Source organism: Arcicella aurantiaca, from assembly GCF_003148625.1.
Lineage (GTDB): Bacteria > Bacteroidota > Bacteroidia > Cytophagales > Spirosomataceae > Arcicella > Arcicella aurantiaca.
Genome location: NZ_QGGO01000013.1, coordinates 1 through 57,671, shown reverse-complemented (window position 1 = coordinate 57,671; position 57,671 = coordinate 1). Strand labels below are relative to the sequence as shown.

Sequence of the window (57,671 nt, the reverse complement as noted above, 5' to 3'; positions counted from 1 at the left end):
GGTTATGCCGATGCTTTGAACCGATTGAAGCCAGATTGGTTGGTTATTTTGGGCGACCGTTACGAAGCATTTGCCGTTGCAACTGCTGCTTTTTTAATGAAAATTCCCATTATTCATATATCAGGAGGAGACGTTACCGAAGGGGCAACCGATGATGCTTTGAGACATTCGATTAGTAAAATGTCATACTTACATTTTGCCACAACGGAAGAATATCGCAAACGTGTTATTCAATTGGGGGAAGCTCCCGAAAGAGTATTTAATGTAGGAGGTATCGGAATTGATAACATCGTAAAAATGACCTTGCTGACTCATGAGGCTTTGAGCGAGTCCGTCAATTTTGATTTAAGCAAACCTTATTTTTTGGTTACTTTTCATCCTGTCACTTTAGAAAGTCAGTCTTCTGAAAGTCAGTTTCAAGCCTTATTAGATTCTTTTGATGAATTTCCAGATTATCAGGTCTTGATAACTTTACCAAATTCTGATGCAGACGGTAGAGTCATCATCAAAATGATTCAAGAATATGCCCGAAAAAATCCCGAAAGAGTTTCTGTGCATACCAGTTTGGGACAATTACGGTATTTGTCGGCTATTAAATACGCTGCGGCAGTCATAGGTAATTCATCGAGTGGAGTGGTTGAAGTGGCATCATTCAAAGTACCAACGGTCAATATTGGCGACCGTCAAAAAGGAAGAGCCAGAGCCAATACAGTAATTGATTGTGAAACCACTCAAGAAGAAATTACCAAAGCAATCAATCAAGCCATTTCGCCCGAATTTCAAGCATTTTGTCAAACCGTTGAAAACATTTACGGAAAAGGCGATACCACAGAACAAATTATGGAGATATTAAAAAGGTTTCAAGGAGAAATAAACTTGAAGAAATCTTTTTACGATTTATATAGAGAGTGACATAGCTTATTTGAATTGGAACTTCCCGAAAGTTTAAAACTTTCGGGAAGTTGAGCATTTTACTTCCAATAAGTTATGTCGCAGTCTATTAGAACATTAAATAACTAAAATTGAGCATTCTTACATGAACTTTCAAAAACATCTAATCAGTCATAAAGCTACTGCCCGTGAGGCACTCAGAAAGTTAGATTCCGAAGCAAAAGGAATTATAGCTCCTGTGTTGTTTGTCCATGATTCAGACGAAAAAATTGTGGGTTCATTAACAGATGGCGATATTCGGAGAGGACTAATTAATAAACTCGGAATTGATGATTTAGTGGAGGATTTTATGTTCTCAAATTTTAGATATTTTACAAACAATAAATTCCCCAAAACGGAAATTCAAGCTTTTAAAGCTCGTAATATTCGTTTTATCCCTGTTTTAGACGATACCAATAAATTGATTCAAGTGCTTGATTTACAGAATAATCGAGCCAATATTCCTGCCAGTGCCGTCATAATGGCGGGTGGACGTGGCGAGCGTTTAATGCCTTTAACCGACGGAACGCCAAAACCCATGCTCAAAGTAGGAGGAAAGCCTATTATTGAGTATAATATCGAGCATTTAGTACGTCACGGTATTACAGATATTACTATTTCTATTCGTTATTTAGGCGACCAACTGATTGAATATTTTGGTGATGGTTCAGCACATCAAGCCAATATAAAATACATTACCGAAGACAAACCTCTTGGTACGATTGGAGCATTAAAAGACATTAAATCTTTTGAGCAAGAAACCATTTTAGTGATGAATTCTGATTTGTTGACCAATGTGGATTTTGAACAATTACACGAGGCTTTTTTGAATGAATCGGCAGATATGGCGGTGGCTACTATTCCTTATGATGTGAATATTCCGTATGCTGTAATGGAATTGGAGCATGGAAATATCGTTAAGAGTTTCAAGGAAAAACCGAAATATACTTATTATTCTAACGCTGGAATTTACCTTTTCAAGCAAGAACTTATCAAGCTAATTCCTGAAAACCAAAAGTATGATGCGACTGATTTAATGAATGAAGTAGTAGCTTCGGGCAGAAAACTAATTGCCGAGCCAATTTTGAGTTATTGGTTAGATATTGGCAGAATGGAAGATTTTTATAAAGCCCAAGAAGACATAAAACATTTAAGATTCTGATGAAAATTGCCGATACACTTTTTGTAATTCCTGCTCGTGGAGGCTCAAAAGGCATTCCCCGTAAAAATATCAAGCCATTAGCAGGCAAGCCTCTGATTCATTACAGCATTGACTATGCACGTCTTTTTACAGAAGATGAAAATATTTGCCTTTCAACAGACGACCAAGAAATTATTGAATGTGCCAATCAAATTAATTTAGCTGTTCCTTTTGTTCGCCCTCCCGAAATCTCTACGGATACCGCCAGCACATTTGCGGTATTACATCATGCCATTTCGTTTTTTCAAGAAAAGGGGAAGCAGTATAAAAAATTAGTTTTATTACAACCAACGTCTCCTTTCAGAGAAGAAAATCACCTTGCCGAAGCCTTTGAGTTGATGAACGATGAGGCAGATGTAACGGTGTCTGTGGTGCAAGAACATAATAATCCATATTTTAATATATTTGAAGAAAATCAGGATGGTTTCTTGAAAATATCTAAAGGAGATGGAAGCTATACTCGTCGTCAAGATTGTCCACCTGTTTATGCTTTTAATGGTTCAATTTATATTTTTTCTATTCCTTCACTTTTAAAAGCAAATTCTTTCAAAGATTTTGTCAATGTTAAGAAATATGTGATGGACGAAAAGTATAAAGTAGATTTAGATACAATGAAAGATTGGAATTATTGTGAATATCTGCTTCAGCTTAATAATCAGTGAATTACCTTTGTTTTGGCAAGATTTTTGTAAGTTTCTTATAAGATTCTTACCGAAAAAAGGAAATATTAAAATTAGCTTTCTGCACAAAATACAAATTTAGATAACCTTTCATTTTCGGTATTTTCAATAACCCATAAACTTACCATAAAATGAAATGTCTTTACACCATTGTTTTGCTGATGTTGTCGTTATCAGCATTTAGTCAAGTTGATTTAAAAAATGGACTTGTTGCTTGTTACACTTTTAACGCCAATGCCAAGGATGAATCTGGCAATGGAAATCATGGAACTGTTAATGGAGCGACTTTAACCACAGACCGCCTCGGAAAACCCAATAGTGCTTATAGATTTGACGGATATTCCTACATTTCTTTAGTGCCAGAGCCATTCAAAAATAAAAATTACAGCTATTCTTTATGGGTCAATTTAGATGAACTTCCTTTTGAAGGAGATAATAATTCATTCTTTTCAGTTGGAGGGCCTGGTGCCGACCAGTCAGTTTCTGTTTTGAATCAATATGGGAATAGTACCAATATAGGTTTTAATGCAGGAGGTTATAATACTGGAAGTCCTGCGGTTTCAAATAATTTGACGGGAACGCTCCCTACAATTGGAAAATGGTATCATGTGGTTAGTGTGAGAGATAATATTTCTGTAAAATTGTACGTTGATGGCGTATTAATTGCCAATAATTCAGCCAATATTGGTACAAATGGAACGGACGCCGCTTATGCCAATCCAACTTATGCAGAAATAGGCTCACGAGTGGGGGCAGATGGATATTTCCAATCTGCAAAGGCAATCATAGATGACATTCATATCTATAACCGAGCAATAACTGCCGACGAAGCTCAAGCTCTTTTTGATGGGAAAATAATCTCTATAACCGCTAATCAATCAACAACTTGCGGAGGAGAACAAGTTATATTTACTGCTAATGGAGCCTCTGTATCAGCAAAATATCAATGGAAAGTTGATGGTGTAAACGTTGGAAGTCAGACAAGTGCATCAATATTTAGCTATGATTCCCAAAATAAAGCATCGGATTATCAAGTGAAAATATCCGTAGAAGTTATAGAAGATGATTTGTGCTTCCCAAATAAGATTTCAACGGCAGATGCTACCATTTTGATTAAAAACTGTAATCCTTGTGAAGGTATTACGGCTTGTATTCCTTTTACTGTATTACGAATGAGGTAGGTTAATCCAAAGCCTTTCAACCAATTCTTAAATATTCTTAAAAAATCATTTCGTAACTTGTAGTTTAGTAAATTACTCATCAATTTAAGAACTAAACAACAAATGAAAAATCTTCACAAAAACCTCCTGCTTGGCACTTCGCTGATGTTGGGAGTTCATGTTTCTAACGCTCAAATGCAGTACCCGCAAACTAAAAAAATTGACCACATCGACGAATATCATGGAGTGAAAGTGGCTGACCCTTACCGTTGGTTGGAAGACGACCGTTCTGCTGAAACTGCCGAATGGGTGAAAGCCGAAAATAAAGTTACTTTTGATTTTTTGGATAAAATTCCGTACCGAAATATGTTAAAAGAGCGTATTGAAAAGGTGTTTAATTATCCAAAATATTCGGCTCCGTCTCGCAAAAATGAATGGTTTTATTTCTCGAAAAATGATGGTTTACAAAATCAATCGGTACTTTATCGTCAGAAGGGTTTAGATGGCACGCCTGAAATTGTACTTGACCCTAATAAACTTTCTCCCGATGGAACGACTCGCTTGGGAGCATTTTCAGTCTCAAAAGATGGGAAATATGCCGTTTATTATCTGTCAAAAGGAGGTTCTGACTGGCAGGAAGCTTATATTATGGATTTGTCAACGAAACAAAATCTTCCCGACCATATTGAATGGATAAAGGTGTCGGGAGCAGAGTGGCAAGGCAATGGTTTTTATTATAGCCGTTATCCAAAACCAGACGGAAGTGCTTTGGCAGCGAAGAATGAAAACCACCAGATATATTACCACAAAGTTGGGACGTCACAAGAGCAAGATGAATTGGTATATGAAAACAAAGAAAATCCACAACGATTCAACACGATGTCGGTTTCTGACGATGAAAAATTTGCTTACTTAAATATCAGTGACCGTGGAAAAGGAAAAGAAGGAAATGCTATTTATTTTAGAAAATTAGGACAGAAGGAATTTACGCCGATTGTGGCAGAGGTTGGTGATTTTCAATATAGTATTGTTGATAATATTGGCGATAAATTCTTGGTAGAAACCAACGAAAAAGCCCAAAACTCAAAAGTACAATTATACGACCCTGCTACGAAATCTTGGAAAAATATTATCCCAGAAAAACCAGAACCATTACAAGGGGTTGGAACAGCAGGTGGAAAAATGTTCGCTACTTATTTGAAAGACGTAACTACTCGTGTGTATGTGTATGACCTCACAGGAAAATTGGAAAATGAAGTGAAATTGCCGGGATTAGGTACTGCGGGCGGTTTTGGTGGCGAAGCTGACGATAAATTTGTATTCTATACATTTACGTCATTTACGTTTCCGCCAACAATTTATCGCTATGATATTGCAACAAAACAGACGTCAATCTTCCGTAAACCAGAAGTCCAGTTTAATCCAGATGCGTTTGAAACGAAGCAAATTTTTTACACATCAAAAGACGGAACAAAAGTGCCAATGTTCATTACTTACAAAAAAGGTTTACAATTGAACGGTAAAAATCCAACGCTTTTGTACGCTTACGGAGGTTTTAATATCAGTTCTCAACCCGGTTTTTCAGCTACGTTGATTCCATTTTTAGAACAAGGCGGTGTTTATGCGTTGGCAAATATTAGAGGTGGTGCAGAATACGGCGAAAAATGGCACGAAGCAGGCATGAAGTTGAAAAAGCAAAATGTGTATGACGATTTCATTGCGGCGGGAGAATATTTAATTGCTCAAAAGTATTGTACGAAAGATTTCTTGGCTCTTCGTGGAGGTTCAAACGGTGGACTTTTGGTGGGTGCAGTTATTAATCAGCGTCCAGATTTATGCAAAGTTGCCATTCCACAAGTGGGTGTAATGGATATGTTGCGTTATCATAAATTCACGATTGGTTGGAACTGGTCGCCAGAATACGGTAATTCAGATGATGCGACAGATTTCAAAAATCTCTACGGTTATTCGCCACTTCATAACATCAAAGAAGGCGTGGAATATCCTGCCACGATGATTACAACTGCCGACCACGACGACCGTGTTGTACCAGCCCATTCATTCAAATACGCAGCGACACTACAAGAAAAAGCAGGAAAAAGTAAGAATCCGTTATTGATTAGAATTGACGTAAATTCTGGTCACGGAGCAAGTAATACGAAGAAAAATATTGAATTAACCGCTGATTTGTACGCCTTTATTTTTGCGAATATGGGGGTTGTGGTGAAAGGGATGTAGGAGGTGATAATTCATTCATAAATGGTCAAGGTAAGATATTACTTTGACCATTTTTTGAATGATATGTAACTGTAAAATACAGAAAAGTCATCAAAAAAGGTTTAATTTTGTACATGGATAAACTTGAAAAAGATAAAATAAAAAAGCTATTTTTAGAAAAACTAAAAGTATTTGCCAGTACACTTAATGATTATGTGACAACACCTGATAATCAGTGGACTATCAAAGGGTTTATTGATGTTTTCGAGAATATATATACTATTTCTAACGATACTAAAATTGTCTCTAAGATTTTGGAAATACAGTTGTTTTCAAAATTTGTAGAGTTTGCTCAACAAAATGACTTTCGATTAGTGCTTGCAGAAAAACAAAATTGGTATCCAGATGTCTCATTTGTCTCAAAAAATGATTCAAGTATTAAGTTTGCAGTTGATTTAAAAACTACTTATCGCACAGAAGAAAATCCTCAATTCTGTAACGGTTTTACACTTGGTTCACACGGAGCATATTTTACAGAACGTACCAGTAGTAAAAATATTCAATTCCCCTATAATGATTATTTAGGGCATTATTGCCTTGGAATTATCTATACCAGAACCATTTTAGGAGAAAACTTTGAATCAATTACTTTTCCATTAAATCAGTTAAATACGATTCCTTCAGTTATTGGTAATATGACATTTTTTGCGTGTGAAAAATGGACAATAGCCAGTGATAAGGGTGGTAGTGGGAATACTGCTAATATTGGGAGTATTAATAACATAGAAGACATTTTAGCAGGTCATGGAACATTTAAGCATCTTGGAGAAGAATGGTTTGATGAATACTGGATGAATTTCGGTAAGATTATTATTAAAGATGAAAATGGAAATACAAAAAAACTGACATCTCTAAAAGAATTTTTAAAATACCGAGGTCATGATGAATCATTAATTAATCCGAGAACATCAAAAAAAGGAGGGATGAATGGATAAAATTATCGTACCTCCAATCAAAATTCAAGGGAAAAAAACACAACTAATAGAATGGTTAAATACGTGTATTAACCTTGATGATGAACAACTTTATATTGAACCATTTATGGGTTCGGGGGTTGTGGGAATGAATATTGCTAAGAAAAAAGCTCTTTTTGCAGACAGTAATCCCCATATCATCAATTTCTATAACGAAGTAAAAAACGGAACTATTAATCCGTCAATTGTCAAAGATTTTTTAGAAAAAGAAGGTCAGAAATTGTCTGAATTTGGCGTTGAACATTTTAAATTTATTAGAGACAGATTTAATGCAGAAGGTAATTCCATTGACTTTTTATTTTTAAATCGTTCTTGTTTTAACGGAATGATTCGCTTTAATAAAAGTTTTAAATTTAACGTTCCCTACGGACATAAACCAGAACGTTTTGCCCAAGCCTATATCACTAAAATAACGAATCAAATCAAGTATGTTCAAGGACTTATTGAAATGAATGATTGGGAGTTTAAGTGTCAAGATTTTAGAAAAACACTATCAGAAGCAAATTCAGAAAGTTTTATTTATTGCGACCCACCATATATTGGCAGACACGTAGATTATTATGATAGTTGGACTGAAGAAGATGAATTTGACTTGAAAAAATACTTAGAAGCTACAAATTGCCGTTTTGGAATTTCCACTTGGCACAGTAATTCTTATCGTAAAAATGAATATTTACAAACTCTTTGGGGGGATTATAATCTCGCTACTACGCAACATTTTTATCATGTTGGAGCAAAAGAAAGTAATAGAAATGAAGTTTTAGAAGCATTAATAACCAATTGTGCCGTTTCTGAAGAACTCTTTATCAAAAAAAGAAAATCTGAAAAAGAGATTTTACAATTAGAGTTATTCTAAAATAAATAGGTCGGTAAAGCTAAATCTTTACCGACCTATTTATATCAATGCTCCTCCACCTTTGTCCAAACCGCCCCAGCTTCATTAGATTTTACCACAGTATCAATAAATACCATTCCTCTGATGCCTTCTTCAATTCCCGGAAAATCATGGATTTCTGGATTGTAGCCACCTGTCAAAATTTCGCTTTCTCCTGCTAAACCACCTGCGGCATTTTCTTTGGCAACTTCGCCCCATCTTGCTCTTAAAGCGTAAGAGAAATTACGGTAAATGCTTGCAAAAGTCTCAATATATCCTTCTGGGTGTCCTGCTGGTTGGCGAGTGTGTGCCTGAGCCTGTGGCGATAAATCACCTACGCCCGTGCGTATAATGCGTGAGCCTTTTTCTTGATTGGTCAAAATCAAAGTATTTGGGTCCATTTGCTTCCATTTCAAGCCACCAAATTCTCCGTAAATTCTGATGTTCAAATCATTCTCTTCGCCATTACAAATTTGTGAATTATGCAAAATTCCTTTCGCTCCATTGTCAAAACGTAAAAGCATATTAGCATCATCGTCCAACTGACGACCTTCCACGAAAATGGTCAAATCGGCACATATTTCAGTGATTTTCAAACCTGTGATGTATTCTGCTAAGTTTTCAGCGTGCGTACCAATGTCACCCACACCACCCGCTGCACCACAACGTGCGGGGTCTGTACGCCAGCCTGCTTGTTTTTGTCCCGTAGCCTCCAACAATTGCGAAAGCCACCCTTGAGGATATTCTACAATTACTTTGCGAACTTTACCGATAACGCCATTTTTAATCATCTGTTTTGCCTCTTTCACCATCGGATAAGCACAGTAATTATGCGTCAAACAGTAAATCAAACCAGATTTTTCAATAATATCTCTCAATAAATAAACTTCTTCGGTATTGAGTGTAGCAGGTTTGTCAGAAACTACATGAAAACCATTTTCAAGAGCCATTTTAGCGGCTGCAAAATGTACGTGATTGGGGGTTACAATTGTAACAAAATCCATTCTTTCTCCTTCTGGGAGTTCTTTTTCTTTCAAAATCATTTCTTCGAAAGAACCATAAACTCTGTTGGCAGGAAGATAAAGAGCTTCGCCCGTTGCTTTTGATTTTTCAGGATTAGAGCTAAACGCTCCGCAGACTAATTCTACTTCGCCGTCCAAAGCCGCCCCACGACGGTGAACCGCTCCGATGAAAGCATCTAAGCTTCCACCAATCATACCCATTCTAATTTTACGTGCCATTTTTCTTAGCTATGTGTCTTCAATATTTAGTAGAAGACAATTATGTTTATTGTGTTTTGAAACAAATTTACAATGCAGGAAATGTTCTTAAAACCTGTCCTATATTGGAACAAATACAAATTTTCATAAAAATACTGATAAAACGGTGCATGGAATCTGAAAAAAAAATTGTTTTTTTGTTAGATTTTTCAAAGATGAACTTTCATAAAACCAATACAATAACTAATTTATTCACAATTAAAATCCCTAATTCACTATGTCTCAAATCATTAACCGTGACAAGCTTTTCTTAGGAAGCTGTTTTGCCCTTATCACAACGGCGATGGCTTTCGGTATTCGTGCAGGTGTGCTTACACAACTTGGTGTAGAATTTAATCTTAATTCACAAGAACTTGGTTATGTAAACCAAATGGCATTTTTAGGTTTCCCAATCGCAATGATTGTTGGTGGCCCTCTTTATAATGCTCTTGGACCTAAAAAAATTATTTGGGTAGCATTCATTACGCACGTTTTAGGTTTAGTCATGACCATTTTTTCAGGTGGTTTCTGGACACTCTTATTATCAACTTTCTTTGTTGGTTTTGGGAATGGTACAGTTGAAGCTGCTTGTAATCCGATGATTTCGGATATGTACGAAGGAAACGAAAAAACAAAAATGTTGAACCGTTTCCACATGTGGTTTCCAGGGGGAATTGTAATTGGTAGTCTTCTTTCTCAATTCATGACTTCTGCTGGGATGAACTGGCAATTGCAAATTGGTTCAATCTTGATTCCTGCGGTAATTTATGCGTTCTTGTTCTTCGGACAAGCATTCCCAGAAAGCCAAGATGAAGGAGCTGCTTCAACAGGTGATAACTTAAAAGCGATGATGTCGCCATTATATATTTTCATGTTGGCTTGTATGGCTTTAACTGCCATTTCTGAATTCGGCCCAGAGCAATGGATTGGACCAGTTTTAGGTAAAGCAGGAGCAAGTCCGATGATTATCTTGGCTTTAGTAACAGGTTTGATGGCAGTTGGACGTTATTTTGCAGGGCCAATTGTTCATAGTATTAACCCAACAGGTGTTTTATTGGGTTCTGCGATATTAGCAACGATTGGGGTAGTTTTAATGAGCCAAGCTACTGGTGGAATGGTGTATATTTCTGCTATTATCTTTGCGATTGGAGTTTGTTACTTCTGGCCAACAATGATTGGTTTTGTGGCAGAAAATCTTCCAAGAACAGGAGCATTCGGTATGTCAATTATTGGTGGTATGGGAATGTTCTCAACGTCAATTTTCCAACCAATTATTGGTAAATGGTTAGATGATGAAAAAGCTGCTGCCGCTGCTCAAGGGCTTACAGGTGACGTAGCTGAATTAGCTGCTGGACAAGCAACGCTTGATAATATGGCAGTTTTTCCTGCTATTTTAGTAGTAGCTTTTGCAGGTCTTTATTTCTATATGCGTAAAAATAAAACAGCTTCTCACGCATAATTTATTTGTGTTATTGGCTGAATAATTAAAACAAAGCCTTACAGATTTTCGTATAATCTGTAAGGCTTTTGTTTTGTAGAATAGGTTTCCAACCTGTTACTTAATTGACTTACTATGTTCCTCAAAATCTCAAAACGTATTCTAATTGGCTACGGAATTCTTTTCATAATTTCGCAAATACTCTCTTCGTGTTTAACTTTTAAAGTAAAGCAAAAAGAGATTGATGAGAAATTTGCGGGATATGCTCAAATGCCTGTGCAACATCAAATTGAGGAGAAAGGAATCAGTATGAATTATGCCGAAATTGGCTCAGATTCATTACCCGTAGCTTTTTTCGTGCATGGTTCACCAGGTTCTTGGGGAGCGTTTATTGATTTTATGAGAGATACCACTTTATTGAAAAAAGTAAAAATGGTATCGGTGGATAGAGTAGGTTTTGGAGAATCAGATTTTGGCGATGCTGAGAAATCACTGATGGTGCAAGCAGAATTATTGAAGCCGATTGTGGCAAAATATAAGAAATTAGGCAAGAAAATTATCCTTATTGGTCATTCTTTAGGCGGTCCTCTGATTGCTCGAATGGCAATGGATTATCCAGAATTAATTGATAATCTTATCATTGTGGCGGGTTCAATTGCTCCAGAACTTGAACCCAACGAAAAATGGTTTAGAATTCCGATGGAAATTGTTCCGATACGATTTTTAGTACCTGCTTCTTTTCGGGCTTCCAATCATGAAATACTTTATTTGAAACCCGAATTAGAAAAGATGTTACCTTTGTGGAAGAATATCCGTCAACCCGTCATTGTTATTCAAGGCGGAAAGGATGTATTGGTGAGTCCCAAGAATGCGGATTTTGCCGAGAAAATGTTGGTAAATACCAAAAGTTTAAAAGTTGTGCGAGTTGATACCATGAATCATTTTGTGCCGTGGTCGCATCCGCAACTGATTAAAAAAGCAATCATTGAATCTTTGTGATTAGTTATTGGTGATTGGAAATTAGTTGTATCACGAAGCCAGTTTCCAATCACCAATTTCCAATCACCAATCACTAAAATATGAAAATAAGAGTAGGACAAGGATACGACGTACATCGCCTCGAAGAAGGCAGAGATTTTTGGTTAGGCGGAATCATCGTTCCGCACACACACGGAGCCGTTGGGCATTCAGATGCAGATATTGTTTGCCACGTAATTTGTGATGCCCTTTTGGGAGCTGCCAATATGCGAAATATCGGCTATCATTTTTCGGATAAAGACCCACAATACAAAGGTGTAGATTCTAAAGTATTAGTAAGAAAAGTGCTTGAAATGGTGCGTGGAGCAGGTTGGGAAGTGAATAATTTGGACGTAACCATTATTTTGCAAGAACCTAAATTGAATCCACATATTCCAACCATGAAAGCTTGTTTGGCGGAGGTCATGAATATTCCCGAAGAAGATTTATCCATCAAAGCAACTACTTCCGAACACATCGGTTTTGTAGGTCGTGGCGAAGGCGTTGCGGCTCAATGCGTTGCTTTGATTATTAAGGAGTAGCTATATGTATTAAGCAAAGAATCAAAAGAGAGAATTGTGAGTTTTTGCGACCTTTGCTCTATGAAAAAAATATTAGCCCCACATAATATTATTGCTTACGGATTGCTTTTGGTGACTTTGGCGGTCAATGTGTCAATGCCATTATTCAGAGTTTATGCTGCCCAAGCGAATCTGAATAATGGACAAACCGCCTTAGTTTTGGCGGCTTACATTTCTGGAATGCTACCTTGTTATATCTTCTTAGGGGGAATTTCTGATAAATTAGGACGCAAGCCTGTTTTATTTATCAGTTTGTGTTTCGCTTTTTTAGCGACATTGGTAATTACCTTAAATCCAACGGTTTGGGCTTTGATTATCGCCCGAATGTGTCAGGGAATTGCCTTAGCTTTGAGCATGGGAACAGGAACGGCATATTTAACAGAAGTTCTGCGAGATAAAATTCCCGATGCACCCACCAAAGCGGCGAATTTAGCTTCTTTATCAACCGCCATTGGATTTAGTGGCGGGGCGTTATCCACTACTTTGTATTTATTTTACGAGTTTACTTTAGTGCCTCCTTCTTATTATCTGCTATTAATTATTACCGCAATCGGTATTTTATTGGTATTATTTTTACCAAATCCAACGCCCATTGGAGGTGATATTATTCGTCTGCCTTATTTTCCGAAAGGTTCATTCCCTGTCAATATGTCGATTGCTCTTTGTTGGGCGACTACGGGCGTTGTCATCGCCATTGTCCCGACCCAATTAGCCAAATTTGGCATGACTGCTTTTGCGGGATTTTGCTTGGTTTTAATTAATTGGACGGGTGCATTTACGCAACCATTTATCCGAAAAATGAATCCAATAAAATCGGTAACAATTGGTTATTTCTTAATTCCGACGGGTTTTTTATTTGTGATTTTAGGTTGCCATTTCGAGCAAATTATCATTATTTTATTCGGAACATTTATCGTCGGTTTGGCGGCTTACGGATATTCTTATGTGGGCGGATTGGCTCTAATCGCTAATTATGGTGGTCAGCAACGTGCCAGAGCCGTATCTGGTTATATGCTTTTTGGCTATTTAGGTTTTGGGATTCCTGCTATTTTCTTAGGTTATCTTTCTGACAGTTTAGGCATTGTAAATGCTCTAATATTTTTTGAAGTCGTCCTTATTGTTCTAACGGCTTGGTTGTTGAAAGGATTTAAAGAGTTGGGTAGTGGCGAATAGTATTCGCCAAAATAAATAGGCGAATAGTATTCGCCAAAATAAATAGGCGAATAGTATTCGTCAAAATAAATAGGCGAATAGTATTCGTCAAAATAAATAGGCGAATAGTATTCGTCAAAATAAACAGGCGAATGCTATTCGACACTACTTTGTTATTTCTCTAAATTTCACATACACATGAATATCCAAAACAACCCCATTTTTAATGGCTGATTTCTTCTGAATTCCCTCAAAATGGTAGTTAGCCTTTTCTAAAACTCGCATCGACGCTTTATTGAAGTCAAAAATTCCTGCCCAAATTCTTTCGATGTGGGGGAAACTTTTGAAAGTATAATCCGTCATTAATTTGACCGCTTCGGAAGCGATGCCTTTTCCCCAATAATTTTCGCCTAACCAATAACCAATTTCTGCGGATATTCGATAAATATCATTGCCGAGAACAAAACCAACCGCTCCAATTACCGTTCCATCAACATCAATCGCAAAGCAAGTAACAGGTTTATCCGTTTCCTTGTTAGCATCAATCCACCACGAAGCATCATCATGCGTATAAGGGTGTGGGAAAACATCTCTGACATTATTGAAAATCTTGATATTATTGGCGTTGGCTACCAAAGAATCTTGGTCGCCAGTTTGAAAATGACGAAGTTTAAAGTTTATATTATTGATTTTTGAAGACATAATTTGAAAATTTATCTCTGTAAATATCTTAAAATTCCCGTATTTTTGGAATGATTGTTGACCAAATTTTACAATAATGTAGTCGTTAGAGTTTAGTTTTTAGGCGTTAGCATTACAAACGCCATTAACCTGTAAATCACAACAAAATATCTATATTGGTAAATAAAATCTGTTTACTGTTTACTGTTTACTGTTTACTGTTTACTGTTTACTGTTTACTGATAACTGTTTACTGATAACTGTTTACTGATAACTGTAATTCCTTTCCCATGTCAAAAAATAATAAACCTCAAAAGAAATCGAACATTTCTCAAGTAACTGTTAATCAAACGGTTAAAAATGAAAGTGGTTCTTCTAAAACTTCATTCAGTTACGGAAAATGGCTCGCTATTGGAGCATTAATCATCACGCTTTTTGTCGCATTTTCGGGTGGATTTGACAATCAATTTGTTGATTGGGACGACCACGTTTATATTGAAAATGACTATCTCGTAACTGAACCCAAAGGACATTTTGGCGAAGCTTTTAAGAGCCACGTTGCCCTTAACTATCACCCATTGACGATTGTCTCGATGATGATAAATTCGTCTGTGTCGGGGGCTGAAAATCCAAAAGCGTTTATCGTTACCAACTTTTTCATTCATTTATTGAATACTTTGATGGTCTTTTGGTTGATGATGCTTCTGACAAAACGCCGTTTAATGGCATCGTTTTTTGCCGCTTTATTATTCGCTATTCACCCCATGAGAGTAGAGTCCGTAACATGGATTTCGGAGCGAAAAGACGTTTTGTACGGCTTCTTTTTTATTGCAGGATGTATTTCATACTTATATTATTTAGATTCTGAAAAGAAAAATAAGTATCTGATAATCAGTTTGATATTGTTCGTTTTGTCGTGTTTGTCAAAAGCCCAAGCGGTTGTTTTACCGATTGTTTTCTTCTTGTTCGATTATTGGCGTGACCGTAAAATTGACACAAAAGCCATTCTTGAAAAAGTGCCTTTTTTAGTATTTTCATTACTTTTTGGTTTGATTGCCACCAATATTCAAAGTGGAGGGGATTTTCATGGTACGATTCATATTATTGGTGAACAGCGTTCTGCATTGAGCCTAAAAGTGTTCTCAATGATGGACAGAATTCAGTACGCAGGTTATGGATTTGTAATGTATTTCTACCATCTTTTTGTGCCAATAAATCTTTGTACATTTTATCCTTATGAACCCGATGGAGCCAATAAATTATACTCAACAGGTATTGTTTTCTCATTAATTATTGTTGGATTAACGATTTTTTCAGCTCGAAAATCAAAATTGTTTCTCTTCGGGATTGGCTTTTTTGCCGTTACAGTAGCGTTAGTTTTACAGTTTATTTCTGTGGGTGCAGCTATCATGGCAGACCGTTATACATACATTCCGTACATTGGACTGTTTTTTGTGTTAGCAATGCTTTTAGACCAATTGGCAGAAAAAAATCAACGTCTGAAGCAAGTGGTTTGGGTGGGAGCGTTTGCCTTTGTCGCTTTTTGTTTGTTCCAAACTCGTAAACAAGTAGAAACTTGGCAAAATACAGGTACCTTGTTCGGACAAATTATCAAACTTTTCCCGAAGGATTACCGTGCGTATTATACCTATGGCAAATATGTGGGAGAGAAAGAAGGGAAATTAGAAGAGTCTATTGAAGCCAATAAAAAAGCCATTGAATTGGGCTATAAAGATGATGCAGGTCCTTGGGAAAATCTTGGAACGGCTTATGGAATTAAAGGTGATACACAAAAAGCGTTGGAATACTTCTCGGAAGCAATTAAACGTGGAGCAAGTTCAGGAGAAACCTATATGAATCGTGGAATGGCGTATTTTAACCTCAATCAGCCCGCTAAAGCAATTCCTGATTTTGAGAAATCGCTGACGATGAAAAATGATAAAATTGTTATGTCAAGAGGCTTATTGGCTACTTCTTATTTAGCTTCGGGCAATGCAACGAAGGCTTTAGAAAACTTCAATCAAGTAATTGACAAAGAAGGTAGCCAAGACCCTGTACATTTTTATAATCGTGGATTAGCCAAACAAACTTTAGGTGATAGAGTAGGGGCAATTGCAGATTTCCAAAAGACATTGACTATGCAACCCAATTATGAAGCGGCGAAGAAAAGTTTAGCGAGTTTGTTGTAGAGACGTTGCCTGCAACGTCTTAAATTTATGATTACCAACGTCTTAAATTTATGATTATCAACGTCTTGCATTTACCAACGTCTTAAATTTATGATTATCAACGTCTTACATTTACCAACGTCTTAAATTTGTGATTATCAACGTCTTGCATTTACCAACGTCTTAAATTTATGATCATCAACGTCTTCGCAAGAAATTTTATTAATAATTCTTACGAAGACGTTGTTTTTTGTGAAAAGAAGACGTTGCAGGCAACGTCTCTACTCTGTTCGTAAACTCTTTACAGGGTTTGCTAAGGCTGCTCTGGAAGATTGCCAGCCAACGGTAATTGCGGCAATTAATCCTGTGAGTAAAACCGCCATAATAAAAATCCCTACACCAATATCAATACGATATTGAAAATCTTGTAGCCACCCATTCAGAACCCACCATGCAAGCGGAGCTGCAATGATGAATGCAATGATAATTAGTATTGAAAATTCTTTCCCAAATAACCACAAAATCTGTCCTACCGAAGCTCCAAGCACTTTTCTTACGCCTACTTCTTTGGTTTTTTGTGCAACCATAAAACTAACTAAGCCATAAAGTCCGAGGCAACCAATCAGAATAGCGATTAAAGCAAATGCTTGAATTAAGTCTAACATAGCCGTTTCAATTTGGTACATTTTACCGATAGCTTCATCGTAAAATTCATATTCAAACACAAAGTCAGGGAAGGTAGCACTCCAAATTTTATCCAACTTTTTAATGGTATTTTGAGCATCCGCCATGTTCATTTTGACAGCAACGGTATGGTACATATTTGTTGTGGAAGTGATTGCCAATGGTGGAATTTTTGAGTGTAATGTCTCTACGTGATAATCTTTTACAACGCCTACAATGGTGATTTTACGACCATTAAATTCCAAAATTTTATTCAAAACTTTATCGTTAGATTTCTCTCCCAAACGTTTCACTAATTCTTCATTTACCAATGTTTCACGCATGGTGTCTATATGTGCAATGTTTCTTCCCGCAACGATTTTGATACCATATAAGCCGACATAGTCTTCGTCTGCAAATTTTGTGTTCAAACTAAATTTTTCATCGGTTTGTCGATTATCATATTTTACATTGGTTGTGTTATGACTTTGCGACATAGGAGGAGTCCAAATATAGGTTACTTTTTCAATAGATGGGATTTCTTTGAATTGCGTTTTGAGCGTTTGTAGTTTTGTGGCATCTTGTTGAGGTACAGGCATTTGTAAGATAGCGTCATGTTTGAAGCCCATTTCAGATGTTATGAAATAATTCATTTGAGAACTCACTACAATTGTTCCAATAATCAACATTTGGGTAATCACAAATTGCGTTACAACTAAGGCTTTTCTAATTGAAACACCTCCCAGACTTTGGGTGCTGATTTTACCTTTCAGAGCCACCACAGGATTAAACCCACTCAAAACGAATCCTGGATATGAGCCAGAAATAAAGATTACCAAGACTATGGTGAAAGTGAAAATTACCCCAAAACGAAGGTCAATTAATTCTGAGAAAATCATTCTGTAACCAATAATTCCTTCTTGCCAATTACTCAACAATGGGAAAAGCATCGTGGCTAAAAGATATGATATTAAACCAGCCAAAATAGTAATAATGGCAGTTTCAGCGATGAATTGCCAGAATAACTGACCTCTCGAACTTCCCATTACTTTACGAACACCTACTTCTTTTGAGCGTTTGAGTGCTTGGGCGGTAGCCATGTTGATAAAATTGATACAGGCAGTAATTAATAAGAGCAAACCAATGATTGCCAAAGTAGTAATAATACTTTTGGGCATTCCATTATAATTTTCGTTGAAGTGGATATTTGAAATTGGTTGAATGTATAAAAACCGAGATTTTCTTTCTTCGGCTGAAGTATAGTGTTTCGCCATGAAGGCGGGAGTCAACTTTTGAACTTGCTCAATATTGGTATTGGGCTTTAGTAAAGCAAAACATTGAGTTGAACTATTTATACCTCCCCAGTGCATTTTCATGTGTTTAGCCCATTCGGGACTATATGTGTCACGAGTAAGGTAACTGGCTATTATTGAACCTTTTATGTCGGTATTTGATGGAAAGTCTTGTACAATACCTACAATTTTTACGTTCAACCGAGCATCAAGGCGTAATATTTTGCCAATTGGGTCTTTGTCTCCATAGTATTTTTTAGCCATTTTTTCTGTTAAAAAAACGACATTAGGTTGTGTTAAATCTTGAACATTTCCTTTCAAAATCTTCAAATCAAGGATTGAAAATAGGTCGGGTTCAACAAAAAATAAACCTCCATTATCTTCTTTGAATTTTTTGGTCGGTACGTTGTTTTCTATCAAGGCAACCGTAACGTTATCTTCATTATACACCATTGAGACTTTTTCTAATGGAGCAATTTCAGTTCGAGCGGCATCACCCAAAGGAGCGGGTACACCTGGGGTATAAAATTCACCATCGGGTGTGTTGAAGTAAGAAACGATTCTAACCACACGGTCAGCTTTTGAGTGAAATTTATCAAAGCTAAGGTGGAAAGAAACCATCAAATAAATCAGAATGGCACAAGTCAACCCAAGTGTAAGCCCCAACACATTTAGAGCTGTATATGCTTTGTAACGAAGCAAAGTTCGGTAGGCTATTTTTAGATAATTTTGTAACATGGTCATTGTTGTTATTTGTAGAGACGTTGCCAGCAACGTCTTCATCGTGAAACATTTAGGTTAGAGGTTGCAACGTCTTCATCGTGAAATATTTAGTTTAGAGATAGCAACGTCTTCATGGTGAAATATTTAGTTTAGAGATAGCAACGTCTTCATGGTGAAATATTTAGTTTAGAGATAGCAACGTCTTCATCGTGAAATATTTAGTTTAGAGGAAACGGGATTTTATAATTGAACAAGACGTTGCGGGCAACGTCTCTACGAAAGGACATTTTCCATAACCACCTGTCCATCCAACATTCTAATAATTCTGTGAGCATAACGAGCGTCATGTTCCGAGTGCGTAACCATTACAACCGTTGTTCCATTACTGTTCAAATCGGTCAATAATTCCATTACTTCATTACCATTTTTCGAGTCCAAATTACCCGTTGGTTCATCGGCAAGAATCAATTTTGGATTATTCACCACGGCACGAGCCACGGCACAACGTTGTTGCTGCCCCCCCGATAACTGTTGAGGAAAATGGTTTCTACGGTGCATAATTTGTACTTTTTCCAAAACCGCTTCTACCCGTTTTTTACGTTCGTCGGCATCAATTCCTAAATACAATAATGGCAATTCCACGTTTTCATAAACCGTCAATTCATCAATCAAATTGAAAGATTGAAACACAAAACCAATATTACGTTTGCGGAGGTCGGCACGTTTGCGTTCGTTGTAAGAAATTACCTCTTCGTTATTGAAAAGGAAACTTCCTGTGTCAGCATCATCTAAAAGTCCAATGATATTGAGGAGGGTAGATTTACCACAACCCGAAGGACCCATAATGGCAACAAATTCACCATTTTTTACGTCCGCCGAAATTTTATTAAGAGCTACCGTTTCGATGTCTTCAGTACGATAGATTTTTTCTAAATTGGTTATTTTTAACATGGTATTTTTGGTTTTAATGATTTTTACCGCAAGGACGGGAAGACGCTAAAAAAGTTTTCCTACCGCAAAGACGGGATGACGCTAATGAACTTATAATTGTTTACCGCAAAGACGGAAAGACGCTAATTATGTATTAAGAATTTGTTGTAGGAGATGAAAGAAATATTTCAAACTTTGCGTCTTCCCGTCCTTGCGGTTTATTTCTATTTGGGTGCCTTAATTACCAACTCCTGCATATCTCCATAATTTTCATAGCTACTGGTTACTACTTTGTCGCCCACTTTCAAACCACCCATAACTTCATAATAGTCAGGGTTTTGGCGACCTAACTGAATGTCAACTTTGTAAGCTTTTGTACCGTTTTCATTCACTTTGAAAATCCAGTTACCACCTGTTTGTTGATAAAACCCGCCTTTGGTCAATAGTATAGCTTGTGTGTCATCGCTCAATGAAAGTCTAACTTGCAAAGTTTGTCCACGGCGTATATTGCTTGGAGGCGTTCCCACAAATTCCATGTCCACCTGAAAACGTCCATTTGTAACTTGCGAATACACCTTTTTGACTTTCAATTTATAAGTCTTATCTGCAATCGTAAATTCAGCCATCAAACCAATGAATACTCTTGAAATATAATGTTCGTCAATATCTGCACGAACTTTAAAACCACTCAAAACATCAATTTGTCCTAAGCGTTGTCCACGAGTTTTCAATTCTCCAACCTCCGCATTTCTTGAAGTTAATTGACCATCAACAGGGGCTTTTACAATCAAATCTTGAGCCTTTTTACGCATCAATGCCAAAGTCGTTTGGTTACGAGCGATGGTTTCACGCATTTGATTTATCTGTTGATTGGTAGTCATTGAGTCTTGTTTCAAAGTCTGGCTAACCAATTTTCTTCTGCGAGTTTGATAATTGTAGGCGTTCAGAGAAGCTTTATAGTCTTGTTCAGAAATCACTTTTTCACGGTAAAGACGCTCATTTAACTTGAAAAGTCGTTCCGCTTCGGCAAATCCATTGTCAATATCAGCTTGTGAATTTTGGTATTGAATAGTTGCCTGAGCTGCCAAATTGCGGGTATATTGCATTTGGGTTTGTAGTCCAAAAACAGAAGTTTCTTGATTTGCCAAAGACAATTCCAAATCCGTATTTGCTAATTTCATAATAGCTTGTCCCTTTTTCAACATCGCACCATCTTCTGCATAAAGTTCTTCCACTCGTCCGCCCTCAATGGCATCCAAATAAATAGTCTGAATCGGTAGAACTACGCCATTAATTGGAATGAACTCTTGAAAATTTCCTTTTGAAACTTCCGAAATGGTCAACCTTTCTTGTTCAACATTTAGTTTAGAATTACCCGTATTGTTAAAATAGGCTGTTGCAATAAGACCAATGATAGCTATTCCACCCGCAATTGGAAGAATACGCTTCATCGACCATTTCTTTTTTTCTATTATTCTATCCATGACTTTTTGATTTATAAGTTTTTTGTGCTGGTTTTAGGTATTAAATAATTTTTGTTAATACTTCAAGCTTATCTTTTCGTTTATGTTTATCAACGTTAAATATTATTGATAACTTTGTGCCAATAATTTAAGTGTCTGATATTTAGGGTGTTGTTTGTTTTTTGAGTATAAAAAGTGTTCGCTTTTGATACACTTTTTGTACGCCAGCGGACAACCTTTTTTATTTTAAATTAGCGTAGCTATACTTAATTTCCGAAACTCTCTTTTGTCCTTTGCTTTTCAAACTATACCTTTACACAAAATTTCGACGTCCGTCTTAATTAAATATTTGATTTTCATAAAACAATAATTCATACCAAAGAAATGAGTGTACTTGTAAACAAAGACTCAAAAGTAATCGTACAAGGCTTTACAGGGTCTGAGGGGTCGTTCCATGCCCAACAAATGATAGAATACGGCACTAATGTAGTGGGTGGTGTTACGCCAGGAAAAGGTGGTTCATCTCATCTTGACCGTCCAGTTTTTAATACTGTTGCAGAAGCAGTTGAGAAAGCAGGTGCGAATACTTCAATTATTTTTGTTCCGCCAGCATTTGCGGCTGACGCCATCATGGAAGCAGCCGATGCAGGTATCAAAGTGATTATTTGTATCACAGAAGGTATTCCTACTAAGGATATGATTTATGCTAAAGAATATATTCAAGGTAAGGGAACAACACTTATCGGACCAAACTGTCCGGGTGTTATGACTGCTGATGAGTGTAAAGTAGGTATCATGCCAGGTTTTATCTTCACAAAAGGAAAAATCGGTATCGTTTCAAAATCAGGAACATTAACTTACGAAGCGGTTGACCAATTAACAAAAGCAGGTTTAGGACAAACTACTGCTATCGGTATTGGTGGTGACCCAATCATCGGAACAACTACTAAAGAAGCAGTTGAATTATTGATGAATGACCCAGAAACTGAAGGTATCGTAATGATTGGTGAAATTGGTGGTGGAATGGAAGCTGAAGCTGCCAACTGGATTAAAGCTGATGGTAACCGTAAACCAGTAGTTGGTTTTATCGCAGGACAAACTGCTCCGAAAGGACGTAGAATGGGTCACGCTGGTGCAATCATCGGTGGTGCTGATGATACTGCTGCTGCTAAAATGGCAATCATGGAAGCTTGTGGTATTCACGTAGTACACTCTCCAGCTGATATTGGTGCAACAATGTTGAAAGCTTTAGGTTTGTAGTATTTTAGTCTATAAGTCTTATAAGTTTAAAAGAAGGCTTCGTATTGAACGAAGCCTTCTTTTTTTATTATCAATATTCAGAACGGTTTGCTGCCACGATTATAAAGACTTAATACGATAAGCTACTGAAATTAAGAAAGTTGAGGAGTTCGCCAATCGCTTTTCGCTTTTCGCTTACTATATTACCCGATTTTTCGTAATTTTGTAAAAAAGCCAAGCCAATCATTGAACATAACGATATTTCATACAAAAAACTTTTACTCTGATAGATTTCAAAAGTCTGGCAGGTTTTCTTTTTTGATTCATTTGTTGAATACTTTACGCCCTAAAATGGACAAAAATATATCTCATCAATCATCAATTTTACGTTTTGCAACCCTATTATTGTTTACAGTTTACAGCTTATTGCCAATCGAAATAAATGCAAAAGGTGGAGGTATAGGGCCTGATAACGGATTTTTTCTTGTCCATGATTATCAAGACGATTGGCAGGTTTTTGATGACCGATACAAAGCGTATGTACCTTATGTCCGAGAACAACACAAAGATTATAATTCTTTTAGCTTGTTTTTTGATATTGAGAATTACAAAGGATACAAAATTTTATATCGTTCTGAAAAAGAAAACTACCTTTTCATTGATGCCTCTCTTCAAAAAAAAATGCCCGTAGGCACTTGGGTAGTGATGGATATTGATAGTTTGCAGGAAGTTTTCGGGAAAACTAAATTATTTCTTACCGTTTACGGCACCAATTCAAGCGTTGAAGATTTAACGATTCAGATTGGAAATAAAATTTCAAAAGCCCAAAAAGCTATTGAAATGACACAGTCTTTATTGACTATTTTGCCAAGAGAAATGTCTCCTTTTCAAAACTTTTTTGTGGTTGGATTGATTTTTTTAGCTTGTGCTTATGCCTTCTTATACAATTATCAACCAAAATCATTTGAGCGTTTTTTTAGTCCGAGAGACTTATTGACCATTAGTACACGAGATGATTCTTTTGTCGTAAATAAACCTTTTGACTTAGGAAATATACTTTTTGTCGTAAATCTTAGCTTTACTTTAGCATTTATTTTCATGATGATTACCCATGAAAAAACTGATTTATTTTCGGCGAGTGATATTTTACCTGAAGGCGAAACATTAGGAGCTTTGCTCATAAATTTCTTGGAAGTTTCCGTAATTGTGTTTGTTTCTTTGATATTCAAATATGTGGCTTTGAGAGTTTTATCAAACCTTTACAGACTTGATAATATTACCAATGTTCACTATTTTAAGATAATTCAGGCGTCAAGTTTATTCTTTTTGATTATTCTGATTGTACTAACTTTTAGTACCGTTTCAGTGCCAGAAATCGTGAAAAATGCTGAAAAATATTTGTTCTTTCCTATTTCTTTATTCTTTGTTGCAAGGTTAGCATTACTTTACTTTACGATAAATAAGATGACGACACTAAAAAATCTGTATTTATTTTCGTACCTTTGCATCATTGAATTAATCCCCCTGATTATAGGCATACGTTTCGCCTTGTAGTTTTGTATTAATTCATTAGCATTAGTTCCATAAAGTTGTTTCAGAGGTACATTTAGTAGTCTTGCAACTCAACAACGATTAGCCCCAATAGATAAAACTGCATTGAGCATGAGCGAAATCACAGTAACCGCACATCCAGACAGATTGACCAAAGTAACCAGTATTTTAGTTACGCAAGCCCGTCCAACTGACGAAAAGTCACCCTATTTCGAGTTGGCACGTAGGTATAACATTAAGGTTGATTTCCGCCCATTTATTGAAATACAAGGAGTTTCTTTCAAAGAATTTCGTAAGCAAAAGATTAACATTCTTGACCATACGGCTATTATTTTTACAAGCCGCAATGCTGTTGACCATTTCTTCCGAATCTGTAAAGAAGCACGTATTGAAGTCCCTGCTGATATGAAATATTTTTGTATCACTGAGCAGACTTCTAATTATTTGCAGAAATACATCGTTATCCGTAAGCGAAAAATATTCACAGGTACAAAAACTGCTGCTGAGCTATTAGAACTTATTAAAAAACATAAGACTGAGAAATTCTTATTTCCATGTTCTGACAAACGCACAAACGATATTCCCGGATTTATGGGAACGAACGATTTGCACTTGACAGAAGCCGTGATGTATGAAACAGTTTCAGCAGATTTGTCTGACTTAGAAGATGTTTATTACGATATTTTGGCGTTTTTTAGCCCATCAGGTATCAAATCTTTGATGGATAATTTCCCAGATTTCAAACAAAACAAAACTCGTATCGCTGCATTTGGTCCTACAACTGCCAAAGCCGTTACCGAAGCTGGTTTGATTTTGGATATTCAAGCACCACTTCCAAATGCTCCGTCAATGACTGGTGCTTTGGAGTTGTATATCAAAAAAGCCAATAGTATTTAAGTGTATGGTGATTAGTTATTGGTTATTAGAAAACTGGTAAATTAATTAGAAATTTAATAATCATCTGCAAAACAAAAAACCTGTAAAACGAAAGTTTTACAGGTTTTTTTTATTTTATCGATAAATGAATAAGGCAAAGTTTTATTTCAAAAAGCGATACGTAAATTTCATTAAAAAGATGTTTCTGGCTTGTCCCGCAAAGATATTGTTGAACAAACTTGTGCCTACCGTTGAGTCGAAATCTGTACTTGCATCAGGTGTATTGCCTTGCGACCACACTAAATAAAACTCTGAACCTGCTTTGTATTCCCAACGAGCCACTAAGTTTGAACGAAATTGGACAAAGTTAAAATCTGGCTTGCCAAAAGTATAATCTACTTTTCCATCACGATTTTCATCTACTTCATAACTACCATTTCTGAAGGCAATTTCTTCGTTGTTAAAACGATGGAAACGTGCATCATACGACTGATTCAACGGGTCAACCACATAGCCAAAATTCTTATAAGTTGGGCGAGTAATAAAAGGTTGTCCGTAATATTGGAGTGTCAAATCTGGCGTAATGTTATAATTTAAACGTAAGGTATAACGCAAGGTATTTTGGTCAACTTCACTCACCACAATTCTTTGTTTGCCATTAAAATCGGTGCTACTAACAAATTGGTCTTGTTTTTTCCAATTATGATTGATACCAACGCCTAAACTTACCGTCATGGCGTCTAAAGGTTGAGCCCTTACACTCAGGCTATAATTGCTTTGTCTTGAGGTTTCTTCTGCTCCCCAATAATTGAACATTTCGAAGCCGACATTAATTTTTTTACGAGTATCACTTTGAACATAAGCCCAATGATTGATTCCAGCAGGCATACGTAAAGACGAACCACCACGCAAAGCAGTATTTGAAATTAAATAGGGCATCCAAGTTGTGCCTGTACCCACACGCCAGTTATTTTTAAAATTGCCGTGCATATTGGTATTGAAGGCTTGGTAAAGAAACTGACCGCCAAAATCCCAACGAGAAAAGTGATTATAATTGATTCGAGCATTACGGAAAATACCCACTTGTTTCTGGAAATGTAACCCCGCCCATGTGAAATGGTTGATTTCGTTGGCAGTCAACATAAAACCAATGTCGTTCACTTCTAATTCTGGAGAACGATAGGTAACACCCGTTTCAAACTTGAAAACTTGTCCTAATTTCCCTGATTTTCCGCCCGATTTTCCAATACGAAACGTTCCGCCTGTACCTGTTAAGGATGTACGAGTAGAATCAAGAGAAACTTCTGTGGCGTTAGTTCTTTGAAAAAGGTGTTCAAAAGCCGTTTGGGTTTCATAAATCTTTTGTTTTGAACCCAAAACATGGCTAAAAACTAAATTTCCACGTAAATACCAAGTACGATTTTTCCAATAATGTAAAAAGTCAAAACCTCCCGAATAGGCTCCTGTGTGAAGCGAATTATTCAAATTATTATCACGATTAACGCCTGTAAAAATTCCTCCAATAACGGTTTGTCCTCCTTTAAAATCTTTCTGTAAACGACTCACAAAGTAGTTGGTAAGAGGTTCAATGACTTCTGTTCGACGTGAACCGCTGTTGTCGATAACAGCGGAAACTTCTTGGGTTACACTTTCGAGTAAACCGATACTCCAACCATTTTTTGTTTTTCCACTAAATTTTGCTGCTCCCAAAATAGAAGTATTTTGCGGGACTTGGGCAAATTCTCCGTCTTTTAGATTTGGATAACCGTGCGGAGAACCGCCAATTCGACGAGAATAAAAAAGGAGGTCTGAGTCATAATCATCACCTGCTTCTGAGCCTGTTAATTGATAGTCGAAAATATTTCTGCTTTCAATAAAAAATGGTCTTCGTTCTTCAAAAAAGTTCTGAAAACCATCAATTCTTACTTGTGAAGGGTCAGCTTCTACTTGTCCAAAATCTGGATTTACAGTAAAATCTAAAATTAAATCACTCGTTACGGCTACTTTTCCATCTACCCCAAATGTCATTTTAGAATCTCTACCCGTTGCAAATGGATTGCCCACTTCGGGTTTATAGCCTTCAGTTTTGGCAACGGTATAAGGAGCAATTTCCACTTGTTTTTGTGGTCTTACGTCTTTTAAACCATGTAATTCACCAAAACCACTTACCCAAACACCAGAGTTTTGTGGGATTTTTTGCCAAGTGGAACGTTCTTCTTTTCTGAAAATTCGACGGGTAACTTGAATACCCCAAACTTTGTCGGGTTCATTGCCAAAACGTAATTGACTTAAAGGAATTTTAACTTCAGCCGTCCAACCTTTGTTGTCAGTATGTGTTTTGGCAAACCAAATTGGATTCCAACTGTCATCCCAATTATTACCATTATTAGAAATGAATTCATCGCCACGCACGCCCGAAACTGAAATGGTAAAAGAGAATGCCGTTCGTAAATCGTGATAACTATCGATGTTTATTTCTACAAAATCGCCAGGAAATTGGTCACGACGGCTCATTCTTTTTACGACAGAATCTGGAGCAGAATCATGACAACGATAAGCTACGTAAAGAAATTTATCGTCATATAAAATCTTAAAACTGGTAGGTTGTGAAGGTGCTTTTCCTTCATTGGGTTGGTATTGGAGAAAATCTCCTGCCCATTGTACGTCGTCCCACGCTTTGTCGTCGATAATGCCATCTAAACGAATTGGAACAGTTAGTTTTTGGGTAAAATATTGCTTTTTCGGAATATTAAGCGTGTCTTTTGACTCTTTTTGAGCGTAAAAGGTCAAGCTCCCCAAAAGGAAGATAGAGGTTAAAATGAAAGATTTCATTAAAAGATATTGATTTTAATAGAGTTTGTTAATTTAGCTTCCTGAAAATTGGGTTTTTCAGGAAGTTAATAGAAGATAGATGCTTTTAGAGCTTCAAATGTTGCATCAACTATTTAGCTTTACGAATAAAAATATCTCCATTGAAGGTTTTCATCATAATTTCAGAGCCTCCGCCGTTGATTTTTCCATAAGTCCATTCATCTTTTTTGATTTTGTACAATCCCTTTTCTTTATCAGCCGAATGATTGATTTTAGAAGGCGTTTTGTCCACATCAATATCAAAGTCGCTGTAAACTTCACCCATATCCGACTTTAACTTTACGTTTGTTTTGAGGGTAGCAGGAAACGTAACATCAACTTTACCGTTGAGGCTGGTAAATGCCATTGGCGTATTAGGCGTAATGGTAGTGAAATTGACAATGATGTCATCATTAATGGTATTGGCAACGACTGACCCCGCAATGTTTTTCATTTTGATATTTCCATTGATATTAGAAATTTCAAGATTACCACTTACGTTTTCTACCAAAATATCGCCGTCGTTGATAGTGCTGAGTTTGAGGGAACATTTACGAGGTACTTTTACAGTGATATTTACATTCATATTCACCTTATCTACACCAATAGAAACGGTATTATTGTTTTCTTTAGCGGTGAGTTCAAAACCCGAATTGGTGGATATTCTTTTCATACCATCCGAGCGTTCTTTATTAACTCGTTTCTCGCTTTTATCTCCTGAAACGGCATCAATGACAATATCTTTACCGTCGTATCCCACTACTTTTATTGAACCTGTAATGATTTCTATTTTTACTTTTCCTTCTTTATTAGGGTCAGAAAGAGGAACAGTTAATTGGTCTCTATCTTGACTTTTTGCGAAGAATGATACCGAAATAGATAAAGCTAAAATGGCGAATATTAATTTATTTGTTTTCATATTTTTGTATTGTATTTTTTGCCACGAATCGTTTGTTTTGCCACTAAGACACTAAGGCTTTAAGTTTTTATTAACATAATTTCGTGCCTTCGTTGCAATTAAAAAACTTATAATTCTTAGAGTCTTCGTGCCTTCGTGGCAATTAGAAACTTATAATTCTTAGAGCCTTCGTGGCAATTTTAAAACTTATAATTTTGAGCCTTCGTGGCAATTAGAAACTTATAATTCTTAGAGCCTTTGTGGCAAATTCAAACCTAAACCTGTTTTTTGATATAAATATTACCGTTGAACGTTTCAAATTTTAGTTTTTTATCACCATTTCCAATTCTGATGATACTTGCTTTATTGAGTTTATGAGTTGTTCCGTTTTTATTTTCTTCAGTGGTTTTAGAAATTTTAGTAGGTAATTTTTCTACATTTTCAAAATCTGTAAAAAAATCACCTTGAAAACTTTTAAACTCACAATCAGCAGAAAAGTCGGCTGGATAAGTGATATTCAAATTGCCATTTAAGGTATAATATTTTGAATTGTCGGGTGGGAGAGAAGTATAATTTATCGTCACATCGCCATTAATTGTATGAACATCGTTGGCAGCTTTAGCATTTTTTAGCGTGATTTTCCCATTGATATTATTAACCTTCATTATGCCATTTACATTTTCTACCAGAATATCGCCGTTATTAATCGTTGAAAGTCGCAAACTTACGTTTTTCGGAACTTTAATCGTATAATCAAGGTGAATGTTATACTCAATATGAACATTCTGATTTCTAACATTTGGACGTGTATCATACGGGGCGGCGGTATATACAATGAGCGAATCTCCCGCTTGGTCGAAGCCTAATTTTGTATCCCGTTTTCCTTCTTCCAATGCTTGACTATTCTTGGCAGAAATGACTTTATTGATGTCAATGACCACTTTGTCGCCGTCGTAACCTTCTACATTTATTGAGCCGTCGAGGTCGTGAACAGCTACCAAACTATTAGGAGAAACGGTAAATTCCTTGTGGATTTCTTCCTTGAATTTGTTTTCTTGAGCGGTCGAGTTGGCACATGACAATACCATCCCCGCTAAAATCGGGATTATTAAATTTTTCATAAAATTGTCGATTTTTAAATGTTGGAGGATTAAGAAAGTACCTGAATGGTTTTCTCAATTTTGCTTTTTACTGAATTGTTAAGATTATCCTTTTTGAGTAATTTTTTAAACTGTTTTACCGAGCGTTTTTCTTGCAATTTTACCATCGCATCAGCCAAAGCCACTTGCATCAGTGGCGATTCCTGTTTTAATAGAGATTGTACCAAACCTTCTCGCACTTTAGGGTGATGAGCCAATTGAATCAGTGCTTCTAAAGTTACTAAGCGTACATTTTCATTTTGGTCGAAATTCAAAGTTGTCAATAAAGCATCAATCACTTGGTCGTCAACGGTACTGAGTTCTTGGGTATAACTTACGGCTTTTAGTCGTTCGGTTGCCGTTGGATTTTCAAGCATTGACAGCATCATCATTTGTTTCATTTCTTGTACTTCCGACGATAATTGCTCAACTGTTTCTCGATTGGCAAGTGTTTCATTGGCGGTTGTTTTTCCAGAAAAATAGCCAATCATGCCGCCCAAAGCCAATAAAACCAAAGCATAAGCCCAATTATAAGCAGGTTTGTATTGAAAGGCTTGTTTCAATCGCTCAAAAACTGCTTGAAACGATTTTTCTTTCTTCGATTCTAATTCATTTTGATAAGTATCGAGCATGGCATAAAAGCGTGTTCGAGATGCTGGGCTTGGATTAGGCGTGTTTATTTTCCCGAGTTGTTCCCACAAATCTTGTTCTTCTTTGTCAAACTCAAAATCTTTATTTTCCATATTTCTTGTGTATTAAGTATTATGTCTCAAGTATTAAGAAATTGCCTACCAAACAATCATAAATCTTAATACATTATACTTTTTACTGAATTACCTTACAGCGTACTGCTACTTTTCAAATAAATGTTTTTTAATTCTTTCATCGCACGATGAACTTTCACTTTGATATTTCCTTCTGAGGTTTTCAAAACGTCGGCAATTTCTTGGTAAGATAATTCTTGAAAACGACTCAAAATTAATACTTCTCTATATTCAGGGCTCAATTTTGCCAAAGCTTGATGCAAAGCTTCTGACTCTTGTTTTTTCTCTAATTGAAAATCTGCTGAGGGTTCAGCCTGATTTCGTTCGCTGATGCTGGTAATGTCTTCTTGGTAAATTACTCGCTGATTTTTTTTGAAATAATCGTTCAATACGTTGCGAGCTAAATGATACATCCAAGTTCTAAATTCGCCATCACCTGTGAAGGTATGACGATATTTTAACATCCGATAAAACACAGTTTGCACCAAATCTTCACTAATGGCAGCTTGCCCCGTTGAGTGATAAAGGAATGCAAATAACACTCGATGGTAACGCTCGAAAAGCAAGCCCATCTTGTCTAAATTATCTGCTTTTACACTAAGCATAAGGCTGTTGTCAGTCAATGCGTTCAATGGATTTTTTGTGTTTTTTCGGTTATTTGAATGTGAAAACTGAGGAGATGGAGAAAGGTTACAGTAAAATTGAAAATATTTTAAAATTATTTTTCGGTAGGGGTAGGGGCGAATAGTATTCGCCCATTTTATCAAATACAAGGGCGAATGCTATTCGCTCCTACATTAATTATTCCGTCCGTAACGACTTCACAGGATTAGCAATGGCTGCTTTAATGGCTTGATAACTCACCGTCAATAAAGCGATGATAATGGCAATGACTCCCGCTAAGGCAAAGAACCACCATTCAATATTGATTCTATAAGCAAAATCTTGTAGCCATTCATTCATAAAATAATAGGCAATTGGACTTGCAATGAAAATGGCAATAATGACCAATTTGATAAAATCTTGAGAAAGTAATCCTACAATCTGCTTAACGCTTGCTCCCAAAACTTTTCTGATACCAATTTCTTTGGTGCGTTGTGCGGTGGCAAATGTGGCTAAACCAAACAGTCCTAAACAAGATATTAGAATGGCAATTGCCGTTGCACTATTTAAAAGTTGAGCCATTTTCTTTTCATTTTCGTAAAATTTGGCAATCGTTTCATCAAAAAATTGAGGCTGAAAAGCAACTTCATTATCTGGATAAACCTGATTGTAAGCCTTTTTCATTTTATCCAAAACAGCAGTCATATTTTTAGCATTTGCTTCGGCATTTCTAAATTTTACATTTATCGTGACTGCTTCTTTTGGTTGCGAAACAATAAAAAGGGGTTGAATGGCATTGTGCAAAGACCTAAAATGAAAATCTGCTACAACTCCCACAATCGGAAATTTCATTGGATTTCCCTTGGTGTCCCAATACCCCAACATTTTTCCGATGGCATCTTGTGGTTTTTTCAAGCCCATTGCTTTTACAAATGCCTCATTAACCACAAAATCTTTGGAGGTATCGCTTTTGCTGATATTTGTTCCTGCAATAATTTTTAGTCCGTATAAAGGAATAAAATTGTCATCTACCGACCTACGATTTGGGTCTAATTCAACTTCATTTTTTCCGTTAAAATATTTTATTCTTTGCGTCGAATAACCACCTCTTGCGGCAGCATCGCCAACACTAATTCCTTCTACTGCTGGAATTTGCTTTAATTTTTCAATCAAAACGCTCTTTTTCTCTTTATCCGCTCGCCAATCAGTCGGAAAATATACAATAGCATCTTTCTTAAAACCCATGTCTTTATTAAGCAAAAAACGACTTTGGGCAACTACTACAATTGTTCCCAAAATGAAAACTTGTGAGAAGGTAAACTGAAACGTAATCAGCGATTTCCGAAGAAATACGGCTCTGTTTTGTCCATTGGGTAATTGATTTTTGATAGAAGAAATCGGGTTGTAAGCCGAAATAATCCAAGCAGGGTAAAGTCCCGAAAATGTTGCCGTAATGATTAACACCAATAGCAAAAAAGCTATAATTTGAGGTTGTAAAATATTAAAATGGAGATTCGGAGGAATGAAATCTTGATAAGCCCAAAGAATAGGCTCAACCAAAATAATTGATAACGAAACCGCTACGGTTGTAATAACGAAAGTCTCAATCATGAACTGTTGTATGAGACTTTTACGGCTACTTCCCAATACTTTACGAACGCCAATTTCTTTAATCCGATTGATAGACTGTGCCGTCGATAAATTAATGAAATTGATAATGGCAATTAACAACAGAAAAATAGCAACGCCCATGAGAATATACAAAGTGGGCAAATGAACCACTCTGCCATAATTTCCTTGCAGTTTTGTATTGAAATGTACATCCGTCAAAGCTTGAAGACCCAACGAACGCCCGTGATTCCATTGGTCTTTTTGGTCTAAATGTTTCAATAAAAATGTAGGAAATTGTGCTACAATTTTATTCGGATTTGTTCCTTTGGTAAGTTTTATGAAAGCCTGAGAACTGGAATTGGTATTTGTCCATTCGTCTAACTCAAAATCTTTTCGCCAATTTTTAGGTTCAATACTTTTGAAAGAAATAAAATCATTAAAGGCAAAATCTGAATTTTTGGGTAAGGATTTTACCACGCCCGCAACAGTAACAATTAGAGAATCTTGGTAATTAAGTTTACGACCAATTGCTTGTTCAAGCGGGATTTTACCAAAATATTGCTCTACTTTTTTATCCGTTAAAACCACTTCATTGGGCGAATGCAAGGCTATTTTTTGGTTTCCTTGCAACCATTCGTATTGAAAAATATCAAAATACTCAGGTTCACAAATAATAATGTCAGATTCATCTTTGGGTAAAATTTTCTTGTTCTGATTATTCGTTGGAACAATTACACTTCCCCAAAATGAATGAAAGCCAACCACTTTTTCTATGCCCGAAATGTCCTTTCGTATTGCCGAAGGAATGGGGGCGGAAATTCCAGCGTTTTGATTAGAATTGCCATCTAAACCTTTAAATCCAGAAGTTACTCGATAAATTCTATCACGTTCGGGTTGAAAGTTTTCGTAACTAAATTCAAAACTCACAATTAAGTAAATCACCAAACAAGCACTAATGCCGATGGATAATCCAACGACATTAATGAGGCTATAAATTTTATTTTTCAGAAGATTTCTGATGGCTATTTTCAAATAATTGCTGAACATTTTATCCAATGTTTGAAAGATGAATATGCTAAATGTTAATTATCGGGCGATTGTGTTATTCGCAAATCGCTTTTTCGCTTATAATATCTACTCCGTTCTCAATGATTTTACAGGGTTTGCAATTGCCGCTTTTATTGCTTGATAACTCACCGTCAGTAATGTTATCAGCACCGCAACAACTATCACTAAAACGAATACTCCCAATCCAATATTTATCTTGTATTCGTAGTCTTTGAGCCATTCGTTCATGGCATAATAGGCAATAGGCATAGCAATTCCGCAGGCAATGAGTACCAACATTACAAAGTCTTTTGAAAGTAGTTGCCAAAGGTTTAATACACTCGCTCCCAAAACCTTTCTCACGCCAATTTCTTTGGTACGTTGTTCTGCCATGAAAGACGCTAAGCCAAATAAACCCAAACACGAAATGAAGATTGCCAAAAGTGCAACAATAGCCGCTAAATTGCCCACCAACTCTTCGTAATTGAACTTTTTAGCGTATTGTTCATCGGCAAATTGATAGTCGAATGGAAAACCAGGATTATATTTCTCAATAATTGGTTTAATCTTATTGATAGCATCAGAAGCCGACATACTTGGGTTGAGACGAACTACTAACTTATTTACCCAAGTTTTGTTAAATACAATAGTTAAAGGGTTTATTTTTCTGAAAGGAGACTCCATTTGCATATCAGGAATTACGCCAATCACTTTCAGATTTGGACTGTTACCCCATTTTAATGTTTCGCCTATGGCATTTGCTATCCCTTTTTTATCTAAACCCATGCGTTTTACGGCGGATTCATTTAAGATTACGCCTAAGGAATCACTGGCAAATTCTTCTGAAAAATCCCTTCCTGCAATCATTTTAATACCCATTGTTTTTACGTAGTCGTAACTGGTAGCAATGGTTGAAAAAATTACCCCTTTATCATTTGGTTGACTTCCTTTCCATTCCCAGCCTCTGTTGTTACTCCAAATTTGGGTAGGTTCTGAATTACTTTTTGTAATTGAAGTTGCTGCTCCAGAACTTACTAACTCATTGCGAATTGCTTCATGATGTTTATCAATATCTTCTGTCCAACTGATTGATATTAAGCCTTTTGTCGTAAATCCAACGGGGCGGTCTTTACCATGACTTACTTGCTGATAAATAATGATAGTACCTATCATCAAAATGACCGAACACGCAAATTGAACCACTACTAAAACCTTACGAGGCAATGAACTTCCCCTTCCTACGTGCAGATTTCCTTTGAGTACCCGTACAGGATTGAATGCCGATAGATAAAACGCTGGGTAACTTCCCGCTAATAAGCCCGTTAAAATGGTAAATGCAATCATAATCGTCCAGAAAAGAGGATTGTTCAGTTGCAAACTCATTTCCTTTTCGGTCAGCGTGTTGAAGAACGGTAGAGATAAACTAACCAAAACCAAAGCAAATAAGAAAGCAAAGAAGGAAATCATGAGCGACTCACTCAGAAACTGCCCAATTAATTGTTCTCGTACCGAACCCACAGCCTTGCGGATTCCTACTTCTTTGGCTCTTTTTTCAGAACGAGCGGTGCTTAAATTCATAAAATTAATACAGGCAATTACCAAAACTAAAAGCCCCAAAATTCCAAATAAACGCACATATTTAATGAATCCGCCTGTATTTACCCCGTTTTCAAACTCAGAATAGAGTCTCCATTTAGCCATTGGATGAATAAATATTTCAGGTTTAATAGTGTTGAACATCAACTTATCGTCTTTGAAATGGCTACGTACCAACTCTTTTACTTTGGCATTAACATTCGCCTCATTTGCTTCTGGACGTAATTGCACAAAAGTTTGATATGAATTATTGCCCCATTCCGTATCTTGGTTCTTCATCCAAGGATAAATGCTCACTTGTAATTGCCAAGGCAATAAAAAATCAAATTTTAAGGTGCTATTATGTGGTTGTTTTGCTACAACGGCAGTTACTTTTACATCTGTTTTATTATCAAATTTTAATACTTTCCCGATTGGGTTTTCATCGCCAAAAAAGGCTTTTGCTGTTTCGTCAGTCAAAACAATTGAATACGGGTCGTGTAAAGGGTTTTTATCTCCTTTGAGGATATTTAAAGAAAACATATCCACACCATCTTCGCCCAAAAAATGTCCTTCTTTCAATAGTTTTTTTGTCCCCAATACCAATGAGCTTTTTGAACCCCAGTCGCACATAGCTACTCCTTTAAAATCAGGATATTTAGTTTTCAATTCTACACCAATTGGAAATGGAAGTGCGTCCTGCGTGCCACGATGCCCGTCAAAAGTTTGGTGCATTTTTACCTGATAAAGGGTTTCGTAATTTTTATGGTGTTTATTAGCAGATACTTCATCATATATCCAAAGTCCAATAAGCATAGCCACTGCCATACCAACAGCCAATCCAGCAATATTGATAAATGAATAAACCTTATTTCTAAGAAGGTTTCTGAGTGCGATTTTTAAATAATTCTGTAACATCTTATCAGAGATTAAATAGCAGGGTTAAAGGAATTTTTCTGCTTTTTTGAAACAAATTTTTCTTTGTACTAATAAATAGTCTAATGCTATGCCAAAAAGGTAAGTGTTTGATTTTTAGTGAATTGAAGAGTGGTGGTTTGTGGAAAGTGTACGAAAACGAACACTTTTTGTGCGTATATGGACATACTCCAAACTACTAATAACCAACAACTTGTAAGTAATATTTAAAACAATCCTTTTCTTTCTAAAAAAAACTCACTAATTTTGCAGTCTTTTCAATGAAAGTCTGTGAAAAAGAGCATCTTAAATACTTATAAAATTGACATCTTTCGCCTCGAAAACAAGCAACATTTGCATGAATTTGAAGGCGGTGATGATTTTTTTGTAGCACTTGAACAAGATTTAATTTCTAAAGGGAATTTCAAAGCTACTGTCGTTTTAGATAAAAGTGAAACGATGATTCAGATGGTTTACAAAATAGTTGGTAGTGTAGAACTAACTTGTGACCGTAGTTTGGATACATTTGATTTTCCATTCGATATTACTCAGAAAATGATTTTAAAATTCTCTGACCGTACCGAAGAAATTACAGAAGAATTGATGTTGATTGACCGTAATACACAGTATATCAACGTTGCTCAAGATGTTTTTGATTTTATTGGTTTACAAATTCCGATAAAGAAATTACATCCAAGATTTACGCATGACGAAGTTACGTATGAAAGTCTGATGAAAAAGTTTGAAGACGAATACGAAGAGGAAGATTTTGATGAGGAAGAAGAAGATGATGACGATAATTTTGACTTTGGAGACGATGACGATGATTTTGAGTGGAACGACGATGAGGTAGAAGATGAAGGAGAGATAGTTTACTCAACAATTAAAGAAGGAGATGAAGAAGACGATGAAATTGAAGAGCAATCAGACAAGGCAATTGACCCACGCTGGGCAGCTTTGATGAAATTAAGAGAAAATTAGTATTAAATAAAAATAGAAATCATAAATTAAGGAAATAAAGAAATGGCACATCCTAAACGCAGACACTCGACGACTCGTAGAGATAAAAGACGTTCACACGACTTTGGAACTCCAAAAACCATCACTACTGACCCGACAACTGGCGAAATTCACTTACGTCACCGTGCTCACGTATTTGAAGGAAATCTTATGTACAAAGGCAAAATGGTAGTTGAAGGCTACGCTGCTCAAGTATAAGTAACACTAACTATTGATTAATACTCATTTCCAGATAAAATGTTACATTTTGAATAAATTGATATAAATCAAATTAGCTTAAAATGAGGCATTATAATCTGTGTTTTGAACATTATAACAATAACATCCTGATAGTTTCAAAGATTGAGATATTTTAAAATAAACTCAAACTTTGAAACTATTTTTACGAAAAAATACTGTTTAACACTTCATAAACTATTATTTTTGTGGTCAGATTGTTTAACCAGAAAAATATATTAATGAAGATAGGTATTGATGCAATGGGCGGAGATTTTGCTCCCAAGGCAATCGTAGAAGGAATTATTTTAGCAGCTAACGAAATACCTGCTGACACTACCATCGTATTGATAGGTAATGTACAGGATATTCAGCAAATAATTGATAATCAGAACTATAAAGGGACTAACATTGAAATCGTTGAAGCAAATGAGACTATTGAAATGGGTGAACACCCTGTTAGAGCATTACAATCTAAACCCAATTCCAGTATCGGAGTTGGGTTTAAACTTTTAAAGACAGGCGAGATAGACGTTTTTGCATCAGCAGGAAATACAGGTGCAATGATGGTTGGTTCTTTGTTCTCAATTAAAACAATTGAAGGTGTTCAACGTCCACCAATTGCAGGTTTTGCACCACAAATAGATGGTAAATTAGCCGTTATTTTAGACATTGGTGCAAATGCCGACGTGAAGCCAGAAATGCTTGCTCAATTTGGTGTCTTAGGTTCTATTTATGCAGAAGCAACGATGGGTATTGATACGCCAAGAGTTGCTTTGATGAATATCGGAGAAGAAGAAGAGAAAGGTTCATTGGTAGCTCAACAAGCTTATAAATTAATGAAAGAAAATACTTCCATTAATTTTATTGGAAATATTGAAGGAAAAGACTTTTTCAAAGGAAAAGCAGATGTTATCGTAACAGATGGTTTTACAGGAAATATTCTCCTTAAAATGGGCGAGTCTCTGTACGGAATTATGAAAGATAGAGGAATTAGAGACGAGTTTTTGGATAAAACAAATTACGAAGCTGTGGGTGGCAGTCCGATAATTGGGGTAAACGGAAATGTCATAATTGCCCATGGTTCGTCGTCGGCAACGGCGGCAAAAAATATGGTTCATCTTTGCCGTAAGGTGGTTGAATCAAAAGTTACTGAAAAAATTAAAGAAGCATTAAGTTAGGGGTTGGGGATTAGGGATTAGGGGTTAGGGATTAGGGTATATTGCCCAACTCTTACCCCTAATCCCTAACCCCTAATCCCTAACCCCTAAAAAATATGACCAAAATTACTGCTGCAATTACAGGCGTACAGGGATACGTTCCCGAAGATATTCTTACGAATGCTGACCTTGCCAAACTTGTTGATACCAATGACGAATGGATAACTTCTCGAACGGGAATAAAACAACGTCATATTTTAAAAGGAGAAGGGAAAGGAACATCTGTAATGGCAATAGAGGCGGTTAAAGGCTTATTAGCTAAAACCAATACAAATCCCGAAGAAATAGATTTGCTAATTTGTGCCACTATTTCACCCGACCATTTTTTCCCTGCAACAGCCAATATCATTGCAAATGCCGTAGGTATTCCACAAGTGGGTTCTTATGACATTGCGGCGGCGTGTTCTGGTTTTTTGAATGCCCTTACAACAGGAGCAATGTTCATAGAATCAGGGCGTTACAAAAAAGTAGTAGTAGTAGGTGCGGATAAAATGTCGTCAATTGTTGATTATACAGACCGTACTACTTGTGTACTTTTTGGCGATGGAGCAGGAGCTGTTTTATTAGAAGCTAATTATGAAGGACTTGGTATTCAAGATTTCATTCTAAAGTCAGACGGAGCAGGAGCAAATCACTTGATTCAAAAAGCGGGTGGTAGTGCCTATCCGCCAACTCACGAAACAATTGATAATAGATGGCATTATATCCATCAAGAAGGTCAAGCAGTTTTCAAATTTGCTGTAACCAGAATGGCAGATGTTTCGGCAGAAATTATGGAAAGAAACAACTTGACAGGCGATGATATTTCATTCTTAGTACCACACCAAGCCAATAAACGTATTATTGACGCAACGGCAAATAGAATGGGAGTAGGGCCAGAAAAAGTAATGATGACCATTCAGAAATACGGAAATACAACCGCTGCAACTATACCATTGTGTTTGTGGGATTATGAGTCTCAATTGAAAAAAGGAGATAATTTAATCTTGGCTGCCTTTGGTGGTGGATTTACTTGGGGAAGTATTTACTTGAAATGGGCGATATAAGTGATTGAAATTCAGTCATGATACAACATTAAAATAGAACAAAATAGAAAATTGAGCATTTAGGAAAGACTAATTCTCAATTAAATTAATAAACAGAAATGGCAAATACCGCAGACATTAAAAACGGATTAGTAATTAAATACAACAACGATTTGTTTTCAATTATTGAATTCCTTCATGTAAAACCAGGAAAAGGTCCAGCCTTTGTGAGAACAAAGTTGAAGTCATTAACTTCTGGAAAAGTAATTGACAATACCTTCAACTCAGGCGTAACAATTTACCCTGTACGTGTAGAACGTCGTGCTTTTCAATATCTTTATGCAGAAGAGTTTGGTTTTACTTTTATGGATATTGAAACGTTTGAACAAATCACCGTTAATAAAGAAATGGTTGAGGCTTCGGACTTGATGAAAGAAGGTCAAGAAGTTGAGATTCTTATCAATACAGAAACAGATTTGCCAATTTCTTGCGAAATGCCAATGTTTGTTGAGTTAGTAGTAACTTATACAGAACATGGAATTAAAGGGGATACAGCCAACGCTCCTAAAAAACCTGCAACCGTAGAAACAGGAGCAACGATTACTGTACCATTATTCATCCAACAAGACGAAAAAATTAAAGTAGATACTCGTACTTATGAGTACGTAGAAAGAGTTAAATAATTGAGGTATTGGCTGTTAGGTATCAGGTTTTAGGTTTTTCGCCTATCGCTAATACCCAACACCTAATATCTAACCCCTAAAATAAGAACATGGAAAATAAAGAAATCCAAAAACTCCTTGACTTTATTGCACAGTCAACGCTTGATGAGGTAAATATTGAAACCTCAGAATTGAAATTATCTGTAAAAAGATATGGCGTTGCTCCAGTAGTACAACAAGTAGCAGTCGCTGCTCCAGTTGTCGCTGCTGCACCAGTTGCGGTAGCCGCTGCTCCTGCAAGTCCTGTTGCTGCACCAGTTGCTGCTCCTGTGGCTTCAAACAGAGTAACTATCAAATCTCCAATGATTGGAACATTCTATCGTTCAGCTGGACCAGATAAGGCTTCATTTGTAGAAATTGGAACAGAAATTTCGAAAGGGAAAACAGTTTGTATCATTGAAGCAATGAAATTGTTTAATGAAATCGAAGCTGAAATCTCAGGAAAAATTGTTGAAGTTTTGGTTGAAAACGCAACTCCAGTTGAATTTGACCAACCACTTTTTGTTGTAGAACAGTAGGCAGTTATCAGTTATCAGTTATCAGTTATCCATAAGTCATAATTGATAGCTGATAATGAAGATTGCTTATTAGTTTTATTAAAAATGGTTATTGAGAAGACGTAACAATAGAAGTCTATTGTACTGATGACTGATAACTGATAACTGATAACTGATAAGATGTTTAAAAAAATACTTATTGCCAATCGTGGTGAGATTGCCCTTCGCATTATTAGAACGTGCCGAGAAATGGGAATCAAAACGGTAGCAGTTTATTCAACTGCCGACCGTGAAAGCCTCCATGTTAAATTTGCTGATGAAGCCGTTTGTATTGGACCTCCACCAAGTCGTCAATCGTACTTAAATATTCCTGCCATTATTTCAGCAGCCGAAGTAACAGGAGCTGACGCTATTCACCCAGGTTACGGATTTTTATCTGAAAATGCTGAGTTTTCAAGAATTTGTGCTGAATATGGTATCAAATTTATTGGAGCAACTGCTGAGCAGATTAATTCAATGGGAGATAAAGCAACAGCTAAGGCAACCATGAAAACCTCTGGTGTTCCTGTTATTCCAGGGTCAGAAGGTTTGATTGATACTGTTGAAGAAGCTAAAGCTTTAGCGAAAGAAATTAAATACCCAGTTATCATTAAAGCTACGGCTGGTGGTGGTGGACGTGGTATGCGTATTATCCGTCACGAAGATGAATTTGAAAAGCTTTGGGATGATGCCAAAACTGAATCAGCGGCGGCATTTGGTAATGATGGTCTTTACATGGAAAAATATGTAGAAGAACCTCGCCACATTGAAATTCAAATTGTAGGTGACCAATTTGGTACAGTTTGTCACTTGTCAGAACGTGATTGCTCAATCCAACGTCGTCACCAAAAACTTTGTGAAGAAACCCCTTCTCCTGCTCTTACGCCAGAATTGCGTGAGCGTATGGGTATTGCAGCTATCAAAGGTGCAGCAGCCATCAAATATGAAGGTGCAGGAACGATTGAATTCTTAGTGGATAAAAATGGAGATTTCTACTTTATGGAAATGAATACTCGTATCCAAGTAGAACACCCAATTACAGAAGAAGTTACCGATTTTGACTTAATTAAAGAACAAATCAAAGTTGCAGCAGGTATAGCTATTTCTGGGCAAAATTATTTCCCGAAATTATATGCTTTAGAATGTAGAATTAATGCTGAAGACCCTTCAAATGGATTCCGTCCATCTCCGGGGAAAATCACTAATTTACATTTACCGGGCGGTCATGGAGTACGTATTGATAGCCATGTTTATTCTGGATACACCATTCCACCAAACTACGACTCGATGATTGCTAAAGTAATTGTTTCGGGTCAGAGCCGTGAAGAAGTGCTTTTAAGAATGAAACGTGCTTTACAAGAATTTGTCATTGAAGGTGTCAAAACTACGATTCCATTCCACATTAAATTGATGGATGATGAACGTTTCAAATCTGGACAGTTTACAACTGCCTTTATGGAAGGTTTTGATTTGACTAATTTGTAAGAAGATAGAGAAAAGTAAAATGCCCTTGAATTAATTTTCAAGGGCATTTTTATGGATTTGATTTCTCCTTGAATCATATTGGACTATAAAACAAAAAACCTCTCATTGCTGAGAGGTTTTGTTAACCGACATGGATTCGAACCATGAATAACGGTACCAAAAACCGTTGTGTTACCATTACACCATCGGTCAATCTGTTTTCTTTTTGACTTAATGTCCTTCTGAAAAGTGATGCAAAATTACACTTTTAATCGTTATGTGTCAAGTCTATTCAAGAAAAAAAATGAAAAAAAATAATAATATTTGCTAAGTTGTTGAAATTGTGGAGGTTAAAATTGATAAAAAAATGCACTCAATTGATTCAAAAGTAGATAAAAATGAAAAAGGTCTAAAAAACATGAGATTTATGCCTTTTAGACCTTTCAAGAATCTATAATTGAAAAATTAAACGCCTGCGGTTTCTACTTCAGCATTGATTTTTTTAACTAAACCTTGTAAAACTTTACCCGGACCACATTCTACAAATGAAGTTGCTCCGTCAGCAATCATATTTTGAACTGATTGCGTCCAACGAACAGCTCCTGTTAATTGAGCAATCAAATTAGCTTTAATTGTTTCAACATCAGTTGAAGGTTGAGCATTTACGTTTTGATAGATTGGACAAGCTGGACTTGTAAAGGTTGTTGCCTGAATAGCGGCTGCTAATTCCTCACGAGCTGGTTCCATTAAAGGAGAGTGGAATGCTCCGCCAACTGGCAATGGCAATACTCTTTTTGCACCAGCTGCTTTCAATTTTTCACCCGCTTGTGCAACGCCTTCGTTTGACCCAGAGATTACAACTTGTCCTGGACAGTTATAATTGGCAGCTACGACAACTTGGTCGGTTACTGAGGCACAAATCTCTTCAATAACATTATCGGCTAAATTGAGTACCGCAGCCATTGTTGAAGGATTAGCTTCGCAAGCCTTTTGCATTGCTAAAGCACGGGCAGAAACTAAACGTAAGCCATCTTCAAAGCTTAATGCACCTGCTGAAACCAAAGCTGAGAATTCGCCTAATGAGTGTCCTGCAACCATCTCTGGTTTGAAATCCGCAGTTTCTTTCGCTAAAATAACAGAGTGTAAGAAAATAGCAGGTTGAGTTACTTTAGTTTGTTTGAGTTCTTCGTCAGTACCTTCAAACATGATGTCGGTAATGCGGAAGCCTAAAATATCGTTGGCTTGCTCAAAAAGAGCTTTTGCAGATGCTGAATTGTCGTATAGGTCTTTGCCCATACCTCTGAATTGTGAACCCTGACCAGGGAAAACGTATGCTTTCATATTCAATGAATGATTGAGTTAATGTGTGAATACAGTGAGCGAAAAGCGATTTGCGAAAAGCGAATGTAGCTTTCAATAAGCTCATATTGTCTCATTTTCTTGATTACAAAATTAACTATTCTGACACGCTATTAACTATTCTCAACCAAAAATCTTTCTTTTAGGTCGGGAGTAGGCATACGACAAGTGTCTGATTTACCGAATATTCTGTACCGATTTTGGGCAATAATGTTGTAGAAAAAATTGAGAATAGAAGTTGGCAGAATCTTGAAAATGGAAAGGTATTTCCACAAACCCGAAAGTTGTTTGGTGATTTCTAAAGCTGCTTCTGCTTTTTGGTATAGCTGATTATTTTTGATAAGAATTACAGAATCAAAATCCTCCGTGTTTTTATTGAATTTGCGTAACGTTTTTTGCCCAAAATCAGATTGTAAAGAAGCGAATTTGAAGTTTTTTTCAGGGTCGTGGTCGATAATGAAATTGATGGATGAATTGCAGAAATTACAAACTCCGTCAAAAAGAATTATTTGATATTCCTTTGATTTGGGCATCACAAAAATAGTTTTAAGTATATTATGCAAACATGAAACTTGTTGAAATGATTCTTTGCTTTAAATTAATCAGGTTTAACCCAACGTCATTTTAACTTCCCGAAAGTTTTGAACTTTCGGGAAGTTTGTCTACAAACAATAACGTATAAATTTCTTAACTGAACGATATTGGGGGTTAACCTGTCTTTCCATTGACAGCTTGGAAAGCTGTCCTACAAATTAACAAAATGATGACTGAAATAAATTTACTAAGAAATGCCTTAAAATCATTTGCAGGAATGAGCGATGAAGCCTTTAATTTGTCGGAACAACATTGGCAAGTTAGAGAATATAAAAAAGGAGAACTCTATAACGACTTTCAACAAGTGTGTAAATATTTGGGTTTTGTAGTGGACGGTGTTTTTAGGACTTATTATTTAGATGAAAAATCGGGTGATGAGAAGAATGTTTTTTTCTATACTCACAACCAAATTGTGGTTTCGTATGCCAGTTTTATCAATCAAGTGCCTTGTCATTTTTATACGCAAGCAATGGTCAACTCAAAGGTAATTTACATTCATATCGACCATTTGTTGGGACTTTATCGGCAGTCGCACGAATGGGAGCGTTTGGGGCGGTTAATAGCCGAACAAGCCTCAAATGTGGCTTTGAACAGAACTGAAAGTCTATTATTTCAAACGCCAGAAGAACGTTATTTAGATTTGGTAGCTCAGCATCCAGATATAATGAACGCCATTCCTTTGTATCATATTTCTTCGTATTTGGGCATACAAGGACCTTCTTTGAGTAGAATTAGAAAAAGGTTATCAGGGAAGTAAAAAGATATTTACGAATTGTTGTTAAGGAATTACGGAATCTTCAATGTATGTGATTTAGATTCTCCAACTTTTTAAAAGTTGGAGAATCTCTTTTCAACATATTTTAGGATGGAAGATTTGCTAACTTTGAAAAGTTAGCAAATCTCTTCTGAAAATATTTTATCAACTCTAAACGATTTTAACTTGGGTTAAAGTTTTAGTAATATTTGATGTTGAAATTTGTGTCATAATTAAACAGTAATTAACTCAAAAACACAAAGAATATGAAATTTACAAGACAAGCATCGGCAAATTGGAAAGGTACAGGAATGGAAGGCGTTGGAACCGTTTCTACGCAAAGTACAACTTTAGATAATGCACAATTATCATTCAAAACTCGTTTTGCTGACGGTGTTGGTACAAATCCAGAAGAATTAATCGGAGCGGCACATGCAGGTTGTTTTTCAATGAAATTTAGCTTTGTTTTGAATGAAGCAGGTTTTACGGCTGATAACATTGATACAAATGCAAAAGTGCTTTTTGAAGATGGAAAAATTACGAATATCCATTTAGATTTACAGGCTTCAATTCCAAACATCACAGAAGAACAATTCCAAGCGGCGGCTTTAGATGCAAAAGCAAATTGCCCGATTTCGCAATTATTGAATACTGAAATTACTTTGACGGCTACTTTGGTTTAAGTAGGTGTTAGGGTTTAGGTGTTGAGTTTTAGTATTGGAATTTAACATATCAAAGCAAATACCGATTTCCACCAATAAGCCCTGACAATAGCTAAAACTATGTCAGGGCTTATTGATTTTATTTCATTTTCAAAACAAATTCTTCTACCCAGTTTTTTTGAATATCAGAATCAGGTACTTTAATGCCTCTTATTTTGATAATTAGGTCAAAAGCTTTTTGGGTAGATAATCCATTTTTTGCTAAAATACTGGCAGCAATCATGGAAGTTCGCCCGATTCCTCCTCTTGAGTGAAGCAAAACTTTTTGATTATCCTTTATTTTTTCGGCAAGAACAATGACCAATTCTTTTGTTTTTAAATAGCTGTCAGGAACATTACCGTCCTCAATAGGGAATTTAATAAATTCAAACCCTTCTCTTCGGCAATCCATTCGTTCATATTCTAAATCTAATTCTTCATTTTCTTCGTCGGTCAGAAAACTTACGATTGTATTGATTCCTAACTTTTTCCAATGAATAATTTCTTCTTGAAGGTCATCACCACCCAAAGGTCTGGACATGATGCCGAGGTTTTCTTCAATCCAAAATATTCGTGTTTTCATGTTTTAAATTTGTGAATTGTGATTGAGTGAATTAGTGATTTAAGATTTTGTAAATTCACTCATTCACAAATCACTAAATACAATTATTTCCATTCCTGTAAATCTGGTTCGATATAAATCCATTTTACTTCTGGAGCTTTACTTCTAATATCATTCTCAAATTTATTAATCATTTGGCTGATTTGTATAGCTGTTAAGTCTGGTTTACATTTGATTTTTATACACATTAATACTTCACCGGGACCTTGTTGAATGGTAATACAGTTGATTAATTCTAAAATCTCTGGACTTTTTTCTGCTTCTTTTTCTACCAAATCATTAATCACAGAATCGGCACTTTCGCCAATAAGTAATGATTTTACCTCAACAGAAAGAAAAATTGCCACTGCAATAAGTACAACGCCAATCGCTAAAGAACCCAAAGCATCATAACGTCCATCGCCTGTGTAGTAGGCTGCAAGTAAGGCGGTTATTGCAAGAATTAGCCCAAAAACAGCGGCAGAGTTTTCGCCAAAAATGACGATTAAATCACTGTCTTTGGTATTTCTGATGTACTCAACGAAGCCCGTATTTCCTCTTCTTTCGTTTAATTCCACAATGTTTGAATACGTTGCGTATCCTTCTAATGCCAATGAAAAAACTAAAATACCAATTGCCCATTCAATATTTTCTACGGGTTCGGGATGACTGAATTTGTGTAAGCCTTCATAAATAGAGAACATTCCACCGATAGAAAATAATAACATTGCCACCATAAAAGACCAAAAGTACACCGAGCGTCCGTAGCCCAATGGGTGTTTTTTATCGGCTGGACGTTTAGACTGTTTTACCCCAACTAATAAAAGTCCTTGGTTGGCACAGTCGGCGAAGGAGTGAATTGTTTCGGCAAGCATAGAACCTGAACCTGTCATAAACGCTGCTACTCCCTTTGATGAGGCAATGAGGACGTTTACAATTAAACTTTGAATGATATGACCTGTACCGTGGTCGTTGGATTTTTCTTTTGACATGATGATAAGGTAAATGAATTTCTATAAACAAATTTACGTTATCTGTTTCCTAAAAGGATATTTAATGACTTGTTTTTTGTTGTTAAGGTTTTTTAAACACGTACTAAATTCTGCCACAAAGACACGAAGGCTCTAAGTTTTTTACAATAGAATACAAAACGTAGAGTCTTTGCGTCTTCGTGGCAAAGTCTAATATGTTTTGTCAGGAAGGCACAAAGTCTCTAAGTTTTATAAAATGTTTGTGTCTTTGTGGCAAAGTCTAATATGTTTCGCCATGAAGGCACAAAGTCTCTAAGTTTTATAAAATGTTTGTGTCTTTGTGGCAAAGTCTAATATAAATCTTAGTGCCTTAGTGTCTTCGTGGCAAAACGCCAAAAACTTCACAAAAAAAACGTAATTTTGAACAAATAATCAAACCCCATGCGTATAGACGAACAAACCATAGAACGTATCCGACAAAGTGCTGACATTGCCGATGTAATTGGTGATTATGTGTCTTTGAAGAAAAAAGGAGCGAACCTTTGGGCGTGTTGTCCTTTTCACGGAGAAAAATCTCCATCATTTTCAGTATCGCCCGCAAAAGGAATTTACAAGTGCTTTGGCTGTGGAAAAGCAGGTGATTCTATCCGTTTTATTATGGATATTGAAGGCTTAGGTTACGGTGAAGCCTTACGCCATTTAGCTAAAAAATACGGAATAGAAATTCAAGAAAGTGTTTTGACGGACGAACAAATGTTGGCTCAAAACGAAAGAGAAAGCCTTTTGATTGTCTTGAATTATGCCAAAAATTACTTCCAAAATAATCTTTTTAAACACGAAGAAGGTCAATCCATCGGTTATCCGTATTTCAAAGAAAGAGGTTTTTCTGATAAAACCATTAATACTTTTGAGTTAGGTTATAGCCTTGAAGGTTGGGACGCATTTACGAAAGAAGCCCTCAAAAATGGGTATAGCTTAGATATTTTGGCAAAAGCAGGTTTGACGATTTTGAAAGAAAATGAACAAACTGCTAATCCAAATGCTCAAAAATCCTTCGACCGTTTTAGAAATCGGGTAACATTTCCGATTCATAATGTGGCAGGAAAAGTGATTGCTTTTGGAGCAAGGATTCTGAAAGCGGATAAATCGCAAGCTAAATATCTCAACTCGCCCGAAACCGAAGTTTATCATAAATCAAATGTTCTTTATGGTATTTTTCAAGCCAAAAATGCCATCAGAACGCAAGATGTTTGTTATTTGGTGGAAGGTTACACCGACGTAATTTCTCTGCACCAAGCAGGCATTGAAAACGTAGTGGCATCGTCGGGAACGTCATTGACTACTGAGCAAATCCGCTTGATTGGTCGCTTTACGCAGAATATTACTGTTCTGTATGACGGTGACTCGGCAGGTATAAAAGCGTCTCTAAGAGGAATGGATATGATTTTGGAAGAAGGACTTAATGTGAAATTAGTCGTTTTCCCAGAAGGAGAAGACCCCGATAGTTACGTTCAAAAGATTGGTTCAGACGCATTTGTCAAGCATATTGAAGACCACGCTGCTGATTTTATTACTTTCAAAGCAGAACTTTCCTTGAAAGAAGCGGGGAGTGACCCCTTCAAACGTGCTGAGTTGATTAAGGATATGGTGGGAAGTATTTCCAAAATTCCTGATTCGATAAAACGTTCAGTATTTTTTCAGAAAACTGCTAATTTGATGCAGATTGATGAACAATTACTGATTTCGGAAAGTAATAAAGTTTCTATTGAACGAGCAAAACAGAAAGATAAAGACCGAGAAAGAGAACAAAATCGCCAGCGTTTACAGAATGATTTGCCGAAAGGTGTAACCGTCAGTAAACCAACGCCTCCGCCACCTGCATTTGATTTGGACGGTATGATGAGTTTTTCGGAAGAAGAAGAGTTTTCTGGTTTTCCAGTTGATTTTGTTCCTGCTCAACCTGTCAATAATCCCGTAATTGATTCTCCTGAAGCACCGAGAACGGTTGTGTCTGGCATGGGAATTCAAGAATTGGAGTGTATTCGTTTACTGATAAATCATGGTACAAAAGAAGTTGACCCCGGTGTAGCTCCAGGAGTGACTTTAATGCAATATATTTTATCAGAAATTGATGGGATGAACTTTGAAACGCCCATTTATCAAGAAATTTTGACCATATTTCGGGAACAATTTTTGCAGGGAAATATCTTGAATGCTCAACATTTTATTGGGCATCGACTTGCCAATATTCAAATGGAGGCAATCAATCTTTCTACCGAGCGTTACAGTATCTCGGAAGCATGGGTAAAACACGATATTCACGTGCCAACGGAAGAAGATAAATTAGCGGATTTAGCATTTCAGAATATTCTTCGTTTGAAAAAAGCGTATAACGAACAACAAATGAAAGGCTTAATGAAGCAAATGTCGCAAACAAAAGATTTAACTGAACAAACTCGTTTATTAGAAATGTTCATGGAAGCGAAAGAAATTGAAAAACAAATTGCAAAGGAATTAGGGTCGGTTGTGAAATAAGCATTCGAGAAATATCTAATCACTATAAATATTAATCATTACAAATAATACCAATGACAAAAACACTGTATTTAGTCCGCCATGCAGAGGCTTCCCAATCGGTTAGTCCTGACCTTGTTCGTCCGCTTGTGTCCAACGGAATGATTGATGCGGCAAGAATGGGGAAACATCTTGCGTCAAAAATGCAAGGAATTGACCTCATATTAACATCAAATGCTGAACGTACACAAATGACCGCACAAGTTTTTTGTGAACAATTAGGGGTTGATAATGAGATAGTTAGGGTGGAGTCTGCTCTTTATGAAAGTTCACCAAAACATTATTTAGATGCCGTGAATGGGCTTTCAGAAGAAGTTGATTCAGTGATGATTGTGGGGCATAATCCGAGTATTAGCTATTTTGCAGAATATCTTACGCATGAAGAAATTGGCTCAATGCCAACTTGTGGCGTAGTAGGAATGACGTTTGAGAACTTGACATGGGCGGAGGTTTCAAAGAAAACGGGTCACATGACATTCTATGATTCTCCAGATGGAATAATGGGAATTAAGATATAGAATAGGGGTTAGGATTTAGGGGTTGGGTGTTGAACTGGTTCGCCAAGTTGTACTTACAATTACGATTGATTCGATTTACGATTAAAAATTCCAACTCGTCAAGGTTACGCACCCCGTCTAAATCGAATCAATCGTAAATAATCTTGGGATAACTTAACAACCTAATCTATCTAACCACTAATACCTTCTACCAATCACTACTTTACCTTCATTTTCTTCCGTCCAGCCCACAATTTTGAAAGGCGAATTCTCTTCAAAAATAATGGATAAATTTCGCTTCAAATCGGGATAATTTAGGCTGTATATTTTTAGTTTTTTACCTGTAAATTCTTTCCCATCATAATTTTTAAATTCCGCTTTTACCGATTGTACTTCTGGCGTTTTATGAAGTGAATTCCAATAAGTTAAACTTGGAATAATCTCAAATTCTCCTTGTGGCAACGTTGCTGGATTTTGTCTGATTTTTGACCACATTTCATCTTCATTATGGGTTTTGCTCAATGCTAAGTGTTCACCATCTTTCTTAATTAAATTTCCTTCAATCGTCACAGCGTAAGATTTTGGGGCAAATGTTAATTTCATAAATCCAGTTCCATTCAATTCTTGTACCGAGCTTGAAACCTCCAAAGCATGAGGTCGAAGCAAAATATTTAAAGGCATAAGCGTTGAGGTCGTCACGGAATTTTTATAATTTATACTTTTTTGAGTAAAGGTACTTGCAAGCATCTGAATATGCTCTTTGGGTTCAGTTTGTTCAAAATCTTGCAAAGTAAAAGAAAGCATGGCTTCTGCAATTTTTACAGAATCTTGTTTTAGTATAAACAGAGATGTTTCTGTTCCTTGTTCTTTCCAATAATTATTAAACGTTGCCTCTATTTCTTGATTGGTATTTTTAACAACAGGTTGAACTGTTTTAGGAGCGTCTTGTTGAAAAATAGTTGCTTTTTGTGCAAAGGCAAAAATGACTGCCAATGTGATACAAATGGCTAAAAAGTTATTGCGGATAAATTTGTCCATGATAAAAAATGATGAAATTAAGGGAAAGCAATTTACACATTTTCGGCAAATACTATTACATAAAAGATTGATTTGCAACTGACATTATACAGGCATGAATAGTTTAGCTATATTAGCTGAAATGGTAATTTAGGATAAAATATGGTGTGATTTTTGTCGTAAAATGACTTCAAAGAAATAACAATGATTATTGGTGGAAATAAAGAGAATTTAATAGTTAGGGGAACCGTTTTTTTCAAGATTATTGACGGTTGCTTTGATTGAATTGGTCTTTAATCGTAATTATGGACAACTTAACTAACCAATTCTGTTAGGTAGTAAGTCTAATAAAAAAACAAAACCTTTCGTGTATAAACAACGAAAGGTTCTATTCTTAAAAATAAAGTAGCGGCTTTATGTTTAAAACACGAAAATTTTCTAATAAATGGTTAATTTGGCGATATTATTAACAATTGTTAAATATTTCCTTAACAAAGGTCGTATTCAAATGAGTTAATTACAATACCTAAATTAGGTATTTTAAGTATTTTCTTGTTTGTTTTGTAAGTTTTTGAAATTCAGAGGGTTGTGTACTCGGTTTGTTGTGTCGAAAAAACAATGACGTTTTTTAATATTTATTATTCTACAATTTATGAGCAATCAATTTGAAAATATCCTTAATCAAGCAAAAACGGTTTGGACAGAGTTTGCAAAAGAAAATTCTGAGAAACCAGAGGAAAGTTTGTACAACAAAGAGTCTTTAGATTTACTTTCTAAAAACTCGCATACTGTCATTGCTATAATAGGGCTGAAATCTTACAAGAAACTCTATATTAGTAGTAATGTGAAAGAAATGTTTGGCTATACCGCCGAAGATAACCCTACTTTAGGCGTTTTGGTATATGTTCAAATGATGACTTTTGACCATGCCCTTTTTCCAATTACAGCAGGACGTTGGTATCTGAAATGTTTAAAAGACACTTCTTTTGAAGATAAAGAAAATCAAAAAATTGCCTTTGTTGGAGCAAAAATGCGAACCAAAAGAGGAAAAGTCGTGAGAACTTTTATTCAAACTACTCATTTAGACGAAGACAAAAATCGTAATCCGATTCATGTTGTCAATACCATTCAGAATATTACTCATTTGATGAAAGATGATTTTTGGTGGATGAGATATACTTATGGTGAAAATTTTTCAAAAGTTAAATATTACGATTCTTTAACTAAAAAGACGTATGAAAGTGACATTCTTTCCGACCGAGAAAAAGATATTTTGAGGTTGATTCAAGAAGGACAAGATTCTAACGAAATAGCAGAAACGCTCTTTTTGAGTTTAGCTACCGTTCATACCCACAGGCGAAATATGCTCGCCCGTACAGGTATGAAAGATATTACAGCACTTCTGCAAGTAGCTATTTCTGTTGGCATGATTTGATAAAATCAGAATTTAGTATCAGAGAAAATGTGTTTTAGCCTAAACTTTCCAACAATTATTCTGTCTTTGATATTGAGTTCATTTTTCTTGTTATCTCCTCCAAAAACTTTCACGTTGAATGTTCCTGTAATAATTCTCCCGTCGGAAACTCTTTCTGTTTTTGTAATGACAAAAGCATTGGGACTTTGTTTTTATACTAATTTAAAAAAGTTATTGCGTATCTGAGTCTCAACGGAAGTCGTCGTTCAAAACGACGACTTCCGTAAAGTACGCATCAAATCTTTAAAATTGGTTTTAGATTTGCTATCACAATTATAAAAAGTTGATAACGTCAAAGAGAGGATTAAGGTTAAGTTCTTTTTTATTTACCAGTTAAAGAGTTTGAGGCAGAAAGCATGGCTTCAATTTTATCTAAACGATTTCTCAAATCTTCATTCTCATTTTTTAATTTTTTCAAATCGTTATTCTCATTTTTTAATTCTTTCACTGCCTCAATCAAATGTGGAATAATACCAATATAATTGACTGATAAAAAGCCTTTTTCATCAGTTTGGACTAATTCTGGAAAGATTTTTTGCACTTCCTGAGCAATTAAACCCGTTTGTAAATCTTGACTTCTGGATGCTTCTATCCATTTAAAGTGGTAACCTTTTAATTGGTATATCTTTGATAATGAATTATTTAGTAATGAAAAGTTTTGTTTCAAGCGTTTGTCTGATGTTTGGATTAGGTTTCCGTTCAGATAGCCACTACCCGCATTATCAACCCAAAATCTCCAAGAACCGCCAATAAATAAACCGACCTGAGTATCCGTTTTCATGCCCGCAAAAGCCGTCCAAGTAGTGTTTGCCGCATTATTTAGGTATATACCAGCGGTATTTGAGCCATTAGCACGCAGACGTATTCTGTCTTTAATATCCAAAATATAAGCTGGATTTGATACGCCAATGCCCACATTACCTTGCCCAGCAATATCATTTATCAGCACGTCTGAGCCTGCTTTGCCCCCACGGATATAAGTGTCTTCATTTGCTCCATAATAAAAATGGCTTAAATAGGCACTACCCATTATATCCATTTTGGCAACGGGAGTATTTGTACCAATACCTACATTGCCACTTTGTGTTATTAAGGCAATTCCATTATCACTATTAAATCTTCCACCGATTCCATAAAAACTATTTCCGCTAACCCCCGGACCTAATCCATTGTGATTTCCATATACCCCTGAACCTAAATTATTATTTGAATTCGATTCTCCATATACTCCACTATATTTATATTGATTTGGTTCTAAAAAATTAGACACACCATAAACGCCATACACATCAGATTGCCCATAGACCCCTCTGAGACCACCCACACCATGAATTGCACTACCAGTCGTACCGCTTTTTTCACCAAAAACCCCATAGTTACTACCAATTCCATGTACGCCATAATAGCCTTCGCCTTTTACACCATCATATCCGATACCATGTACACCAATACCAGCTTGAGTTTCACCTTTTACCCCAGTTCCTGCACTTTGGTGCAAACCTCTAATGGCAATACCTATATTATTTTCTGAGCTATTTGTTACTTCGAGGGCGTTTTTAGCATTCGTAGGAGCTAAGTCTGATAGCTGAATTTTTACGGTGGTTTCAGTAGCTGAAACAAAATTAGCTGCATTTCCACTACCTGTTGCTTCACCTTGAATTGCTTTGCCACTTACAGTTGTGCCTTTTAGTCCAATATTCAAATTGGAATTTCCAATTATACCTACGCCGTTTGCCGTATTTTCGCCAAAAACACCCACTCCCGACGCACTTTGTGACACACCTTTTACACCTATGCCCGTTGCCCCAAATGCCTTTCCACTCACTCCCACACCATTTCCAGAATGTTCGCCATAAACACCCATACCATTGGCATTAGTTGATAAATTGAAACCTGCCACACCGATAGATTGTAGCGTTGGGCTCGTTTTATAAGCATTACCCACAACGCCAAAACCTTGGTCGCCCTGAATATTGGCTCTTATGCCAGTGCTAAAGCCAGATGAAGCATTATTTGTTAAGGATAATAGTCCATCAGAACTACCAGTTGTACCGAATTGTAAAATTGGCAAATTTAGTTTTGCCACATTTAACCAAAGACTACCCGTAAAAAAATTAAGGTCTTGGGCATTTACATCATACACCAATGCTCCCGCCTGCACACCTATAATTCCCTCTTTTGCACCAGTGTTCATACGTGGCGGGTAAAATGCTTTGGTGGTACTTTTTACATCTAAAATAGCCGATGAATGTGGTGCTGAACCATCAGTATTTACGCCTATTTGGGCATAAGTAGTTAGAAAACAGAAAAATAGAAGAAGAGAAAGTAGTGTGTTTTTCATGAGATTATTACTGATTTATGAGTTCAAAATTAGTTGTTCATATTTGTTAGATAAATTTTCAATTTGCTTGATGATTTTCAGCTTTCGCAAATTTCCCTTCTTGAATAGTCAAAAACGCAAATTCATTTAAAGTCAACACATAAATAGTAGCTTGTTTTTGTGTTTTTAAGAAAGTTTTGAGTGAATCCAACGTTTTTGGATATTGAGCAAACCTTGCGTGTAGAAGCAAATGAATGAGAATATTAGGAAGAATTTTTCAAGATTTTGAGGTTAGGAAAGTTGAAAAGTTTTCTCAATAATAGAATAAAAGCCTTGTTAATCAAAGGTTTACAAGCAGTATTTAGTTTACGGTACGATTTGTACAAAAATTAGAGGTTGTGGCAAAAACTTTTTCGTATTTTTAGAAAAAAATCATTTCTGGAAATCAACAAATTATGCTTACTTGTCAAAAATCTTTATTTAGTCTCGACGAAAACGTCCATTATATCAATTGTGCCACGATGTCCCCCAACCTGAAATCAGTTGAACAAGCTGGAATTGGTGGTATTTTACGAAAATCAAAACCTCATCTTATCACGCAAGAAACGTTTTTTGAGACGACTGCTCCTGTAAAAAAACTTTTTGCCCAACTTATCAATTGTCCAGATTCAGAGCGAATCGCTTTAATTCCGTCCACCTCTTATGGAATGGCAATCGTTGCTCGTAATTTAGCTTTTAAACCAAATCTTCGGGCAGGACAAGAAATCTTAATGGTACATGAAGAATTCCCTTCTGACGTGTACGCATGGGAAGGCGTTTGTATGGACAAAGGTTTGAAAATTAAAACAATTTCGCCTCCTAATACTTTAAAGAATCGTGGGAAAATTTGGAATGAAACGTTTATCAATTCTATCAATGCTAATACTTGTATGGTAGTAATTTCTCCTACACATTGGGCAGATGGAACACGTTTTGACTTAGAAGCTATTGGTCAGCAATGTAGATTATATGGAGCTTTATTTGTAATTGACGGAACACAGTCGGTAGGAGCATTGCCTGTTGATATTCAAAAAATCAGACCAGATGCTTTAATAAATGTAGGCTATAAATGGCTTTTAGGACCTTATTCGTCGGGTGTGGCATATTTTGGAGAATATTTTGACACAGGTTCACCCATTGAACGCAATTGGATAAATCGGGTTGGTTCGGAAGAATTTAGAAATTTGATAAATTATAGCGACCATTATCGCCCCAAAGCCGACCGCTATAATGTAGGAGAAAGAAGTAATTTTATTTTGAATCCGATGTTAGAGGCATCATTGACCCAAATTTTAACTTGGGGCGTGGATAACATTCAAGCCTATTGTAAAAATTTGATGGCAGAACCTTTGAAATTGTTGCAAGAAAAAGGTTTTTGGGTAGATGAAGAACCATATAAAGCTTATCACTTAATAGGTTTGAAAGTGCCAAATGGGGTAGATATTACAAAAATACAAACGGCTCTAAAACAGAGAAATGTATTAGTTTCTGTTCGTGGAGAATCCATACGTATTGCCCCACACGTTTATAATGACCAAAATGATATTGATGTTTTAATAGATGGTCTTTTGGCAGGTGTGATTATTGGTGATTAGTTATTAGTGATTAGTTATTAGTGATTAGTTATTGGTTATTAGTTATTGGTTATTAGTTATTGATTATTGGTGATTAGTTATTGGTTATTAATACTCTACCCGATGAAAAATTAGAATTAATAAAAAAAGGCTGAAATTTGTAGTTCTCAAGCAACAAAACCAGCCCTTTAATGAAAAATATCATCAGTAGCAAAATTAAAAATTTATTTTCAGAAATCCCATTAGCCAAGAATTTAGCCAGACAAACGTTTATTTCAGAGTTCACTCTCGGTATCATAAAAAGTAGAAATGTCCAATTCAAAGAAGTTGGATTACATTTTACAACTGACTCAAAAGTGGAGTCAAATGAAAGAAGAATACAAGCATTTTTTAAAGATTTTGAATTTGACTATCAACAAGTTGCTATCCTTTTAGTAATGTTTTTACCCAAAGGTAAATTGA

General features: G+C 36.2%; 48 protein-coding genes and 1 tRNA gene (1 of these 49 running past the window's edge). 29 read left to right on the top strand and 20 right to left on the bottom strand.

Going from position 1 to position 57,671, the window contains the following annotated elements; translation table 11 throughout:
* The 7 genes from neuC to LV89_RS13190 all read left to right on the top strand — a co-directional run.
* Positions 1–912: the 3' portion of a UDP-N-acetylglucosamine 2-epimerase gene (gene neuC / locus LV89_RS13220; RefSeq protein WP_211321204.1), read on the top strand. 252 nt of this gene lie to the left of the window's left edge; 912 of the gene's 1,164 nt are visible here — the last part of the coding sequence; its start codon lies beyond the left edge, outside the window; the stop codon is at positions 910–912.
* A 124-nt stretch (positions 913–1,036) separates the two neighbouring features.
* Complete coding sequence (locus LV89_RS13215; protein WP_109743377.1) at positions 1,037–2,092, top strand: nucleotidyltransferase family protein; 1,056 nt, start codon at positions 1,037–1,039, stop codon at positions 2,090–2,092.
* Positions 2,092–2,793, top strand: a complete 702-nt coding sequence (locus LV89_RS13210) for an acylneuraminate cytidylyltransferase family protein (RefSeq protein WP_109743376.1) — start codon at positions 2,092–2,094, stop codon at positions 2,791–2,793. Before LV89_RS13215 ends, LV89_RS13210 begins: the two co-directional genes overlap by 1 nt.
* A gap of 149 nt (positions 2,794–2,942) precedes the next feature.
* Positions 2,943–3,992 carry a LamG domain-containing protein gene (locus LV89_RS13205; RefSeq protein WP_109743375.1) on the top strand — a complete coding sequence of 350 codons (1,050 nt, stop codon included), beginning with the start codon at positions 2,943–2,945 and terminating at the stop codon, positions 3,990–3,992.
* A gap of 102 nt (positions 3,993–4,094) precedes the next feature.
* Positions 4,095–6,209 carry a prolyl oligopeptidase family serine peptidase gene (locus LV89_RS13200; protein ID WP_109743374.1) on the top strand — a complete coding sequence of 705 codons (2,115 nt, stop codon included), beginning with the start codon at positions 4,095–4,097 and terminating at the stop codon, positions 6,207–6,209.
* Between the two features lie 113 nt (positions 6,210–6,322).
* Complete coding sequence (locus tag LV89_RS13195) at positions 6,323–7,183, top strand: type II restriction endonuclease (protein ID WP_109743373.1); 861 nt, start codon at positions 6,323–6,325, stop codon at positions 7,181–7,183.
* Positions 7,176–8,078 (top strand): DNA adenine methylase, encoded by a 903-nt coding sequence (locus LV89_RS13190; RefSeq protein WP_109743372.1) that lies wholly within the window; start codon positions 7,176–7,178, stop codon positions 8,076–8,078. Before LV89_RS13195 ends, LV89_RS13190 begins: the two co-directional genes overlap by 8 nt.
* A 44-nt stretch (positions 8,079–8,122) precedes the next feature.
* On the opposite strand, the gene LV89_RS13185 is transcribed toward LV89_RS13190, so the two are convergent.
* Entirely contained in the window at positions 8,123–9,319 is a 1,197-nt protein-coding gene (locus tag LV89_RS13185) for a Gfo/Idh/MocA family protein (RefSeq protein ID WP_109743472.1), read from the bottom strand.
* A gap of 274 nt (positions 9,320–9,593) precedes the next feature.
* On the opposite strand from LV89_RS13185, the gene LV89_RS13180 reads away from it, so the two are divergent.
* The 4 genes from LV89_RS13180 to LV89_RS13165 all read left to right on the top strand — a co-directional run bounded on the left by LV89_RS13180 (position 9,594) and on the right by LV89_RS13165 (position 13,564).
* Positions 9,594–10,814: an MFS transporter gene (locus LV89_RS13180; protein ID WP_109743371.1), complete on the top strand. Its 1,221-nt coding sequence runs from the start codon at positions 9,594–9,596 to the stop codon at positions 10,812–10,814.
* 114 nt (positions 10,815–10,928) lie between these two features.
* Positions 10,929–11,792: an alpha/beta fold hydrolase gene (locus LV89_RS13175; RefSeq protein ID WP_109743370.1), complete on the top strand. Its 864-nt coding sequence runs from the start codon at positions 10,929–10,931 to the stop codon at positions 11,790–11,792.
* 80 nt (positions 11,793–11,872) lie between these two features.
* Positions 11,873–12,352 (top strand): 2-C-methyl-D-erythritol 2,4-cyclodiphosphate synthase, encoded by a 480-nt coding sequence (ispF, locus tag LV89_RS13170; RefSeq protein ID WP_109743369.1) that lies wholly within the window; start codon positions 11,873–11,875, stop codon positions 12,350–12,352.
* Positions 12,353–12,412: 60 nt separating this feature from the next.
* Positions 12,413–13,564: an MFS transporter gene (locus LV89_RS13165; protein ID WP_109743368.1), complete on the top strand. Its 1,152-nt coding sequence runs from the start codon at positions 12,413–12,415 to the stop codon at positions 13,562–13,564.
* A gap of 144 nt (positions 13,565–13,708) precedes the next feature.
* Here LV89_RS13165 and LV89_RS13160 read toward each other — a convergent pair whose 3' ends face one another.
* On the bottom strand, positions 13,709–14,245 hold the full coding sequence (locus tag LV89_RS13160) for a GNAT family N-acetyltransferase (protein WP_211321203.1): 537 nt from the start codon (positions 14,243–14,245) through the stop codon (positions 13,709–13,711).
* Positions 14,246–14,514: 269 nt separating this feature from the next.
* Between LV89_RS13160 and LV89_RS13155 the strand changes: the two genes are divergently transcribed.
* Positions 14,515–16,413 (top strand): tetratricopeptide repeat protein, encoded by a 1,899-nt coding sequence (locus LV89_RS13155; protein ID WP_109743367.1) that lies wholly within the window; start codon positions 14,515–14,517, stop codon positions 16,411–16,413.
* A 260-nt stretch (positions 16,414–16,673) separates the two neighbouring features.
* Here LV89_RS13155 and LV89_RS13150 read toward each other — a convergent pair whose 3' ends face one another.
* The 3 genes from LV89_RS13150 to LV89_RS13140 all read right to left on the bottom strand — a co-directional run bounded on the left by LV89_RS13150 (position 16,674) and on the right by LV89_RS13140 (position 21,484).
* Positions 16,674–19,130 carry an ABC transporter permease gene (locus tag LV89_RS13150; RefSeq protein ID WP_109743366.1) on the bottom strand — a complete coding sequence of 819 codons (2,457 nt, stop codon included), beginning with the start codon at positions 19,128–19,130 and terminating at the stop codon, positions 16,674–16,676.
* 213 nt (positions 19,131–19,343) lie between these two features.
* Positions 19,344–20,021 (bottom strand): ABC transporter ATP-binding protein, encoded by a 678-nt coding sequence (locus tag LV89_RS13145; RefSeq protein ID WP_109743365.1) that lies wholly within the window; start codon positions 20,019–20,021, stop codon positions 19,344–19,346.
* A gap of 203 nt (positions 20,022–20,224) precedes the next feature.
* On the bottom strand, positions 20,225–21,484 hold the full coding sequence (locus LV89_RS13140; protein WP_109743364.1) for an efflux RND transporter periplasmic adaptor subunit: 1,260 nt from the start codon (positions 21,482–21,484) through the stop codon (positions 20,225–20,227).
* Positions 21,485–21,847: 363 nt separating this feature from the next.
* On the opposite strand from LV89_RS13140, the gene sucD reads away from it, so the two are divergent.
* From sucD to LV89_RS13125, 3 genes are all read left to right on the top strand, one after another.
* Positions 21,848–22,723 carry a succinate--CoA ligase subunit alpha gene (gene sucD, locus LV89_RS13135; protein ID WP_109743363.1) on the top strand — a complete coding sequence of 292 codons (876 nt, stop codon included), beginning with the start codon at positions 21,848–21,850 and terminating at the stop codon, positions 22,721–22,723.
* 330 nt (positions 22,724–23,053) lie between these two features.
* Complete coding sequence (locus LV89_RS13130; RefSeq protein WP_109743362.1) at positions 23,054–24,256, top strand: DUF4271 domain-containing protein; 1,203 nt, start codon at positions 23,054–23,056, stop codon at positions 24,254–24,256.
* A 108-nt stretch (positions 24,257–24,364) separates the two neighbouring features.
* Positions 24,365–25,150: a uroporphyrinogen-III synthase gene (locus LV89_RS13125; RefSeq protein WP_109743361.1), complete on the top strand. Its 786-nt coding sequence runs from the start codon at positions 24,365–24,367 to the stop codon at positions 25,148–25,150.
* A gap of 141 nt (positions 25,151–25,291) precedes the next feature.
* Here LV89_RS13125 and LV89_RS13120 read toward each other — a convergent pair whose 3' ends face one another.
* From LV89_RS13120 to LV89_RS13090, 7 genes are all read right to left on the bottom strand, one after another.
* Positions 25,292–27,961 (bottom strand): DUF5916 domain-containing protein, encoded by a 2,670-nt coding sequence (locus LV89_RS13120; RefSeq protein WP_109743360.1) that lies wholly within the window; start codon positions 27,959–27,961, stop codon positions 25,292–25,294.
* 109 nt (positions 27,962–28,070) lie between these two features.
* A complete protein-coding gene (locus LV89_RS13115) occupies positions 28,071–28,898 on the bottom strand; it encodes a DUF4097 family beta strand repeat-containing protein (protein WP_109743359.1) in 828 nt (275 codons plus the stop codon).
* Positions 28,899–29,152: 254 nt separating this feature from the next.
* A complete protein-coding gene (locus tag LV89_RS13110) occupies positions 29,153–29,998 on the bottom strand; it encodes a DUF4097 family beta strand repeat-containing protein (protein ID WP_109743358.1) in 846 nt (281 codons plus the stop codon).
* 29 nt (positions 29,999–30,027) lie between these two features.
* Positions 30,028–30,759 (bottom strand): HEAT repeat domain-containing protein, encoded by a 732-nt coding sequence (locus tag LV89_RS13105; RefSeq protein ID WP_109743357.1) that lies wholly within the window; start codon positions 30,757–30,759, stop codon positions 30,028–30,030.
* A gap of 95 nt (positions 30,760–30,854) precedes the next feature.
* Positions 30,855–31,385, bottom strand: a complete 531-nt coding sequence (locus tag LV89_RS13100) for an RNA polymerase sigma factor (protein ID WP_109743470.1) — start codon at positions 31,383–31,385, stop codon at positions 30,855–30,857.
* 196 nt (positions 31,386–31,581) lie between these two features.
* Positions 31,582–34,041, bottom strand: a complete 2,460-nt coding sequence (locus LV89_RS13095) for an FtsX-like permease family protein (protein WP_109743356.1) — start codon at positions 34,039–34,041, stop codon at positions 31,582–31,584.
* 87 nt (positions 34,042–34,128) lie between these two features.
* Complete coding sequence (locus LV89_RS13090) at positions 34,129–36,534, bottom strand: ABC transporter permease (protein ID WP_109743355.1); 2,406 nt, start codon at positions 36,532–36,534, stop codon at positions 34,129–34,131.
* Positions 36,535–36,822: 288 nt separating this feature from the next.
* Between LV89_RS13090 and LV89_RS13085 the strand changes: the two genes are divergently transcribed.
* The 7 genes from LV89_RS13085 to accC all read left to right on the top strand — a co-directional run bounded on the left by LV89_RS13085 (position 36,823) and on the right by accC (position 42,755).
* Positions 36,823–37,512 carry a YceD family protein gene (locus LV89_RS13085; protein ID WP_109743354.1) on the top strand — a complete coding sequence of 230 codons (690 nt, stop codon included), beginning with the start codon at positions 36,823–36,825 and terminating at the stop codon, positions 37,510–37,512.
* Positions 37,513–37,554: 42 nt separating this feature from the next.
* Positions 37,555–37,749, top strand: coding sequence for a 50S ribosomal protein L32 (rpmF, locus tag LV89_RS13080; RefSeq protein ID WP_109743353.1), 195 nt, complete (start codon positions 37,555–37,557; stop codon positions 37,747–37,749).
* Between the two features lie 260 nt (positions 37,750–38,009).
* The gene (plsX, locus tag LV89_RS13075) at positions 38,010–38,948 is read left to right on the top strand and encodes a phosphate acyltransferase PlsX (RefSeq protein WP_109743352.1); all 939 of its coding nucleotides are present in this window, start codon (positions 38,010–38,012) and stop codon (positions 38,946–38,948) included.
* Positions 38,949–39,043: 95 nt separating this feature from the next.
* Entirely contained in the window at positions 39,044–40,033 is a 990-nt protein-coding gene (locus LV89_RS13070; protein WP_109743351.1) for a beta-ketoacyl-ACP synthase III, read from the top strand.
* A 98-nt stretch (positions 40,034–40,131) separates the two neighbouring features.
* Positions 40,132–40,695, top strand: a complete 564-nt coding sequence (efp, locus tag LV89_RS13065) for an elongation factor P (protein ID WP_109743350.1) — start codon at positions 40,132–40,134, stop codon at positions 40,693–40,695.
* Positions 40,696–40,784: 89 nt separating this feature from the next.
* Positions 40,785–41,252 (top strand): acetyl-CoA carboxylase biotin carboxyl carrier protein, encoded by a 468-nt coding sequence (accB, locus tag LV89_RS13060; RefSeq protein ID WP_109743349.1) that lies wholly within the window; start codon positions 40,785–40,787, stop codon positions 41,250–41,252.
* Between the two features lie 159 nt (positions 41,253–41,411).
* Positions 41,412–42,755, top strand: a complete 1,344-nt coding sequence (gene accC / locus LV89_RS13055; RefSeq protein WP_109743348.1) for an acetyl-CoA carboxylase biotin carboxylase subunit — start codon at positions 41,412–41,414, stop codon at positions 42,753–42,755.
* A 121-nt stretch (positions 42,756–42,876) separates the two neighbouring features.
* Here the strand turns inward: accC and LV89_RS13050 are convergent.
* The 3 genes from LV89_RS13050 to LV89_RS13040 all read right to left on the bottom strand — a co-directional run bounded on the left by LV89_RS13050 (position 42,877) and on the right by LV89_RS13040 (position 44,626).
* Positions 42,877–42,947 (bottom strand) — tRNA-Gln (locus LV89_RS13050).
* Between the two features lie 252 nt (positions 42,948–43,199).
* Positions 43,200–44,075: an ACP S-malonyltransferase gene (gene fabD / locus LV89_RS13045; protein ID WP_109743347.1), complete on the bottom strand. Its 876-nt coding sequence runs from the start codon at positions 44,073–44,075 to the stop codon at positions 43,200–43,202.
* Positions 44,076–44,206: 131 nt separating this feature from the next.
* Positions 44,207–44,626, bottom strand: a complete 420-nt coding sequence (locus LV89_RS13040) for a thiol-disulfide oxidoreductase DCC family protein (RefSeq protein WP_109743346.1) — start codon at positions 44,624–44,626, stop codon at positions 44,207–44,209.
* Between the two features lie 227 nt (positions 44,627–44,853).
* Between LV89_RS13040 and LV89_RS13035 the strand changes: the two genes are divergently transcribed.
* Both LV89_RS13035 and LV89_RS13030 read left to right on the top strand, forming a co-directional pair.
* Positions 44,854–45,444: a Crp/Fnr family transcriptional regulator gene (locus tag LV89_RS13035; RefSeq protein WP_229201515.1), complete on the top strand. Its 591-nt coding sequence runs from the start codon at positions 44,854–44,856 to the stop codon at positions 45,442–45,444.
* A gap of 263 nt (positions 45,445–45,707) precedes the next feature.
* A complete protein-coding gene (locus LV89_RS13030; protein WP_109743345.1) occupies positions 45,708–46,124 on the top strand; it encodes an OsmC family protein in 417 nt (138 codons plus the stop codon).
* 118 nt (positions 46,125–46,242) lie between these two features.
* Here the strand turns inward: LV89_RS13030 and LV89_RS13025 are convergent, their stop codons facing one another.
* A complete protein-coding gene (locus LV89_RS13025; protein ID WP_109743344.1) occupies positions 46,243–46,725 on the bottom strand; it encodes a protein-tyrosine phosphatase family protein in 483 nt (160 codons plus the stop codon).
* 83 nt (positions 46,726–46,808) lie between these two features.
* Positions 46,809–47,735, bottom strand: coding sequence for a cation diffusion facilitator family transporter (locus LV89_RS13020; RefSeq protein ID WP_109743343.1), 927 nt, complete (start codon positions 47,733–47,735; stop codon positions 46,809–46,811).
* A gap of 420 nt (positions 47,736–48,155) precedes the next feature.
* Here LV89_RS13020 and dnaG point away from each other — a divergent pair, with 420 nt between their 5' ends.
* Together dnaG and LV89_RS13010 are read left to right on the top strand one after the other, a co-directional pair.
* Positions 48,156–50,249, top strand: a complete 2,094-nt coding sequence (gene dnaG, locus LV89_RS13015; protein WP_109743342.1) for a DNA primase — start codon at positions 48,156–48,158, stop codon at positions 50,247–50,249.
* 53 nt (positions 50,250–50,302) lie between these two features.
* Positions 50,303–50,806: a SixA phosphatase family protein gene (locus LV89_RS13010; RefSeq protein ID WP_109743341.1), complete on the top strand. Its 504-nt coding sequence runs from the start codon at positions 50,303–50,305 to the stop codon at positions 50,804–50,806.
* Positions 50,807–50,983: 177 nt separating this feature from the next.
* On the opposite strand, the gene LV89_RS13005 is transcribed toward LV89_RS13010, so the two are convergent.
* The gene (locus LV89_RS13005; RefSeq protein ID WP_109743340.1) at positions 50,984–51,823 is read right to left on the bottom strand and encodes a hypothetical protein; all 840 of its coding nucleotides are present in this window, start codon (positions 51,821–51,823) and stop codon (positions 50,984–50,986) included.
* Between the two features lie 631 nt (positions 51,824–52,454).
* On the opposite strand from LV89_RS13005, the gene LV89_RS13000 reads away from it, so the two are divergent.
* Positions 52,455–53,237: a response regulator transcription factor gene (locus tag LV89_RS13000; protein ID WP_109743339.1), complete on the top strand. Its 783-nt coding sequence runs from the start codon at positions 52,455–52,457 to the stop codon at positions 53,235–53,237.
* Between the two features lie 361 nt (positions 53,238–53,598).
* On the opposite strand, the gene LV89_RS12995 is transcribed toward LV89_RS13000, so the two are convergent.
* A complete protein-coding gene (locus LV89_RS12995; RefSeq protein ID WP_109743338.1) occupies positions 53,599–55,617 on the bottom strand; it encodes a tail fiber domain-containing protein in 2,019 nt (672 codons plus the stop codon).
* 58 nt (positions 55,618–55,675) lie between these two features.
* A complete protein-coding gene (locus tag LV89_RS25810) occupies positions 55,676–55,807 on the bottom strand; it encodes a hypothetical protein (RefSeq protein ID WP_262509861.1) in 132 nt (43 codons plus the stop codon).
* Positions 55,808–56,051: 244 nt separating this feature from the next.
* Between LV89_RS25810 and LV89_RS12990 the strand changes: the two genes are divergently transcribed.
* Positions 56,052–57,230 (top strand): aminotransferase class V-fold PLP-dependent enzyme, encoded by a 1,179-nt coding sequence (locus LV89_RS12990; protein ID WP_109743337.1) that lies wholly within the window; start codon positions 56,052–56,054, stop codon positions 57,228–57,230.
* A gap of 170 nt (positions 57,231–57,400) precedes the next feature.
* The coding region (locus LV89_RS12985) for a hypothetical protein (protein ID WP_211321191.1) at positions 57,401–57,671 on the top strand (271 nt) is incomplete at its 3' end.

Coding starts and splice junctions, on each gene's coding strand:
- LV89_RS13215 (WP_109743377.1), top strand. CDS start 1,037: ATGAACTTTCAAAAACATCTAATCAGTCATAAAGCTACTGCCCGTGAG.
- LV89_RS13210 (WP_109743376.1), top strand. CDS start 2,092: ATGAAAATTGCCGATACACTTTTTGTAATTCCTGCTCGTGGAGGCTCA.
- LV89_RS13205 (WP_109743375.1), top strand. CDS start 2,943: ATGAAATGTCTTTACACCATTGTTTTGCTGATGTTGTCGTTATCAGCA.
- LV89_RS13200 (WP_109743374.1), top strand. CDS start 4,095: ATGAAAAATCTTCACAAAAACCTCCTGCTTGGCACTTCGCTGATGTTG.
- LV89_RS13195 (WP_109743373.1), top strand. CDS start 6,323: ATGGATAAACTTGAAAAAGATAAAATAAAAAAGCTATTTTTAGAAAAA.
- LV89_RS13190 (WP_109743372.1), top strand. CDS start 7,176: ATGGATAAAATTATCGTACCTCCAATCAAAATTCAAGGGAAAAAAACA.
- LV89_RS13185 (WP_109743472.1), bottom strand. CDS start 9,319: ATGGGTATGATTGGTGGAAGCTTAGATGCTTTCATCGGAGCGGTTCAC.
- LV89_RS13180 (WP_109743371.1), top strand. CDS start 9,594: ATGTCTCAAATCATTAACCGTGACAAGCTTTTCTTAGGAAGCTGTTTT.
- LV89_RS13175 (WP_109743370.1), top strand. CDS start 10,929: ATGTTCCTCAAAATCTCAAAACGTATTCTAATTGGCTACGGAATTCTT.
- ispF (WP_109743369.1), top strand. CDS start 11,873: ATGAAAATAAGAGTAGGACAAGGATACGACGTACATCGCCTCGAAGAA.
- LV89_RS13165 (WP_109743368.1), top strand. CDS start 12,413: ATGAAAAAAATATTAGCCCCACATAATATTATTGCTTACGGATTGCTT.
- LV89_RS13160 (WP_211321203.1), bottom strand. CDS start 14,245: ATGTCTTCAAAAATCAATAATATAAACTTTAAACTTCGTCATTTTCAA.
- LV89_RS13155 (WP_109743367.1), top strand. CDS start 14,515: ATGTCAAAAAATAATAAACCTCAAAAGAAATCGAACATTTCTCAAGTA.
- LV89_RS13150 (WP_109743366.1), bottom strand. CDS start 19,130: ATGAAGACGTTGCTGGCAACGTCTCTACAAATAACAACAATGACCATG.
- LV89_RS13145 (WP_109743365.1), bottom strand. CDS start 20,021: ATGTTAAAAATAACCAATTTAGAAAAAATCTATCGTACTGAAGACATC.
- LV89_RS13140 (WP_109743364.1), bottom strand. CDS start 21,484: ATGGATAGAATAATAGAAAAAAAGAAATGGTCGATGAAGCGTATTCTT.
- sucD (WP_109743363.1), top strand. CDS start 21,848: ATGAGTGTACTTGTAAACAAAGACTCAAAAGTAATCGTACAAGGCTTT.
- LV89_RS13130 (WP_109743362.1), top strand. CDS start 23,054: ATGGACAAAAATATATCTCATCAATCATCAATTTTACGTTTTGCAACC.
- LV89_RS13125 (WP_109743361.1), top strand. CDS start 24,365: ATGAGCGAAATCACAGTAACCGCACATCCAGACAGATTGACCAAAGTA.
- LV89_RS13120 (WP_109743360.1), bottom strand. CDS start 27,961: ATGAAATCTTTCATTTTAACCTCTATCTTCCTTTTGGGGAGCTTGACC.
- LV89_RS13115 (WP_109743359.1), bottom strand. CDS start 28,898: ATGAAAACAAATAAATTAATATTCGCCATTTTAGCTTTATCTATTTCG.
- LV89_RS13110 (WP_109743358.1), bottom strand. CDS start 29,998: ATGAAAAATTTAATAATCCCGATTTTAGCGGGGATGGTATTGTCATGT.
- LV89_RS13105 (WP_109743357.1), bottom strand. CDS start 30,759: ATGGAAAATAAAGATTTTGAGTTTGACAAAGAAGAACAAGATTTGTGG.
- LV89_RS13100 (WP_109743470.1), bottom strand. CDS start 31,385: ATGCTTAGTGTAAAAGCAGATAATTTAGACAAGATGGGCTTGCTTTTC.
- LV89_RS13095 (WP_109743356.1), bottom strand. CDS start 34,041: ATGTTCAGCAATTATTTGAAAATAGCCATCAGAAATCTTCTGAAAAAT.
- LV89_RS13090 (WP_109743355.1), bottom strand. CDS start 36,534: ATGTTACAGAATTATTTAAAAATCGCACTCAGAAACCTTCTTAGAAAT.
- rpmF (WP_109743353.1), top strand. CDS start 37,555: ATGGCACATCCTAAACGCAGACACTCGACGACTCGTAGAGATAAAAGA.
- plsX (WP_109743352.1), top strand. CDS start 38,010: ATGAAGATAGGTATTGATGCAATGGGCGGAGATTTTGCTCCCAAGGCA.
- LV89_RS13070 (WP_109743351.1), top strand. CDS start 39,044: ATGACCAAAATTACTGCTGCAATTACAGGCGTACAGGGATACGTTCCC.
- efp (WP_109743350.1), top strand. CDS start 40,132: ATGGCAAATACCGCAGACATTAAAAACGGATTAGTAATTAAATACAAC.
- accB (WP_109743349.1), top strand. CDS start 40,785: ATGGAAAATAAAGAAATCCAAAAACTCCTTGACTTTATTGCACAGTCA.
- accC (WP_109743348.1), top strand. CDS start 41,412: ATGTTTAAAAAAATACTTATTGCCAATCGTGGTGAGATTGCCCTTCGC.
- fabD (WP_109743347.1), bottom strand. CDS start 44,075: ATGAAAGCATACGTTTTCCCTGGTCAGGGTTCACAATTCAGAGGTATG.
- LV89_RS13040 (WP_109743346.1), bottom strand. CDS start 44,626: ATGCCCAAATCAAAGGAATATCAAATAATTCTTTTTGACGGAGTTTGT.
- LV89_RS13035 (WP_229201515.1), top strand. CDS start 44,854: ATGATGACTGAAATAAATTTACTAAGAAATGCCTTAAAATCATTTGCA.
- LV89_RS13030 (WP_109743345.1), top strand. CDS start 45,708: ATGAAATTTACAAGACAAGCATCGGCAAATTGGAAAGGTACAGGAATG.
- LV89_RS13025 (WP_109743344.1), bottom strand. CDS start 46,725: ATGAAAACACGAATATTTTGGATTGAAGAAAACCTCGGCATCATGTCC.
- LV89_RS13020 (WP_109743343.1), bottom strand. CDS start 47,735: ATGTCAAAAGAAAAATCCAACGACCACGGTACAGGTCATATCATTCAA.
- dnaG (WP_109743342.1), top strand. CDS start 48,156: ATGCGTATAGACGAACAAACCATAGAACGTATCCGACAAAGTGCTGAC.
- LV89_RS13010 (WP_109743341.1), top strand. CDS start 50,303: ATGACAAAAACACTGTATTTAGTCCGCCATGCAGAGGCTTCCCAATCG.
- LV89_RS13005 (WP_109743340.1), bottom strand. CDS start 51,823: ATGGACAAATTTATCCGCAATAACTTTTTAGCCATTTGTATCACATTG.
- LV89_RS13000 (WP_109743339.1), top strand. CDS start 52,455: ATGAGCAATCAATTTGAAAATATCCTTAATCAAGCAAAAACGGTTTGG.
- LV89_RS12995 (WP_109743338.1), bottom strand. CDS start 55,617: ATGAAAAACACACTACTTTCTCTTCTTCTATTTTTCTGTTTTCTAACT.
- LV89_RS12990 (WP_109743337.1), top strand. CDS start 56,052: ATGCTTACTTGTCAAAAATCTTTATTTAGTCTCGACGAAAACGTCCAT.